Genomic DNA, 54,148 nt, shown 5'->3' on the forward strand with positions numbered 1-54,148 from the left:
TGGAAGTGATCGACCAATCTGTTCTGCCTGATGGCGATGATGGCGTGGCCGCTGCCGATGACTTTATTCCAGAAGCGCTTGCCAATGAATGTGGCGTGGGCAACATTGTCTGGTCTGTCGTCTTTGCGACCAACACCGAAAATGGCCCCGGCCCGCAGACCATCGCAGAGTTTTTCGATGTCGAGGCGTTTCCCGGTAACCGTGGTTTGCGCAAGCGTCCACAGGTGAACATGGAATGGGCGCTGATCGCCGATGGTGTGGCCCCAGAGGATGTTTACGAAACACTGTCCACAGAAGAAGGGCAGGCGCGTGCCTTTGCCAAGCTGGATACCATTAAAGAAAACATCGTCTGGTACGATAGCTGGTCACAAGCCCCCGTTCTGCTGAATGATGGTGGTGCCACAATGGTACAATCCGCAAACGGCCGTATCTTTGCTGCGATCCAAGATGATGGTGCCCCGTTTGAAATTGTTTGGGACAGCCATGTCTATGATCTTGATGTCTGGGCGATCATGAAGGGCACAGAAAACATGGATCTGGCGATGGATTTCATCAAATCCGCAACCCGTACCGTGCCTTTGTCCGGTATGCAGGATGTGGCTTATGGCCCGACCCGCGCCTCTGCGCAGGCCCTTTTACCTGAAAGTGTGAAGGAAAATCTGCCAACAGCGCACCTTGATGAAGGTCTAAAAGCGGACGGTATCTTCTGGGCTGACTTCGGCGAAAGCCTTGGTGAAAAGTTCAACGAATGGCTGTTGCAGTAAACAGCTTTCCCCTGCGCCAGTTTCTGGCGCAGGGGGCACCCTAGGATAAAACCCAATATGTCCGGCATCACCCAAACCCTTGATCCAGAAGACGCCCGTAACGCCGCCCGCGAAGTGCGCAAGCGTCGTCTGCAAGCGTTCTTTTTCGTGGTGCCATTATTGGTATTTCTGATTTTTGCTTTTGTCGCGCCAATCACAACGATGCTGTATCGCAGCGTCCACAACCCAACGGTTGCAAATCTGATACCGGACACCCTGACCGCACTAGAGGATTGGTCCGGTGAAGGTGTGCCAGATGACGCGGTCCTGACCCAATTTGCAACCGATATGAAACGCATGGCAAATGATCGCACCTCTGGTCAGCTTGCCGATGAAATCAATCGCGCGCTACCCGGCATGTCCAGTGTGACCAAATCAACCGCCCGTGCCCTGCGCCGTGTCGAAGATGCTGATATTGCGGCAAATGGGGCGGCACTGCTGTTAGAAGCCAACGATCGTTGGGGTGATGCCGCAACATGGCGCGCATTACGCAACGCAGGGCCGGTCTATTCTTCCAGTTATTACCTGACATCTGTTGATCTAGAGCGGGATATTGATGGCAGTATCGTGCAGCGTGACACACAGATATACGTGCAGTTATACACCAAGACGTTAAAAATGGCGCTGATCATCACCGGCCTGACCATTGCTTTGGGATATCCGCTGGCATTTTTTATGGCGCATGCGTCCAGCGGTTTGGCCAATTTCCTGATGGTGTTCGTACTGCTGCCTTTCTGGACATCGCTGTTGGTACGCACGACCGCTTGGATTGCCTTGCTGCAAACGAATGGCGTGGTGAACTCTACCTTGGATTGGCTTGGCCTGATCGATGAACCACTTGAGCTTTTGTATAATGAGTTTTCGACGATCCTTGCGATGACGCACATCCTGCTGCCGTTCATGGTCTTGCCGCTGTATGCGGTCATGCGCGGGATCGACAGCAGCTATATGCGCGCTGCGATTTCGATGGGAAGCACACCGCTTGGGGCATGGTCAAAAATTTATTTACCGATGAGCTTGCCGGGTCTGTCCGCCGGCGCGCTTTTGGTTTTCATCATCTCAATCGGTTACTACATCACGCCTGCCTTGGTTGGTGGTACAGATGGACAAATGATTTCGAACATCATCGCGTTCCATATGCAGGTGTCCAATAACTGGGAACTTGCAGCGGCATTGGGATCGCTTTTGTTAGTGCTGATCTTGGTCCTTTACTGGTTGTTTGACCGTTTCGTCGGCACCGACAACCTGAAGCTGGGATAGATCATGAAACGCTTTCCCGAATACTATTCCTTTTGGCATATCGCAGGGCATTACGGTCTGCGTGTAACCGCATTTGCCGTGTTGTTGTTCCTGATGATGCCGATCCTTGTGATCATGCCGCTGTCATTCAATGCAGAACCGTTTTTTACCTTCACGGAAGGAATGCTTTCACTTGATCCCGAAGCGTATTCAATGCGCTGGTATCAAGAAATCGTCGATGACCAAAAATGGCGTATCGCGATCCGTAACAGCTTTGTCGTTGGTATTGCGGCGGCATTGATTGCGACAACGCTGGGTACATTGGCCGCTGTTGGTCTGGCGTCCCCTTGGATGCCTTATAAGCGCTTGATCACGGCGCTGCTGCTGTCGCCGATGATCGTGCCGCTGATCATTATCGCGGCGGGGATGTTCTTTTTCTACACGCAGTTCAATCTGGTTGGCACCTTTGCGGGGCTGATCATCGCCCACGCGGCGCTTGGCGTGCCATTTGTGATCATTACGGTCACTGCAACACTCAGCGGTTTTGACCGCTCGCTTTTTGTGGCGGGTCTTAGCCTTGGGGCGTCACCGGTGAAAGTGTTTTGGGATGTCGTTATCCCCTTAATTCGCCCCGGCGTGATATCCGGCGGGCTGTTCGCCTTTGTGACATCGTTTGATGAGGTCGTTTTGGTGCTGTTCCTTGCGGGTCCGGAACAGCGCACGATCCCGCGCCAGATGTTTTCAGGATTACGCGAACAGATTAACCCGACAATTTTGGCGGTTGCGACCTTGTTGGTCGTGCTGTCTGCCGCGATGCTGTTCACCCTAGAGATATTGCGCCGCAGGTCCGCGCGCCTGAGCGGCACAGACTAACGCCCCATACAGTCAGCGCAGAAAAGTTGGCGTATTCTTGTCACATCCGCGTGGTTCTGTTGCGGCGATAAAGACAACCTGTTTGCAGCGCGATTTTCAACGTGCGTATCAATGGCGCATGCGTCTGTTTTCTTTGCTTGCCGTTCTTGCTTTATCGCTGCTGACTGCACCCTTCGCCTTTGCGCAGGATGGTGCATTGACCACGCCTGAGCTGACGACATCGGGTGAGGCGTATCTTGATGCAATACGTCGCCAGCGTATTGACAGTGACGTCGCCTATTTTGATCCAACGGCTGCTGCCCCGGCGCTGACAACGCAGGAACGCCTGGCCGCTGTCGAAGAACCCGGGCGCAATTCGCGCAGTTGGGACGGACCAGGAGAGGCGTGGCCTTTCGGCCTTGTTGCGGCGATAATTTTAGTTGCTGTTATCCTCATTTTTGTACGGTTTGGTGGCAACATTGGCATTATGCTGCAACCGTCGGCAGATAACCCGCATGCGGCGCGCAGAGGCCCGCGACATGCGCGTTCAAGCGCAGCAGATGTGCAACCCCGCAACCTGTCCGAGATCACGGGTATGGCGGATCGGCGTGCGGCCCTTGTCGCGCTGGCGCAGAACGCGCTGCGCAAGGCAGTTACAGCCAACGGTGTCTTGCTGCGCCAAAGCTGGACTGACCGCGAGGCGCTGCGCCGTCTGCCAGCCGATCAACGCCATCTCAGCGCCCTGCGCGATTTGATCCGCGCCAGTGAGCGTGTCCAATTTGGTGGTCGTGACGTGACCGAACCAGAGTTTGCGCATCACGTGACCCAGATCACCCCGCTGTTTCGCGAGTTGGCGACATGAGCGACACAACAACTCAACCCGTCAAACAACGCCCTGAACTGATCCTGATCGGTGTTTTCGTCGCAATCGGCATTGCTGTGCTGCTTTATTTCTCAAGCCAGCAACAACAGCAGTTGCGCAGTTCAGCGACAGGTATGGATGGGCTGGACATTTGGCTGTCATCCGAGGGGCACGATGCCCAAAGTTTTGCAGGCGGCTGGACGATCAGCGCTGAAACGCTGGGTCTGGTGATCACCCCGCTTTACGATAGTGATTTATCAGAGGAACGTGCCAGCCCGCAAACCAAAGAAGAACTGCTATTCCAGCAGGACGAATACGACATGTGGCTTTGGCAGGTCGAAGAACGCGCCTATCTTGCGCAAACAATGGTGGTTCTGCCGAAGTGGCGCAGCGGCGTGCGACTAACGGGCCTTAGCCACCCCGCGCTGTTGGTTGATCCCGAAAGGACCCAAGACGCGCTACACCTTATCGCCGGCGAAGGTATCGGTGCTGTGGGTCACATTCGCAGACCTTTTAGTGATTTCAGCTATCAGACTTCGGATGGTGACCGCCTGACTGCCCGACTTTATGTCGCGCAAGTGTTCGAAGGGCAGGGCTGTGACCCCATTATCGGCGATGTGGGCGAGATGATTTTGGGGTTCTGCACTGTGGAAAATACCGGGGATGACATCCTGGTATTGTCTGATCCCGACTTGCTGAACAATCATGGCCTGCGTTTGGGCGACAATGCCCTGATCGCCCAAAGCCTATTGCCGCAATTGGCGGATGGTGGGCGCATTCTGATCGACTATAGCCAAGACGTTTGGATCACCGAACAGCAAGAGGCCGTGCAGCACGAACGCAGTTGGTCCGATTTTCTGCGCTATCTCGAATATCCATTTTCTGTACTTTGGATCGGTGGTGCGATCCTAATGTTGATCACGTTTTGGCGCGCAGGTCTGCGCTATGGCCCGATTGTTGATGCGGTATCGAAACTGAGCGCGCGTAAGGGCCAGGCGATCAGTGCGCGGGCCAAGTTGATGCGCATGACCGGACAGGACGGCGCGTTGCTGGATGACTATGTCACCGCCCGGATGAGTGCGGTCAGCAGTGCGCTGTTTGGCCCTGTGATTTCCGGCACGGCCACGAAAGAACAGGCCTATCTGAAGCATATGAAGCGCCTTAATCCTGCGCTGACCGAAAAACTGACCACCCTTTTGAACGAAATGCGCAACCTGCCAGCACATCTGCCGGCGACCGCCGCCATTTCCTATGTCGAAGCCTTTGAACTTACTTTGGAGCAACTTGCCCATGACACTTGAAACACTCAGCGCCCGCGCAGACGCCCTGCGCGCAGAGATCGGCAAAACCGTAAAGGGGCAGGATGAGGTCATTGACCTGCTGCTGGTCGCCCTGTTTGCGCGCGGACATGTCCTGCTGGAAGGGCCGCCGGGAACGGCCAAGACGCTGATGGCCCGCAGTTTCGCCGCCGCCTTTGATCTGGATTTCGGGCGTATTCAGTTCACGCCTGATCTGATGCCGGGCGATGTGTTGGGGACGTCGATCTTTAACTTCCAGACCAATGATTTCACCCTGACCAAAGGACCGGTGTTCAGTCAGGTTTTACTGGCAGATGAGATCAACCGCGCCCCACCCAAATCGCAGGCTGCTTTGTTGCAGGCGATGAACGAACGCATGGTCAGCATTGATGGCACCGACCATTTGCTGGGGGATGAGTTTCTAGTTGTTGCAACCCAAAACCCGATTGAACAGCAAGGGACCTATCCTTTGCCAGAGGCGCAGTTGGACCGTTTCCTGTTCAAACTGGTCGTCGATTTTCCGCCGCAAGACATCGAAATGGAAATCCTAAAGGCACATGCAGCAGAACCGATCGAGACGCGCGCCACGATGGATGCCCAAGACAAGGTCATGGATGCAGCGATCCTTGCGGAATGCCGCACGATTATCGACGGGATTATCCTGCAAGATGATATTTTAGCCTACATCCTGCGGCTGGTGCGCGCGACGCGCGAGAACAATGAAATCTCTTACGGTGCATCCACCCGTGCCGCTGATGCGATTGCCAGTGCAGCACGCGCAGCTGCTGCCTTGGCAGGCCGTGACTTTGCGATCCCTGATGACGTGAAACGCCTCTTTGTCCCGGCCTTGCGTCATCGCATTGTACTGGGTCCAACGGCTGAAATTGAAGGACGCGGACCGGTTCAGGTTCTTGAAAACATCCTTGATCAGGTAGAGGCACCCCACTGATACGGCCATCGCGCAGATTGCTGACAGTTGGCGGGGCCGCCCTGCTGATTTCGATGCTGATCGCCTTTGTGGGCGATGCCCCCTTTGCTGCGGCAGCGGGGCTGTGGCTGGTGTTGGGAATTGCTGTGCTGGCAGATGTGGTCATGTCCCGGACAGGGCGCAAAGAGATTACCGTCGATTTCCCATCAGAGGTGTTTGTTGGCGAAACGGTTGATTTGAAACTGACCGTCGGCAACGCGCCAGCGGCGCTATCGGGCCAAATTGATTGGCCAGATGGTATCAGCGGGCAAACCGACATTACGTTTACAGCAGACAATCAAAACATCGCCCGCGCGGTGATTCCATGCCGCGCTGTGCGCCGTGGGACATGGGCCTGCGACCATCTTTGGCTGATCTGGACCTCGCGCTGGGGGTTCTTTGAATATGTCCCAAAGCTGACATTGGGGGCAGAGCTGCGCGTGGTACCCAACATTCGGTTGATTGAATCCGGGCAGATCACAAGTTCGGTCAATTCCGCATTGTTTGGCGTCAAAGAAAATCGTGCCATCGGCGAAGGATCTGAATTTCACCAGTTGCAGGATTTTGTCCAAGGTATGGATGTCAAAACAATCGACTGGAAAAGATCAGCCCGTAAACGGTCTTTGGTCGCCAAAGAACTGCGTGCCGAACGCAACCACCACGTCATTATCGCCCTCGATAACGGGTATCTGATGCGCGAAGAAATCGGGGGCATGCCCCGGATTGACCATGCGATTACCGCAGCATTGGCCACCGCATGGGCCGCTGCCATTGGCGGTGATCTGGTCGGGTTTTATTCCTACGACGTGCGCCCCCGCATCTTTTCTGCGCCCACCGCGGGGCGCAAAGCCTTTGCCCGCATGCGCAGCCGCACTGCGGACCTGGATTATGTGAGCCGCGAAACAAACCACACGCTTGCGATGACAGAATTGAACGCGCGCACGCCCAAGCGCAGCCTGATCATCATTTTCACTGATTTTGTTGATACGACCTCGGCCGAGCTACTGATCGAAAACATCGGCATCCTTGCCCGACGTCATCTGGTGATCTTTGTCACTCTGCGCGATCCTGAACTGGAACAGATGGTCGCCAAAGCGCCTGAAAGTATGGACGGCGTTGCCGAACTGGTCGCCGCCAACCAATCCATTGATGAACGCCGCATCGTGATGGAGCGTTTGACGCGGATGGGTGTAACGGTAATTGATACAGAGCCCGGCAAAGTCACCGCGCAGCTCATCTCGCATTACCTAGAAATCAAAGCGAAAGAGCTGATCTGATGGAAGAACCAACCGATCTGATCCGCTCTGCCCGGTTTCGCAAGGAACGCGAGGACGACTGGTTGCGGCTGGAATCGTTGGCGACCAAGGCAGAAACCCAAGGTCTGCGCCGGATGAGCTTTGGTGAGGCGCGCGATCTGGCTGCACTTTACCGCGAGGCGACAACGTCACTGGCGATTGCGCGTGAAATCTCGCTTGATAAGGGGCTACTGCTGTATCTTGAGGCACTGACCGCACGCGCCTATCTGTCGGTCTATGCCCCGCAGGAAAGCGCACGGGGCGTGATTGCCCGGTTCTTACGCAAAAGCGGCCCTGTGGCGATGCGCAAATCGTGGTTCTTTGTACTGCTTGGGTTCCTGAGCATGGGGTTGGGCGGCCTGGCGGGGTATCTGCTCTATTTCGATGATCCAGCTTGGTTCTATGTATTGATGCCGGGCGATTTGGCAGGCGGGCGCAACCCGGATGCAACAACAGGTTATCTGCGATCGGTGATCTATGATGATGACCCCAGCGCGTCAGGTTTAGGTGCCTTTGCCACGTATCTTTTTTCGCATAACACAAGGATTGCGATTTTTGTATTTGGGCTTGGCGTGTTCCTATGCGCCCCTGCTATTTTGCTGACCTTCTATAACGGACTGATCATTGGTGTTTTTGTGGCGCTGCATGTGGACAGGGGTCTTGGATGGGACCTGTTTGGCTGGCTGTCCATCCACGGCGTGACAGAGCTTTCGGCGATCTGCATTGCCTGTGGCGGTGGCATCCAATTGGGGGCTGCGGTGCTGTTCCCGGGACAAAATACACGGGCCGAGGCGTTGCGGATTGCGGGGCGCGATGCGGCCAAACTGGCAATTGTTGCGGCCCTTATGCTTGTCGCGGCTGCCTTGATCGAAGGGTTCGGGCGGCAGTTGATCCAAGATCGCAACGCACGGCTGATCATCGGCTGGACCATCGGCGGCTTGTGGTTGATGTGGTTTGTTCGGACCGGGAGGGCGCAATCATGAAATTGCGCCGAAAGCCCAAAACGCCAGCACCCGATCCCAATGTGTTATTGCCCCCAGAAGGCGTGCCATTGCATCTGGCGGTGGCTGGCATGGGCGCGCGGTTTGGTGCGCAAATCACCGATATTCTGATTACGGTGATTGGGGCTGCGGCGCTTGTTATCCTGCTTGCCGTACTGGATCTGACGTCGCCACAAACGCTTTGGGCGATTTCGGCACTGCTCTTTTTTATCCTCCGCATTCCCTATTACGTGCTGACAGAACTGGCCTGGAATGGGCAGACCATTGGCAAGCGAATTATGAAGATCAAAGTTGTCTCGCGCGATGGATTGTCACTTAGTGCGCATGCGCTTGTGGTGCGCAACCTGATGAAAGAGGCCGAGATTTTTCTGCCCGGCACACTTTTGCTGACGTTGGATGCGGCGTCGCCCATCGGCTCATTGATTGCGCTGGGCTGGATTATCGGAACGCTGGCAGTACCGCTGACCAATAAACGGCGGCAGCGTTTGGGCGATATGATTGCGGGGACCTATGTGATCGACCTGCCAACGCCGATTCTGTTAAAAGATTTGGCGCAGTCTGTACCCAAACCAGTGAAGGACAAGTTCGTGTTCCTGTCACACCAGCTTGATCATTATGGTGCCTTGGAGTTGCAAACGCTTGAGGATTTGTTGCGCGCACAAGAGAACCGACCCAGCATGCAAACAGATACGCGCAACAAGGCAACATTGGATTCCGTGATTGAAAAGATCCGCAACAAGATCGGATATGCCGACAAAGTTGATCCAATGGACAGGGTCGCCTTCTTGCGGGCGTTCTATAATGCGCAGCGGGCGCATCTTGAGAAAAAACAGCTTTTTGGTGAACGGCGGCAGGATAAATTCCATGCAAATCAGGACGAAAAGAACTGATGCATATTTGCTGCAATTGCGATGGGCACCTTGGCCAGTGCCACAATCCTGTCTAGAAACCGCGTTATTAATTCGGCACATCCGATCACATCAGGCAGCGCGTTCTGCCTTTTGCCCCTTCTATAATTGTCATTAGGAATTTTTCATGACGAGCACACCTATCACTGGCCAAAAAACGTCCCTCGGCGTTGGCGCCATCGTTTCCAACAGCTTTTCGATCCTGTTTCGCAATCTGATTGCGGTCATGATCGTGGCGTTCATCCCTTCATTGATCGGCTTGCTTGTGTCTGTCGCCATGAACGGGGTTGGCCTGACACTTGGTGTTGATACCGGAGAAGCATTGGCCATTGGATCACCCACCATGATCTTTGTTGGCGTTATCGTTCAATTTGCTATTCAGGGTCTGACAATCGCGCTTTTGGTGCAGTTGGCCTATGACGCAAAGCTGGGCAATGCAATTACACCAATCGCCTATATTTCTCCCGCGATCAAAGCGATCGTGCCAATCATGGTGCTGTCACTCGTTATCGGTATTCTGGCGGGTATCGGTTTCGTCCTGCTGATTATTCCGGGCCTCTACATCTATGCGGTTTTCTGCGTGACGACGCCCGCAATCATGATCGAGCGTGCAGGCTTTGGCGGTATGGGTCGTTCTGCGGCGCTGACAAAAGACTATCGCTGGCCTGTTGTTGGTGCCTTGATCCTGCTGGGGATCTGTACCGCTGGTTTGGGAATTGTCACCACCTTCCTTGTGTCGGCGATCGTGCCAATCATCGGTTTGAACGCGGCTGGCTTTGGCATTGGTATTTTGCTGTTCGCACTGGTGAACGGGCTGACCTACGGCTTGTCCGGTATCGGCGCCGCCCTGATCTATGCCCGCCTGCGTGATATCAAAGAAGGTGTCAGCGTTGATAAACTGGCGGCTGTCTTCGACTAGAAGACGTATTGCCGAAATACAAAAAGCCCCATCGCCCAGTGTTGGCGGTGGGGCTTTTTAAATGAAACGCAGCCTATGTTTTTCCAAGACACCCACAATGATTTCTTTTGCATGGCAGCGGTGGGCGCGGTGGGTGTCGCGGGCCATGTTGGCCTGACCATCCTTGATTGCCTGAAACACCTTGCGATGATCGTCGTTTGATTTTGTCGGTAAGGGCCGCAGCGCCAAAGTAATGGCGCGCGCGCGGCGCACCTGATCGCTCATCATATCGACGATGGCTTTGACCCTGCCGTTGCCCCCCAGCTGCACCAATTCCTTATGGAAACGATCATCGGCCTCGGACCATGCATCAAGGTCACCAGCGGCAATGGCTTTGTCCATATCGTCAATTGCAGCCTCAAGCAGTGCAAGCGCGCTGTCAGAGTGGCCCGCCTTGGCGGCCTGTTCGGCCGAGAGGCTTTCAAGCTCGGTCAGCACGTCATAAATATCGGCCATGTCACGTGGTGAAATCGGCAGGATACGGACACCTTTGCGCGGTTGCAGTTCCAGCAGGCCCTGACCTTCCAGCATCAACAACGCTTCGCGCACCGGCGTGCGCGACATATTCAATTGTGCGGCAAGTTCGGTTTCAAGATGGTTTGATCCCGCTGGCAGATCACCGGCAAAAATCATTTCGCGCAGTTTAGCAAGGGCGCGTAGGGCGTTTGAAATCGGCTTTTCTGTCACTGCATCAGCCCTTTATCCTTTGCTTTTGTCCTGTCCGTGCAGCTTCATAAATCTGTTCTTCGATCTTCATCACGGTCAGATAGTTATCAGCCGTGTTTTCCAGCGGCGCACCATCCAGCACGCCCCGCATAATATGGCTTTGCAAAGCATGCACGCAATCACCGCCAAAGCCGTCCCATGTATCGGGGCCCAAAAGCGTTGTTTCGGTGGCATCGGCAAAGTCGCGATGCGTCACGGACCCATCGCCATACAGCCGGATCGTGCCCAGCGTGCCTTCGATCAGGGCCTCGCCCATGGTCCGGCGCAGATTGTCGGCCTTGTGATCAAGGTGGCGGTTGCCGTCGAACAAGGCGCGGACCCCGTTGGGGTGATCGAACAGAATATATCCTGCATCTTCGCCTACAATTGCCGGGTTTATCTGACGTAGGTCGGCATAAACAGCCGTCGGATTGCCTAGAAGGTAACGAAACGTATCCACCCAATGCACCCCGGTTTCGTGCACCAGAAAACGGGGCATTTTCTGGAAATAGGGTTGTCGATCAAGGTACGCATCAGGGCCTTGACCGTCGCCGGGACGAAGCCTGAATGTCACCTGATGCGCTTGGCCAATTGTACCGGTATCAAGGGCTGTCTTGATCGTGCGGTACCAGGGTTGAAAGCGAAAGTTTTCATGCACCACAATCGTGGCATTCGCGGTCTTCGCTTCGGCAACGACAGTCTGTGCTTCAGTCAGGTTCAGGCAAAAAGGCTTTTGGCAGATGATCCATTTCACACCTGCGGCCAGCGCAATGCGGATCGTATCGGCATGTGCCTGAGGTGGCACAATCACATCCAGCAGATCGGGTGCTTGTTCATCCAACATTTGCGCCAGATCGGTGTAGGCGGCCAACCCGGTTGCCTTTGCCCTTTCAAAATCGCGATCACACGCACCAACAAGGATAGCCCGCGCCATACGTGCCCAGCTGTCGTAATGAAACTGGGCGAAATAACCCGCACCAACGCAGGCAATGCGCAGGTTTTGATTATCCGTCATACGGCAAACAACGCGTCCAGAACCGCGCCCGCCGCATCGTTCGTGTCATGTCCCCCACCCAGATCACGCGTCAGCACATCGCCGCGTGCAACAACGGCCTCGACGGCTTTACGCAAGCGTGTGCCATCGGCGCGTATCGCATCGTTATCATGTTTGACCCCTAGCCAATCCAGCATCATGGCCGCAGACAGGATCATCGCAAACGGGTTTGCCACGCCCTGCCCGGCAATATCGGGGGCCGATCCGTGGCATGGTTGAAACACAGCATGATCCAATCCGATATCGGCGGATGGTGCCAATCCAAGCCCGCCCATCAGGCCCGCCCCAAGGTCGGACAGGATGTCGCCGAACATATTCTCGGTGACCAGCACATCGAAATCCCACGGTTTTTGCACCATCCAAAGGGCGGTTGCATCCACATAGGCATGATCGGCAACGATATCAGGATGATTGGCGGCTTCGGCATCAAACATCTCGCGAAAGAAAGCAAAGGCGCGAAAGACGTTGGCTTTGTCCACGCAGGTCACTTTGCCAATGCCGCGGCCAGCGTTTTTGCGGGTCTGCGCCAGATCAAAAGCAAACCGGAACAGTTTTTCCGAGATATCACGCGTGATCAAAAGCGTCTCGCGCGCTTCATCCTTACTTACCTCGCCGCAGCCTTGCGTGTGAAACAGCCCTTCGGTGCTTTCACGGATCAGCACAAAATCAATTTCGCGTCCCGGCGGCAGACGCAGCGGTGTGCCTTGCCCCTCACGCACCGTAACAGGGCGCACCCCGGCAAAAAGCGTTAGCGCCTTGCGCAGATCGATCTGTGGTGAAATTTCTGTGCCATCGTCATAGCGCACATCAGGCAGGCCCATGGCCGACAGCAGGATCGCATCGGATGACCGTGCGATTTGCATTGAGGTATCGGGTAGCGAAACTCCGGTTTGGGCATAATGCGCGGCCCCGGCCGGGGCATCTGTAAATGACAGCGCATAAGCGTCAGAGGCGGCGGCCATACGTTTGAGTATCTGCACTGTCGGCGCCATGATTTCCGGCCCAATCCCGTCACCGTGGAAAACTGCGATATCAAAGTTTTGGGTCATTCAGGGCCTTTCCTGCGCGGTAATTCTTTCGGTTCGAACAATCGAGTCACTGACAATTCACACATTAATGCATGCATTACTAAATGCAATAAAGAGAGATGCCATTTGAGCTACCGTAATTTTTATTTGCAATACGACCACTTGCTGGCATCTTTGTGGTGCTGAAACTGGCAATACAGCCAAGAAGGAAACCTGCATGTACGCTGTTATTGTCACCTTTCAGGTCGTAGCTGATGAAATGCCTGCATTCATGCCGTTGATGCGAAAAAATGCAGCCATGTCGCTTGCGCAAGAGGCAGGTTGCCATCAGTTTGATATCTGTACGGACCCAATGCACCCGGACGATGTTTTTCTATATGAACTCTATACGGACCGGCCTGCCTTTGACCTTCACCTTGCCAGCGATCATTTCAAAGTCTTTGATGCGAAGACCAAACCAATGATCACAGCGAAAGTTGTGCGCACATACCAGGATGTCATCACATGAGCGATTGGGAAATCTATTGCATCAAATACGCTGACCGGAACACACGCACCCGGGCGGACAGTTTTATCTTCGACGACAACCATGATGCACCGCATCCTATGGATTATTTCATGTGGGTCCTGCGACGCGGCGCTGAGGTGATACTGGTAGACACCGGATATGATACAGAAGAAGGGCAAGCGCGTGGTCGCCCTATTCGGCTGGACCCCGCCGCCGCATTGCAACCGCTTGGCTTGCAGCCAGAGGATATTACCCAAGTCATCGTAACCCATCTTCATTACGATCATGCGGGTGGCTTGCACCTGTTTCCCAACGCAACACTGCACTTGCAAAGCGCTGAGATGGCCTTCGCCACAGGCCCTTGCATGTGCCATGAGACATTGAAGATGCCTTATACCGCGGGGCATGTCTGCGAAGCGATCAAGCGCCTTTATGCCGGAAAGGTCGTATTTTACGATGGTGATGCGCAGGTCGCGGATGGTGTGACGGTGCATTGCATTGGTGGGCACAGCCGTGGGCTTCAATGCGTGCGCGTGCGCACTAAGGCTGGTTGGATGGTGCTGGCATCTGACGCCAGCCACTTTTACGAAAACATCTTTGCGCGCAAACCGTTTCCCATTGTGGTTGATTTGCAGAACATGCTGGATGGTTTTGATACCCTGCATCGCCTTGCCTCTGATCCTGGCCTGATCATTCCGGGCCATGATCCATTGGTGCGCATCTATTTCCCGCAGGCTATGGCGCCGCATATCTTTCGCCTTGACGCTGGGCCGATCAAAGAGATTCCCCGATGAAACTGGGGATTATTGCGGACGATTTTACCGGTGCATCAGATATCGGGCTGACATTGGCCGAGGCGGGCATGTCTGTGGCGCAATTCATCGGTGTTCCCGCCGGGCCTGCGGACCCGACGCTTGATGCTGGTGTGGTGGCGTTAAAGTCACGTACCGCCCCTGTTCAAGATGCCGTGTCTGCGTCGCTCGCGGCATGCGATTGGCTTATGGCGCAAGGGGCAAAGCAGGTCGTTTTGAAAGTCTGTTCTACCTTCGACAGCACCGCAAAAGGTAACATTGGTCCCGTTCTTGATGCCCTAGCCAAACGGCTGAACGCGGGGCCGGTCATCGTTTGCCCGGCTTTTCCCGAAAACGGTCGTAGTGTCTATCAAGGCCACCTTTTTGTCGCTGACAGGCCGCTGCACGAAAGCGGGATGCAGGATCATCCGCTGACCCCGATGAAGGACGCTGATCTGCGGCGCGTTCTGGCAGCGCAGTCTGTGCGTCAGATCGGCCATGTCCCGGCCTTGACAGTGTTGCAGGGTGGCGATGCGATCAAAGCAGCACTGACCACTGATGCGCATATGATCACTGACGCCATCACAGATGCCGACCTGCTTGCGATCGGCCAAGCTGCCAAAGGTCTGCCTTTGCTATGCGGTGGATCAGGTATTGCGCTTGGATTGCCCGCCAATTTCGGTGTGCAGACAGCAGCACCGGAATGGCACGCGATCACCGGACCGGGCGCTGTGTTTTCAGGGTCGTGTAGCATTGCCACGCGCGATCAGGTCGAAGCGTATGCCGCCACCGCGCCGTCCTTTCAGATTGACCCGGCCAAAGCAGTTGAGGGGCAGTATAACATCGGCCAGATCGCTGATTGGGTCGTGGCGCAAGACGTGCCTCCGCTGGTTTATTCATCTGCTGACCCCAAAGTGGTCAAAGCGGCACAAGACGCGCATGGGCCGGGTGTCGCGGCGGCAGCCATCGAAAATCTTTTTGCGCAACTGGCCCCCGCGGTCATTGCAGGTGGGGTCCGTCGGTTGGCTGTGGCAGGCGGTGAAACCTCTGGCGCTGTGGTGACCGGCCTTGGGGCCGATGCGCTGACCATTGGCCCGCGTGCGGCGGCGGGTGTGCCTTTGGTCCGTTTTGGCGATGTCGCGCTGGCGCTGAAGTCAGGTAACTTTGGCGGATCGGATTTCTTTGGCAAAGCCTTGACATTGATGAAGGCCCCGCATGACTGAGATCAGCAAACTGCGCGAAGACATCTGTGTTTTGGCCAAGTCAATGCTCGACCGCGGGCTGACCTGTGAGTCCTCTGGCAACATATCTGCCCGGCTGTCGGACGGAACGGTTTTGGTCACGCCAACCGGGCGGGCGATGGGGTTTCTGGACCCTGCACAAATCAGTCACCTCGACCAGAACTTCAAATTGCTGTCTGGCGACCCACCAACAAAAGAAACGCCGTTGCATGCGGCATTTTACGAAACACGCAGTGGCACGGGCGCTGTTGTTCACCTGCATTCAACCTATTCAGTAACCCTTTCGATGTTGCCTGAAACGGACCCCGACAATGTACTGCCGCCCTTGACGCCCTACACGATCATGCGGGTCGGTAAGGTCAAGCTGCTACCGTTCTTTTTGCCCGGTGATCCGGGGATGGGCGATGCAGTGCGGGGTCTGGCGGGCAAACGGTCTGCCGTCCTTTTAGCGAACCACGGTCCTGTGGTCGCGGGCAAAGATGTTTGGGCCGCCGCATTTGCGATGGAAGAGCTTGAAGAAACAGCCAAACTAGCCATGCTGACGCGCGGAATGAACCCGACACCGCTGACAGAAGCGCATGTTCAGGCCGTGGTCAAAAAATTCGATGTCGACTGGTAAAACGATTGCCCGGTCGGTTCAGTAAACAGCGATCCTCACGGATCTTGCTTGTGCTCGGATTGATCACTTTGTGGCGCCACAGGCAACGGCTCTTTGAAGGTCAAAGTCCGATATGGGAATGGGATTTCAAGACCGGCATCATCCAACGCGCGTTTGACGCCCGCCACAACCTGATCCTTTGAGGTACGCACCTCGACCGGGGTCGATCCTGTCCACCACGTCACTTCGAAATTGATCGAAGAAGACGCAAATTCCTGCGCGAAAATTTGGATGGGCTTGTTGTCTTGTTCGACAGTGTCGCAAGCCACAACCGCCTGTCTGATCACGTCGCGCGCTTCATCAACATCAACGTCGTAGGCCACGCCACAAATGATGGTCACCCTGCGGTGCGGTTTGTCCGTGCGGATGACAACAGGGTTTTTGAACAACATGGAGTTGGGCACGATAACAAGCTGCCCATCGGTGCGTTCGATATGGCTTTCACGGATGGCGATGTGGGCCACCTTACCTTCGATATCTTCACACTCGATATGATCGCCGATGCGCATTTCGCGCCGAAACAGAATGATGATCCCTGCCAGAAAGTTCTCGAACACATCCTTGAATGCGAAACCTATCGCCACCGATCCGATGCCAAGACCGGCCAGAATGCTGGCGGGCGTCAAACCCGGAAAAACGATGACCGCAGCAATCATCAAACCCATGATCCAAATGAAGATAGACACCAAAAGTTGCGCAAGCTCTTTCAGGCTTTGCCGTATTTTGGTGTGTTTCAGAACGCGCCCTGCCATTGCCTTGGCCAATCGGCTAAGCAAGGCCGTAGACACAATGACAACAATCGCAACAACGATTTGCGGCAGCAGTTCGACCGCGCCGCGCGCGATTTCTTGCAGTTGTTCAGTCAGGATTTGGACAGGTTCCATAGGTATTGGGCCTTTCGTCAGTCAGATCAGGCAATCGCGTTATGGTGTATCGGATCTACGTGCATTGTAGTGGTGATTGGAAAGAAACGAACGACCGATATGATACTGCACATACGAAAACCTTTTAGAACCACTTAGCGTTTTAACACGGCAGGGGTGGCTTTCGTTCCATACCAGACATGCGGTTTAACCACGCGCCATGGGAACCAATCCGACACGCAAACGTTTGTACGCTATTGGAGCGTCAGAATTGGCAGCACCACAGAGTAAAATGAACAAAGGAGGTTCCTATGAACCGTGTCATCTATATCGTCGGCCTTATCGTCGTTGTTATTGCCGTTCTGTCGTTCGTTGGATTGGCGTAAATCTCCCAGCCCGAAAACGATCAACCTCACCTCAAAGCAAAGGATTTTCCCATGCGTATTCCATTTATCATCGCAATGATCGTATCATCATTCGCACTTGCAGCGTGTGAAACGGTACAAGGCGCAGGCCAGGATATTTCGAACGCAGGCGATGCACTGTCTGCTGAAAGCCAGGATGTGCAATCTGATCTTTGATCACGTGCAAGCCCTACAAAAAAAGCAGGTCCCGCGGGGCCTGCTTTTTTGTGTCTACTGATTATTCGTCAGCGAAACCAAGACCCCCTCAGAGCATTCTGAAGGGGTCTTAGTAATCAATCAGGCCGCTGGGCGTTCATGTTCACCCTCTTCGACCTCTTCCACGATCTTGGCGATAAACGCATCAAGGTCTTCTGGGCTGCGTGACGTAATAATGCCGTTGGAAATGGCGACATCCTGATCGACCACTTTGGCGCCTGCATTTTTCAGGTCAGTGCGGATAGAACCATAAGAGGTCATCTCGCGTCCTTCGGCAACGCCTGCTTCAATCAGCAACCAAGGTGCGTGGCAAATTGCTGCGACGATTTTATTGCCTGTGACAAACTTGCGTACTGTTTCAACTGCCGTTTCGTCAGCGCGCAGAATATCAGGGTTAATCTGACCACCCGGCAGCACAAGTGCGATATAATCATCGACGTTAACGTCCGCGATCTTCAGATCAGCGTCAACGCTGTCACCCCAATTATTTTGGTCCCAACCGGTGATCTTTTCACCATCAGGTGTCGCCACATGGACAGTGGCCCCTTTGGATTTCAGCTGCTGAAGCGGCTCCATCAGTTCAGATTGTTCGAACCCGTTCGTCGACATGATCAGGATCTTGGCATTCGTAATGTTAGGCATTTTGATCTCCCGTTCTGGAATTGAATGTTGATATGGAAACAACGTATGCGGGGCGAATGCGTTCCTGATATAGGATCCGAAGCGCCAACATGCGGCGTGTTGCTAAGGCTTTACGCCGTGCCAAACCAAGGGATGTACCATCGCCGTTTCGCGTTACAACTGGCGGCCAGCCCGCCCCAACACACGCGCCAGAACGATGACCAGCGCAAAACTGATCAGGCCTAGATAGCGTTCAAAGATGCCGTCTACGTCTGTTGGTAGGTAAAAGAAAACAGGTGCTGAGATTGTCCAGACAATAGATATGCCGATCAACGCATTGCCAGCCGCCGGGTCCACTTTGCTGGCCCCGCCTGACATCAACCAAGGGACCAAAGCCATCAATACGCCCAACCCATAGACAAGATAGATGTGGATCACGACGCCTTCATTATCATTGTCCCCATATTCGTTACGTGCGCCGATCAAGAACACCAACAACGCCAGCATGCTTAGCCCGACAACGCCAATGCTCCAACGTGGGCCGCCAAGGTGAAGATGGGCGGCAGCAAGCGCTATTGCGACCAAAGCGGCAGAATAAGCATAGATGCCGATATCAACGATAAATTCGTACCGCCCGGCGCCAAGGTCACTGATGGTATCGGCAATCCAATCGTGATCAGGCACGACGAAGTCGGCGATAAGGATCGAGATAGTAAAAATCACACATCCGGCGATCGCAAACCAACCTGTCCAGATCAGTAGATTTGGCTGAATATTATGCTCGATCCGGCGCTTTATCTCGTTCATCTTCAATGTCCTTTTTATAAAATTAGCTGGCCTTGCAACAGCCCTTACAATTGCAACGCGGATGTGTGCCCGACCGTTCCAGAAGTCTGCAAAGCGCACGGATAGTCGGGAACGATATCGGACAGGGCTGCGTTGTGACCCCATCAAGCTGGAAAACAGCGCAACTAAAAATGGAGGAAAATATGAAACAGTTTCTCACAACAACCGCAGCCGCAATCGTACTTGGCACAACAGCAATGGCAGACGGTCATTCAAGCGTCTTTTCGGACATGCAGTTCGATCCCAAGATGAACATTAACGCCTCTGAAATGATCGGTATGCGTGTTTATGCATCTGAAGCCAGCATCGAGAACGAGATGGTGATCCCTGCGGGCGGCGAAACAGAGTGGGACGACATTGGCGAGATCAATGAGATTGTCCTTACACGCGCCGGGGATATTCAGTCTGTTATCGTTGGTGTTGGTGGTTTTCTGGGCATTGGCGAAAAAGACGTGGCCGTAAATATGTCTGAAATCCGCTTTGTGGGTGAAGAGGGCGAAGACGACGATTTCTTCCTTGTTGTCGAAGCCACCGAAGTTGGTATTCAGGATGCGCCAACTTACGAATACGATCAGCTGACAAACACCATGGATCAAGACAGCTAAACCAACTGTGAACCAATGATAAGGGCGGGATTTTTCCCGCCCTTTATTACATTCCGACAGGAGAAAACGATGCCCCTATTTTCAAAAGGCGTGATCACGCAGATCGCAACCGACAATCCCGACGTCTACGCATTCAAGGTATCCGGTCACATTGATGATGACGCATCAGAGGCGTTGGCCGAGTTTATGAACGCCGTCTTTGACGCGCGGGGAACTGTCAGCATGCTACTGGATCTTAGCGATTTCACGGGCAGCGATTGGGACAGCATGTTGGACACCGATGTGATCAAGTCGCGATTTCGTGCCCTGACCCATGTGAAACGCTATGGTGTCGTCGGTGCACCGGATGGTGCCGCAAAGATGATTACCCTGATGAACAAAATCATTCCGGTTGAGGCTGGCGCGTTTGAGGCAAAAGACATTGAAATGGCGTGGGAATTCGTCGGGGCGCACCCTCTGGACGAAAACCAGCCAAAGCTGGGTTAATCATATGAGCTATGTAAAATCTTTGGCGTTTTGTACGGTGGCGGCCTTTTCCTTGGGCAGCGCTGCATCGGCCGAAACCGTCGGCAATGTCGATGTTGATTGGCTTGGCAATGACATCATCATCGAGGCATTTGGTGATCCCGATGTGGATGGCGTGACTTGCCACGTTTCCTATTTCGAACGTGGGCTGATTGACCGGCTGCAAAATGGCAATTGGTTCGAAGACCCGTCGAATTCTGCCATTTCATGCCGTCAGACCGGACCGATAAAAATCGGCGATATTGACAGATCTGACGAAGGCGAAAGCATCTTCTCGGAACGGCGCTCAATCATCTGGAAATCACTTTCAGTGAAGCGTATTTTTGACGAAGGCAACCAAACTCTGATTTACATCGCCCACGCCCGCGAGGTGCAGGATGGATCAGCCAAAATGTCAATCGCGACGATCCCACTGTTTGACGCCACGCAATAGGCGTCACGTCATTTCATGTGGGCCATGTGCCTAAATTCAAACCGCAGGACATCCGACATCCTTGTCTGCCAGAACGGCAGATGAGGATTTTCTGTTGTTTCATACGTAGATAAGGTATGTCAGAAAACATAGACACGCTTATGTGTCATATGAGCGAGACCACAAAATGGATTTAACTTATGTTATAAGTCAATGTTTCAGCGACTGGGTTTCCTGCTGGCGACCCGATGCCGAGTGAAGCGCTTGATATTCCGCTGCCGGATAACGCGTCTTCGGCGTTAGTGCGTAAACTGGGTGCCCTTTGTCTGATGTCAGACGAAGAAATCACCTTCATGGAAGGTCTGCAAAATCATATTGTCGATATCGAAAAGGGTCGCGATTTTGTCGAAGAAGGTAGCGACCTGCGCACCACTTGCGTCATTTCTGAGGGATGGGCCGTCCGTTATATCATGCTTGAAGACGGTCGCCGTCAGATTCTAAGCTATGCGCTGCCCGGTGATATTATCGGACTGCATATCAATTTTCGCGCTCAGGCGACATATAGTGCTGCGGCTTTAACGCCCTTGAAGGTTGCGACGATTGATCCCCGGCGCATGACTGAAATTTCGCAAAAATTCCCGGTGCTGGCCGCCGGCCTTAGCTGGTGCACTGCACGCGAATTTGCGATCTTGGGTGATCAGACCGTCAGGTTGGGTCGTTTGGCTGCACCAGAGCGTCTGGCGCATTTTCTGCTTGAACTGTGGCATCGTCTAGATCTGATTAATGAGGTAGACGGCACGTGGATTGACATGCCAATGACGCAAAGTGATCTGGCCGACACACTGGGGCTTAGCCTGGTGCATACCAATAGATCGCTAAAGACATTACGTGATGCAAATCTGGTGACAGTTACCCGTGACGCCGTGCGCCTGGATGACGTCAACGCGCTCATGAATATGTCACATTTCAACCCCGATCATCTGACTGAGTTCAGTATTTAAGCCATCCACACAAAAACGCCGCTCGCATCCTTTGGATGAAAGCGGCGTTTTGTACCAATCCGTGGTCTTAATTATCAGAACCTGACGTGAACTTGGATTTGATTTTATCCACTGTCTTGCTGACGATCCCTTCGTCATTGTCAGCATTCAGGTCATCATCCGAAGCATGGTCCGGATCGCCCTTTTTGCCAGGATCGTTTTTCAGATCAAAGTGCTGCTCTGATCCCTTCAGTTCCGGGTATTGGACTTTTGGCGTATGCTCTGCCATTTGAATTCTCCTTTTACGGTTGAACCACGCTGTCGCGCGTGTCTCTTCTTAGCGCTTTGAAAACAACGTTGGTTTGCTGTCGGACATACGCAACGCTTGGGTTTGCATGCGCTGCCGTACCTCGGTAGGGCACATGTCCATTGGGCCTTCAACAGCACAGGGGTAGCGGAACGATTTCCCGCCACGGTGGATGTCAATACGCCCCTCAAAGGCGCTTGCCGCAGGGTTATACCAAATACCTTTGACGTCGTATGTCATTGCTTCATCCCTTCATCTTATTCGATAATGTAACGAACAAAATCCGGTTTGGTTCCCTGCATTATGCAGGCGCAGGCTCTGGCGCTTTGTGGTTTGACAGCCAATGCAACGCAAATGCACCCACTGCGATACCAGCCAGCGCGTTGGCCACGGCAATGGCATAAAACACGGCCTCAGACCCTGCCAACAGCGATGCAACGAAAGATAGCGGCACATAAAGAACGGCTGTGCGGATCAGATAAAGGCCCAAGCCATAATGGGAACGGCCCAATGCATTAAACGCACCCGCGGTGATGATCACGACGCCATAGCCCCAAATGCTGATCGGTACGATAGTAAGATAAGTCGTGGCAGCGCTGATCACTTCGGCTTCTTGAGAGAACACGCCGACAATAGGCTCTGCCGCAATCCAGAAAAACAGGGCCAATACACCCGCCCATACCGCGCAAACGATGTAACTGACCTTTAGCGCCTCAGCGACCCTGCCACACTTGCCCGCACCCCAGTTTTGACCCGCGAAAGGGCCAATAGCAGAAGATAGTGCAAGCATCGGGATGACAGAAAGGGATTCAATACGCGTCGCCACGCCAAATCCCGCGACGATCACTTCGTTGAAGCTTGCCAAAATCGCGGTGGCAACGGCGATACCTATAGGGTTCACAGCATTGCCGACCGATGCAGGCACACCAACGGCAAGCACGCGTTTCCATGACTTGTACAAGGCGCTTGCTGGGGGCAGTTTAAAAACAATCATTTTCTCACGCACAGCAACAAGGGCGAAGGCGCCAAAGACGGTCACAAGCCACGCAACCAATGTACCAATGGCTGCACCTTCAATGCCGAATGCCGGGACCGGACCCCACCCAAAGATAAATATCGGCGTGATCGCGATATTTGTGACAGCTGAGCTGACCATCACAACGCTTGGCCAAAATGTGTCACCAACGGCCCGCACAATGGAATTGGCCACAATCGGGACCACAAGTAGCGGAATGGCCATGAACCAGATGCGCATATACTGCCCGATCATATCCAACACTTCGCCGCTGGCGCCCAGCATCGCGAACAATGGATCAACTGTGAAATAACCAATTGTCGCCACGCAGATGACCAGGATCAGGGCAAGTGCCAAACTATCGGTTGCCAATCGCTTGGCATCGTCATCCTCACCCCCGCCAACGGCCCGGGACACAACTGATGATGCACCAGCGCCAAGGCCGATGGCCAAGCTGGATACAGTTAGAGTGACCGGAAATGTAAATGAAAGCGCTGTCAGCTGCTGTGTGCCCAGCTGGCCCACATAATATGTATCAATCAAAGAGACAGAGATGACTGCAATAATCCCGAACACCATCGGTCCGGCCAGTTGCAATAGTTTCTTCCACGTCGCACCGGACGTCAGATCACGAGAATTAGACAAGGAGTTTCCTTTGGTTTTGCACGCCCCAACGCGTCATCGTTCAAAAAGTTCACAAAAGGTCGTGGTTCATTGCGTGTCCAGAAACCCCAGCAAGCGTTGTTCGCTAACACGCAAGCCCGTCAAAGTAGCAGGTTGAACATCAATCATGTCTTTGCCCGCCAGGTCAATAATGGCGGGGTGTATGTAACTATTACGCGCGATCGTGGGGGTATTGTGCAAAACCGTGGACGCAGCCGTCGCGATATCTTTGATCGTGGCACCCCCTTGCGACGCGACCTCATATGCTGCGCAACTGCCTGCCCATGTGCGAAAGGTTTTGGCGGTCACGTCTTCGGTGCCAGCAGCATCGGCGATATAGGCATTCAGCGCCTCTGAATTGAGCATCTGTGCTGTGCCGTCATCATCAATCCACGACAGCAAGGTAGCACCGGGCAGATCGTTGATCTTACCCAGAACACGCGCAAGTTTGGCGTCAGACAGCCGCCGCCGCACGCGCTGCCCGCCTTTGGCACGATATTGTAAGTTGATCCTGTTGCCCGTCATCTGGATATGGCGGTTGCGCAGGGTTAACGCCCCATAGCTGCCATTCTCATCGGTGTATTGCGGATTGCCGACGCGCAGTGCTGTGCGGTCAATCAACGTAACGGCAGCAGCCAAGGCAAATTCGCGCTCGCCTGCTTCTTCGTTCAAATCGTCCTGCACATGTCGCCGCAAGCGTGGCAATGCGCGCCCGAAATCCGGTAAGGCATCATACTTTGCCTGTGCTTGCTGTGCGGTCCAGTCGGGATGGTAAAGGTATTGCTTGCGGCCTTTGACGTCGCGGCCCGTCGCCTGAAGGTGGCCCAAAGGTGTGGGGCACATCCAGACGGCTTCATAGGCTGGTGGTACAGCCAATGACGCAAGGCGCTGGCGTTCAGCCTTATCAGTGATTATCGCACCTTGGGGGTCGACGTAAGAAAACCCCTTGCCGCGCCGCCTGCGGCCAATCCCCGGTTCGGTGTCCGGAAAGTAGACCAGTTGGCCCTTTGTCACGCTTTGCGCACCTCTGACGCCAGTTTTAGCACTTTGGTGCCGTCGTCTTGACTGATTTCAAGGGCGGGATCATCGCTTGACCCGTTACGGGTGACTTCGGATCCTTTGATGGTCCGTGTGATCGAACTTTCATGTGTCTTTTCGACCTCGCCGTTTGCGGTGCCGTTGCCCCAATCCCATTCAACTTTATCGCCAGATTGATAGCTCATTTTTTGCTCCTTCATCTTGATGAAAAACAAACCGCGCAGTGCCACCTTTGGTTCCCTAGTGGGTGGTCGACAGCATTTCAATTTCGGTCTGGATGATGGCTCGGTCTTCACTGCGGGCAACCTCATGCAGATTGTCCAATAGCACGCGGGCATGTTGCAGGGTCAGCGCATCAGGTTTGATATATTGGCGGCATAAGGGAAAACTGGCAGCGAAAAGCCTGTCAAAACTCAGGTGATCAAATGAAACGCGCGGATGGGCAGGGTCTTGCAAGCCACCTTCATAGCAGGCCGCAACCGTCAAAGCGGCGGCAAGCCGGTTAAGGCAATCCATCGCTGTGTAAGGATCGTTAACGCCCGGGGACAAGGCGCGTGCCACCATTTCCACCAGTTGTTCAGCCAAAAACGTGGGGTTCTGGTTCTCGGTCCGGCTGGCACCAACAGCGAAGCATCCTTGTATCGCCGCATGGTCACTGTCGCTGATGGGATCATTGGACCAAATATCAAAAACATGGGTTTCACAGGTCACAAAAGCTCCGATCGCCGAGGCCATTCTGATTTGCCAATCGTTATCTTCGGCAAGATCATTCAACTGATCAAAGTTCACCGTTTGGATGTAGCCAGAGGTGTCAGACGTAATCACATCATCAGGTGCACGGTGCGGGATATCTGGCGGCGTTCCGGCATCTTCGTGAGCATCAATCAAATGTTTAATCTGATGTTCCAACCGGGCGCCAATGCTGGCCGAAATACGAGAGACATTGATCGTTTCAGGCACATGGTGCACGAAATAAATCAGCGTAAAGATACATAGCAACGCCAGCGCCAGCGCCATTAAAATGGAATACTGCGGCACATATTGCAGCACGTCACCTTCGTTGCCGTCTTGCACCGTGCGTAACACCGTCAGCGCATAGACAAAGGTCGCAATCAAAATACCAAGGCTGATCTGGTTGCCCCGGTCGCGCATAAAGTTGCCAATCAAACGTGGCCCAAAGTTACCCGATGCGAATGACACGGCGACAAGGGTCATTGAAAACATAACGCCGGTCACACCTATGATCGATTGGGCAATCACCGCGAGAGTTGATCGCGCGCCATCAGCCTGCGTATCCAAAAGGCTGTCTGGCAATGTAAAGGGGACCATGTCAGGGTTTTGATCAATCCAGCCCATTACACTGGCAAGGATCAATCCGACAAACACCAGTATAGACGGCAAAAACCAGTAGCTGGCGCGCAGATCCTGCAACAGCTTATACAGATATGCGCGTTTTCCCATCGTTAGTCCCGGCCCTTGGTTACGCTTTACCTTATTCAAACCTGAACCATGTTGCGATGTATCTTTCATAAAGACTTAAACGCCGCCGGAACCAAAAGCGTTCCCATCGCGTTGGGGATAAATTGACATTTGAGGACGCTTTTGTATGACGCACCCGAACCAGACATCCAATGAAGACGAAGATTTGATCAAAAAAACCGAAGGGCTAGCCTCAAAACATATCTTCGAAATCATCCGGCGCGATGGTGAGGAAGAACTTGAACGTCCCAATGGATCGCTGTTCTGGTCAGGTATTGCAGCTGGTTTAATGATCTCACTTTCGGTTTTGGGCGAGGCTATTTTCCGCACGTACCTACCTGATGCTCAGTGGTCGTATCTGGTGGAAAACCTTGGTTACAGCCTTGGATTTCTGGTGGTGATTTTGGGGCGCATGCAACTTTTTACCGAAAATACCATTACCACCGTTTTGCCTGTTATGCACAACCCGGTTTGGTCCATGTTCAAACGGCTTGTCATCTTATGGTGCATTGTGTTGCTGGCAAACGTGATTGGGGCGTTTGGTGTGGCGACAGCCTTTGCTTACGGCAGTTTTATCCCGGTTGAGCTTATTCCGGCAATAACCGAACTGTCCGAACACGCCACTGGCTTTGGTGCCAGTGAAGGTTTTCAGCGGGCGATACCTGCGGGCATTCTGGTGGCCGCAATTGTTTGGATGCTACCGGAAAGCGACGGCTTTGGCTTTTTTGTGATCCTTGTCTTCACATGGCTGATCGCGGCGGGCGACTTTACCCATATCGTCGCTGGCAGCGTTGAGATGGCATTTTTGATGGTGCAGGGCATGTTACCCTTCAGTGACGCGCTCTTTGGGTTTTTCCTGCCTGTGCTGGCTGGCAATATCTTGGGTGGTACTGTGATCTTTGCTTTGCTGGCCTTTGGTCAGGTCCGTCGCGAACTTCCTGAAGGGGCCCGAAAGAAATAACGGAACTATTCGCGGCGTATTGTGTTGTGTTGGTGAAGAAACCGTAGAACGGAGGATTTTTAAAATGGAATATGCTGGACTTGGTGGACTGATCGTACTGGCCCTGAACATCTGGGCGATCATCTCAATCTTTAGCTCAGGCGCATCAACCGGAAGCAAGGTTCTTTGGACGTTGCTGGTGCTGGTACTGCCAATCATCGGCTTCATCATCTGGCTGATCGCAGGACCACGTGGTTCCGCTGTAGCGGCCTAAGATAACAGAATTTATAGAAAGAGGGCGCGTGGAAACACGCGCCCTCTTTTTTGTGTGCCATCCCGCGGTGCCAATAAAAAAGGCGCCAACCGGCACCTTTTCTACACTCATTTAATTTTATCTACTCTGAAACGATAGCCGCTGGGCTTTCCGCTGTTGGGTTATCACCCTGATATGCGGTCCAGATCATAAAACCGGCGAAAAGTACGCCTGCCCACAGAAGCGCAAATGCGATCCCTGCAAGCGGCCCGCGGTGCCGTTTCGCCTGTTTTTCGATGTTGGTTTCTGACGCTGACATCATGAACTCCTTTATCTACTGTTGGTGGATTAACGCGAGAACCGACTATTCGTTCCCTGACAGGGAACTTTTGTCGGTTTGGCGTGTTTGATGCTGAAGGAGCGATAGCAATGCAGTCAAAGATCAATACGGTCTGCCTTGTGGCGCTAACCTTTGTTGTGGCGCTTGCTGCACTTCATATTACCAGAAATCTGATGGCGCCAATCCTTGCAGCGATCCTATTGGGCATCGTCATGACGCCACTGTCGGATTTATGGGACAGATTGCGCGTTCCTGCTGCGGTCGCTGCGGCTTTATCGGTTTTGTTAGCGCTAAGCGCGATTTTGATACTGCTTTTGCTGATTGAACCCTACATTACCCAAGCGATCAGCCAAGGTCCTGTGATCCGCGAAGAATTGCGGGCAACCGTTGACGAAATGCGCCGTATTCTGCGTGGGCTTGAACAAATTTCTGAGGATATGGCCGCAGCGATTGAACCAAACGATGCTGTAGTTGAAAATGCCACAGACGAAGCTGTCGCGCTGCCATCGCTGACAGACGCTTTATTCTACGCCCCACAGTTCCTTGCACAGTTTCTGATTTTCACGGGTACACTGTATTTCTTCTTGCTGGCCCGCGATGCGGTTTATGATTGGCTAAGCAGCAATATCAGCTACCTGACTGACATGCACCTCAAGCGCGCTGCAAAACAGGTGTCACGCTATGTACTTACGATTTCGACAATAAACCTTGCGCTTGGCGCGCTGGTTGCTGTGGTCATGCAGATTATCGGTGTACCTTCCCCGATGATATGGGGGCTACTGGCCTTTCTTCTGAATTTTATCATGTATCTGGGACCAGCCCTGTTGATTGCGATGCTGACGGTGATGGGTATTGTCGTTTTCGATGGCGCTGCTAGCTTTCTGCCAGCGGCCGTCTATATCGCGATGAACGCAATCGAGGCGCAGTTTGTGACCCCGACACTTGTCGGCAAAAGCCTGTCAGTGAATCCGCTTTTGGTATTTCTGTCCTTGGTTTTCTGGCTTTGGCTTTGGGGCCCGATTGGCGGCATCATCGCGATCCCGCTATTAATCTGGATATTAACGGTGGCCAAAGGTTTTGACGATCAGGCCATTTCCACAGGTACACCCGGCAGGAACTGAGCATCTTCTTTGCCAGGCCCTACGCGGTAGGGAACAACAAATCCTTGCCGATCTTCAGGCGCCTTTTGCGCGTTACGCGCCGCCAGCACTGCCCAAGCCTCATAAGCCTGTTTTAGGTCATAAAACTCTGGCGCGGCGGCATCACCCAGCCAATGATCAAAGCATCGCTGCCGCAATTGGGCAACTTCTGTTGCTGTTTCCGTCTGAACGCCGGCTTCTGTATCCCAGTTCAGGCTGCGACCGTTCAAGTTGGCTGACGACAAGATGCCTGTGTGATCGTCAAAGATCGACACTTTGGCATGAAGATAAATGATTGGCGCGTTGAAATGGGTATCGCGGCCATCGGTAACATGGGTGCGGGGTTGCACTGGTGATCCGATAAAGACGCGTTCGGCAAAGGCATCATGAATAATGTCGATGCATTTGGCCTGCAAATGTTCCCCAAAAGCAGCATCAGGGCCCCAGGTATCTGTAAAGGCTATATCTTCTGGCGCTGCGGGCAGCATGATGATCATGGTCAGTGCCTGCTGTTCAGTCGCACGCGCGGCAAGTGCACGGGCCAAGTCCTCATCACGCAAAAACTGGGTTTCGAAGTAAATAAGGTCTTCTGACTGCGCGATGGCTGTACGATGGGCATCCGCAATTTCGCTGATAATAGGGCGGGGCGACATATAGGGCAGTGCAAAGCGGCGCTTGGCTGACATAGTGCGCAGCAGCTTTTTCGGGCGATAAGGGGTGCGCCCGTTAAAGCCATCATCCATCTGCAAAAGATGGGTGCGCGCCTCTACAGCGACATCGCCCGTGACCAGCACCTGTACATCATGCCATGTCTCTTCGCTGTCACGCTGATGTTTTGGCGTGTCATAGCGACGGTCATTCAGGTCAAGCCCCCCGATATAAAGCCGCGCGCTGTCGAACACCGCCAGTTTCTGGTGGTGGGTGACGGGCACCAAGGCAGGCGGCGGAAAAATACGCGCCTTTAGCGTATCACCTTCTTTTTTGGTTAGTTTGCGGATGTCCGGGGCCGTTTCCAGCAAACTTTGAACCGTGACGTCGTCTTGACCCGTAATGCGATCTATCTGTGCCTTGATTTCTTTTACAGATCGCCACCAAAGTGCGGTGCGCGGTAGCATCCCTAGTCGTGCAGGGTGCATCGCAACCCGAACGTTCAGATTTTGGGGATGAGTGGAAGCTTCACCTGCCGCAATCAGGCCACGCAGACATCGCCACGCATAATAGTGCATATCCATCCGCACCACCGGATCAAAATCGGTGATCACAAGCTGAATTTTGACACCGCGATTCAGGGTGTGCACGATCAGGTCAAACCAATCTGTACCCTGCGCTTGGGCCTCTTTTGATCGTAACGTTGTCCACGGGTCGAACAACCGAAAGCCAGCCACAATTTCAGAACGTGCAGACAGGAATTCCTGCTCCAGACGCGGATAAGCCTCCGCGGCTGTGATCAGAACTTCAAAGTCACGTTGTTCTTCTGTCGTGGTCAATAATCCCGAGCCTCTGGTTCGAATTCAAGCGCATTGAACGTCAACGTCATCGTATAAAGATCATCGGTCTGGTCGATATCTATTTGGCCGCCAAGCTGAAGCGCAAACGCGTTCATCAACTTGGCACCAAGACCTGTGCTTTCCTGCTGCGTAGCCTTCCCGATCGTGTTTGAGAAAACGAAGATGCAGGACGAACCATTCTGTTTCAATTGCACATCAATCTTTGCCGCGTCTTGTCGTGCGTCACCGATATATTTCATAGCATTGGTCGCGGCTTCGGCCGCCAAAAGGGACAGCGGCACAGCCTGATCAGGGTATAATGACAACGGGTCAATGTCGCTTTGAACGTTGATCTTACTGCCATCTGCAATCGCGAGCTCAACCGATTTTTCGACGATTTCTGCGATCAATGTACCCACATTCACGCGGCCCGCATCTTGGGACTGGTATAAATCGCGATGGATCGTGGCCAGGCTAAGTACACGGTCTTGAATACGGCGCAGAATATCGCGGGTTTCATCGTGTTTCGCGGATCTGATCTGCATGTTCATGATCGATGAAATCAGCTGTAGGTTATTCTTTACGCGGTGGTGGATTTCCTTCACCAGAACACCTTTTTCGCGCAACGCACCTTCCAGCGTGGCTTCGTCGCGCATGATTTCCTGGCCCATACGTTCGAAATTTCGTTCAAGATCTTCAATCTCAAGCGGTGTAAATACGGTGTCGCCGTCGACTTCTACAACCCGCCGCGTGTCTGCAAAATGATCCATCTTGGTCCTGATACGGCTAAGGTGTCGCAGGACAAGCGTGTGCATAGCAAGCATTGCAACGCCCATACTGGCAAACCACATCAGGATCGGAAAAAGCGCAGGTGCTATATCTGACGATAGGCTACTAAGCGGGCCTTCTTCGATATTCCAAATTGCCATGACAGCAGCGGGGCTGCCTTCGATGGCGACAATGCTATAACGCCTTTCCACACCGCGACGATTTTGGGTTCGAAAGGTCTGTGCCTCATCAAGCGAAAGATTTTCCAACTGTAGGCCGCTGGGTAGCTCCGGCTCTGCTTCGCCGAATCCTGACCGGGTCGTCAAGATCGCACCATCATTGTTGAACGTAATCAGTTCGACCAGCCCCTGCGCTTCAAGCGCTTGTGTCGTTTCAGGTAGCCGCGTGTGCGGAATTGAGACGGAAACGAAGCCCCCAAATTCACCGTCCACATTAAATGGTTCAGAAATCACAAAGACAGAATCACCACTTACGCTGGCGCTGCGATTAACCACGATTGTAGGTTCCTGCTGCGCCATCCTAGTTTCGAAGTTTGGGTAAGCTGAAAAATCTATGATCTCTTCGACGGACGAACATGCGACAATCCCTGAAGGCGGCAATATACCGACAAAACTATAATCTGGACTGCCCTTAACAAACCGCGACAGTACCGGCACACAGCTGTCGGGCGCATCCAAAAGATCTGGTGCAATCGATCCAAGCAGGCGTGCCGCACCGACGGCGCGTTCGATCAACACCTGTTCTGCGCGCGCCGCGCGGTCAGTTAGCCCTAAAAATGCTAGTCCAGCGGTGCGGTCAGCTTCTGCAGCGACACGATTGGTTTGAAAAATAGCGACAGAACCCAATGGCAGAAGGGCAAGTGTCAAAAGGACAACCAACTGCACGTTGAGACGCTTGTACCATTGGGTTGGGATCATGATGGAAGGTTAGGGCTGCCTACGACCGCCATGGTGGCTGTGTCGGTCAATTCCATCGCTTCATCATCCTCTAGCTGTAATATTTCTGTCAGTTTTGCGCGGGCACGGTTCACACGGCTTTTCATCGTGCCGGTAGCAACACCACACATTTCAGCCGCATCCTCGTAAGAAAATCCAGATGCCCCAACCAAAATCAATGCTTCGCGATGTTCGTCTGCCAGCTGTGCAAACGCATTCTTGAAATCCATCATTTGCAAGCGACCATCATGATCCGGTTTCACCGCCAGCGTGTCTGAAAATGCGTTATCAACATCGGCAACTTCACGGTTCAACTTGCGGCGAGATGAGTAATAATTGTTACGCAAAATAGTGAACAACCAAGCACGCATATTTGTACCGGGCTGGAATTTGTCCATGTTTGACCAAGCTTTCAACACCGCGTCTTGCATCATATCGTCAGCTGTCGCGCGGTTGCGCGTCAAACTCAACGCGAACGCGCGGAGCGCTGGTAAATGTGTTACCAGCTCATCCTTGGGATCAACTTCGCTCATTTGTCGGCCTGCATCTCTTTATCTTGCGCGCGAAGCACCGATAGCAGATCAACGATTTCATCGGGCATCTGATCTTTCTCAAGATCAGAAAAAACCTTCTTCAGGTTTTGGTCGATGTAGCGATCGATCCTTTCCTGCTTTGGATCGTTTTCTGTTGTCATTTACTCGCCGAGCCTCATCTTAAAAATAGTTTTGTACGCACGGAACTAACTTACTATGTATGCGTTTGGTTCCAACAAAATACTAAAAAGGTAAAAAAATGCACGATATCGCACCGGAGACAACGTTTTCCGATCTTCTCGCGGCAGAATTGCCATACTTGCGTCGCTACACGCGTGCGTTGACGGGGTCGCAGGCACGGGGCGACAAATATACAGTTGCCACGCTTGAGGTAATCCTGAAGGACCGAAGCGATTTTGACAACGACAACCCGATGAAAGTGAACCTTTTCAAGTGTTTTCACGCCATTTGGGCATCATCCGGCCAATTGTTTACCGACCCGGACGATGATTTGCGTGGGCGTGCCCATGGCCTTTTGTCCAAGCTGACTGCGAACTCACGCGAAGCGCTTTTGCTGCGCACGATTGAGGAATTCAGCATCGCAAACATCGCAAAAATTATGGATGTGGACGATGACGAGGTGCGCCGCCTGATCACGACAGCCAATAACGAACTGTCCCAAAGTGTGCAGGGCCGGGTGATGATTATTGAGGATGAACCAATTATCGCCGCAGACCTGACCGATATTGTTACCACACTTGGCCATGACGTAACCGGCGTGGCACGGACCCACACCGAAGCGCTGGCGCTGGGCGACGAACAAGAACCGGATTTGATTTTGGCTGATATTCAGCTTGCAGATAATTCGTCTGGCATTGATGCTGTGAATGATCTGCTTAAGAAAATGGATGTGCCGGTGATCTTTATCACGGCATTCCCGGAACGGTTGTTGACCGGTGATCGTCCGGAACCGGCATTTCTCATCTCAAAGCCATTTCAGGAAGCGCAGGTTCAGTCTGCGGTCAGCCAGGCCATGTTCTTTGCGTCAACTGCGACGCTCAAAGGCTGAGGCACAGGAATGTCGACTGATCCCGGGCAGGGGGCGGTTGTGACGCCTTCTGCGCGACAAAACCCACCTGTTTTGCCAAGCCTGACCGAAATAGTTGAAAAGGTCATCAAAACCGGCGAAGCGGAAGTGGTTACTGTCCGCGATGTCATAGACGCGGTTGGTGACGCAAGCTTTGCGCCGGTCCTATTGTTGCCAGCGTTGGCGGTGGCCACCCCATTAAGCGGGATACCCCTTTTTTCATCCTTGATGGGATTAATGATCGTACTCATCTCGCTACAAATGCTGTTGCGACGTGATAGGTTATGGCTCCCCAAATGGATTTTGCGACGCAATGTCAAAGGCGATGTGGTCAGCAAGGCATTTGCATATTTAAGACCGGCAGCCGCTTGGTTGGATGATCGTACTGACAAACGGTTGCGGTTGTTTGTAAGGCGTCCAATGATTTTCGTCCCACAAATGGTCTGCGCAATCTCTGGCGCCTGCATGCCATTGTTGGAATTCATTCCATTCACATCCTCGATCATGGGTATTGGTGTCGCCTTGTTGGCGCTTGGGATGTTGGCACGCGATGGGCTTGCCTTGCTGCTTGGCATGGTGCCTTACAGCATTATTTTCTATCTCATTTTTACAGGAATTACCTGAAATAAGGTCCCCCGTAGCGTAATCGCTACAGGACCTAAGCTTTTTCAGTTAGCGGTTAGCGGATTGAGTATTACATCGCTTTTTTGCTGCTCTCGACCACAGATCAGATGTGATGTCTTGTGGCTCACTGATGACATCAGCTTTGTATGTCATTTGATACTCTTCTGTAATCTTATTGACATTGATGAATGTCAGCCGCGCAATGCTCGCACGACAATTGTCACCAAGAAAAGCACCAGGAAAACGAAGAACAGAATCTGTGCGATGCCAGCCGAAGCTGAAGCGATACCGCCAAAGCCGAATATGGCTGCAATGATCGCAACTAACAGAAATGCGAGTGCATAATATAACATGGTTTACTCCTTATTCCAGCTTGGGCACCGTGGATCAGCCACAGCACACTTCGCGAAATTAACGGGCAAAACTGTAAAGAGTTCCATAAACGTCTGATGCAACCAAATTGCATTACCCGCGTTGGACCATCAGCCAACGTCAGACCAAGGGAAATCAAATGTCACATGATACAAAGCACACGAAAGCCCCGCCATCGATGAACAACTTAACTTTGAAGGGGTGCTGAGGTTACGTGGTCGACTGCCGCGATCACCATGTCAGTTGTGAAAGGCATTTCTACGAAAGTCGAGGGGACATCTAAATCTTCTACAGCGCCAATCGTCACAATATGACTGCCACGGGTCGCAGCAGTCTGTACGACACGTTTGAAATCATCGTCTCCGATAAAGAGCGTATTTTTTACAAACATTGTCGTATCGGGCCCACACTGGTGGATCGCCGCGCCAATCTCTTGCAGCGACGCACCGGCGGTCACATGGCAGCTTGGAAAACGCTGGATCAGCGCCCCTTCCAAATCCATGGCAACAACCGGGTCAGGTTCCAAAATGATAAAGGTCTTAGACATATAGCTCCCTCAGACCGACAAGAATTAACATGCCGTAAATGACGCCGCATTAATCTATGACATAAGGAGACGAAAAAGTTGGCGACAAAATGTGAACATTGCCCCTTGCGTAAACGTGATCTTTTTACCGATATGTCTCGTGATGAGGTGGCCGCGATGCAGCGTTTCAAAGTCGGCGAACTTGTCGTGGATCAAGGCGCGCCAATCCTGATGGAAGGTTCCAACAGCCCACAGCTGTTTACGGCGCTTCATGGCATGGGGCTGCGTTACAAATACCTTGAAAATGGTAAGCGACAGGTCGTGAACCTGATCTTGCCCGGTGACTTCATCGGACTGCAAGCAGGCGTGATGGGCGAAATGGGGCATTCGGTCGAGGCCACAACCAAGATGACGTTGTGCGTTTTCAACAGATCTGCAATCTGGAATTTCTTTAAAGACAATCCCAAACGTGCATTTTCGATCACATGGTTGGCCGCTGTCGAAGAACACTTTTTGGGTGACGCGCTGGCGGCGGTCGGACAGCGTGATGCACTACAAGCAGTTGCTTGGGCGCTGACCAAGGTGTTCTTGCGCGGTCAAGCACTCAATCTCGTCAACAACGGCCAGATGCCGTTCCCTTACCGCCAACAAGATCTGGCTGATGCATTGGGATTGTCGCTTGTTCATACAAACAAGACCCTCGCGACCCTAAAGGGCCGCCAGCTTGCGCATTGGTCAGACGGCGCATTAAGCATCACTGACATTGATGCGCTGGCAGACATCGGGTTGTTGGATGATTGTAGCGTTGAAAAACGCCCGATCCTTTAATTTTCGCATTTACTGCTGAATTGTGGGAACTTTTGTCGAAGGCGTTTGTTGTCTTTCCGTAACCTAATTGAAGGGAATGATAAAATGAAAATGATGTCAGTAATCGCAGTCGTCGTCGCAGCCGTTGCCATCGGTTTTGGTGTATATATGATCGATATCGACCAGACCGAAGAAGGCAGTCTGCCTGACGTTGATGTATCCGTCGAGGGTGGCAATATGCCAGAATTCGATGCCGATGTTGGTGATATCGAAGTGGGCACAGAAGAGGTCACTGTTGAAGTACCAACGGTGGATATCGAAAGCCCAGAAGAAGACGAAAGCTAAGAATAGCTAGAATACATGCCGCGATCAGCATTGGTTGCGGCATGTATCATTGAAAGGAGACACGATGACACAGAATGCAGCAATCGAAAAAGGCCTTGCTGACAACAAGGGCACATCCGCGAAGGCGATGAAAGACCAAGCCGTGGAGAGCATTGAGCAGAGCGTTGAAGTTGCGCAGGAAAAGATCGCCGAAGTGACAGAGCAAGCAACTGATGAGATCCAAAAGCTGACTGAATCCGGCACAAAATTTGTCCGTGAAAACCCCGGTGCCGCTGTAGCCGGCGCTTTGGGCGTAGGTATCTTACTTGGGTTGGCATTGCGCGGTCGCGACTAACATCGACGCGCTTGAAAAAAAAGCCGCTGCAAATTTTGCAGCGGCTTTTTTTTGGTGGTTTAGACGATGCTTAGGTTCGTTCACCATCCTGCCTAACTGACAACAACAACCCACCGTCTGCACTCTGCCCACTTTGAATATTTGCAGGTGGTAACGTCATATGATCGCCATCAAACGCCGCTACTTCGATCACGTCACAAGTTGTAAGGTCAGGGCGCAAAGCAACATCGCTGACATGGCCGATATCAGCTACATGCGCCCGAACGGCGTGGCCTTTCAGATCTGTGAACCAAACGCCGCCACCTTCAATCGGTGCCTTTACCTTTTCCGGACCAGTACGTGCATTAAAAAGCGCAGCAATCAAACTTGGTGACATTGTATTCCCGAAAGGGCCGATCAATGTGCTGGGCAGCGCTGTCGGGTCGACATCAACCGATGTGCGCCGGATCGAAGCATCAATCCGTTCCGCAATATCCTCTGCCGATGCGCTGATTTCGATCTTGTCGTCCACCAGGTTCAGAACCGTGGGACTTAGCAAAATGGTGGCTGTTGCTGCGGGTGCGGTAATTTCTGCTAGGAAATACGCAGCTTCCTTAAGCGACTGATCAAACACGATATCCGTGATTTTTCCGGCAATATCAGGATCTGTCGTGTGGTGCAGGTCATGCCCGATAAGATGGGTGGCTTTCATAATTCAGTATTCCTATTATTGCAGAACGACAAAGGGCTGGCCCGAGTTTGGCCAGCCCCTTTGTATGATCGCATAGTTTGATCATTGATCAGTTCTTGTTGAACAATTGATCAAGCTCTTTTTCGACCTCGAATTTGGCCTTGCCGTATTTTTCGCTGATCAGACCGACCAACTGTTCACGTTCGCCCTTGGCCTGTTCCATCTCGTCATCGGTCAATTCGCCGTATTCTTCACGCAGCTGACCTTTGGCTTGTGTCCAGTTTCCTTTGATTTGTTCCCAGTTCATCTGAAATCTCCTTTGTTCATCGGTGCCTTTCGGGATGGTCTTTGCCAGGCTAGCGAGGGGACGACACCGTGCAATCCCGTCGTGATATATGGCAAAGTGTTAGTCTGATAGTTGTGTCGCTACCATCTGATCGGTCCGCTCCATCTCAGCACGCAGAACCGCCACGTTTTTCTTGTGGCTTTTGAATGCGAAATCAAAAATGTCGCCCACCAATGGCACTGACCCAAGGGTCAGGTCCAAACCGGTGTTCCACGCCATCCGCCCCAGCGCGCGTTTGCGCATGCCAGCGCGATATCCGTCTTTCATCATCAAAGCGGCCGGGATGACCGTAATAGCATCACCAACCCCCGGTATCAGGCCAAGGATCGAATCCCAGCCAACGGGAAGACCGAAGATACTGAATTTAGTGTCTAACGCATCGGCCCAGCGTTCATATTTCTCAAGATCAGGGCGCACTTTAACGACGCGCAATAATGTAGACGGCATGCACGATGCCCGGGATATAGCCTAGCAGCGTCAGCAGAATATTAAGCCAGAATTGACGTGAAAGGCCGACCTCAAGAAAAACGCCCAAGGGCGGCAGAATGACGGCAACGATGATACGTAGCAGATCCATAACGTGTTCTCTTTTTATTTGCTGTTACTTGTTAACGCCGCGAATGCCCTTTCGTTCCCTTGCCATTCTATGGGAACCAACAGCGCTACGCGGCGTTATCTCTTTGAAACAAGGAATGAAGAGGAGACAACAAATGTCAGACACTTCCGATCTCAGCCGTTATGCAACAGAACACGTCAAAGAATTGGGTACGCAGGCAAAGGCCGCGGCCAAGCAAGAGGCGGTCGCACAGGCCGACCAGATCAAGGATACAGCCACAAGCAAGATGCAGGCAGCCGCTGATTCAGCCGATGCCGCCGCGCGCGAACTTGATCCCGCATCACCGCAGGCGCAAGCCGTGCAACAAGTGGCAGATCGCATCGAAGATGCTGCCGTGAAATTGCGCGATGCCGATATCGGTGAACTTGCCGGTCAAGTGACTGATATGGCGCGCCGTAATCCATTATTGTTTATTGGCGGAGCAGCTGTTGCAGGTTTTGCCGCCGCACGTTTTTTGAAAGCACGTGAGCCTCGTACGATGACTTATGCGCACAGCACCGACCCTTGGTCATCGCGTCTGGAGCGTATGAACCAACCAGACGCCGACGGTCGCGTGAATGGAGAGCGGAACTATGGCTAAGCACCCATTACAAGACGCGCCGTCGCTTCTGGTGGATTCTTTGCGCCAGTTTACGTCACTTATTCAAGGCGAATTGCAGCTGGCACGTGCCGAGATGTCACGCATTGTAACACGGGCTGGCATTGGCATCATGTTCATTGCAATCGCAATGTTGATGGCGCTGGTGTCGCTTAATGTGTTGGCAAGCGCGGCAGTGGCTTACATCGCTGCAAATGGCGTGTCTGTCGGGCTGGCTGCATTGATTGTGGGTGGCATTTTGCTGATCACAGCAATCGGTTTTGCAATGGCTGGCAAATCCCGCCTAAGTGCTGATGCCCTGACACCAGAGCGTACAGCAGACAGTTTGCGCAGCGACATTACAGCGATCAAGGAGGCATCAAATGTCTAACATCGACGAAATTTCAAAACAGGTTGAAGCTGACCGCGCCCGCCTAGCAGGTACACTGGACGCATTGACCGATACGGTAAAACCACAAGCTATCGCACAAGAAGCAACGACCGCCGCAACCGACATAGGCGGTGATCTGGCGCTGAAAGCGTGGAATGCATTGCGCGACCAGCCTGCCGGTGGCCTTTTAGTTACAATCGGTATGGGTTTGCTGGCCGCAGGGTCACAGCGCCGACCGCTGCCTGTATCCAGACCGCAAACTACGGCAAATCATCCTCATGAAGCGATGGATGGTTTTGATGACCGTGTTGCCGCAGCTGACGTGGCGATGCGTGAAAACATGACCGGCGAGATAGAGCCGCAACCACAGGCATCCAAGCTGAAGTCAGCGTTGAATACTGGCTTGGATCAACTGCCGCCAAACGCCCGCAGACGCGTTGTAAAAGCACGCGAAGCTGCAATCGCCGCCCAAGAAAGCATTGAGCGTCAGACACGTGTGGCTGCACGCAAAACCAAAGGTTTCGTTTACGAACAGCCGCTGACCGTAGGCGCGCTTGCGCTGGGCTTTGGTATACTTGCCGGGTCGTTGCTGCCTGGAACGCGACGTGAGGATGCTTTGCTGGGTGCGCGTCGTGATGCACTGATGGCTGATGCGCGCAACGCGTTGGAAGAAGAAATGTTGAAAGCCAAGGCACAGGCTGAAACCGCATTGGCAGATAAAGTCGGTACAACGCCTGCAAAACTTCGCGCTTAGTCAATAAGTAGAATGAATTGAAAGGGGTGGCGTATAACGCCACCCCTTTTTGCTGTCTTATTCGACCGCGACATCGTCAAGCAGTTTTCGATAGTCAAAATCCAAATGCACGGGTGTGCCTGCATCACGTATGCGGGCGATGTCTTTGGTCACTTCATCAGGCAGGTCGGCATCACTGGGGCGGCGCAATATCACCTGATTGATCCGCCCGGCATGCCGCACGACAATATCTGCATAGATATGCGGATCATGCTGGCCAGTATCGCCCACCAACGTGAAGGCCAGATACGGATTTGCCAGCAGCACCTTTTCGATAGCATCGGTTTTGTGATCTCCATGGGTGCCGGTGATGAACTGCGTGTCCGAGATCCCCAAATCGCGCAGGAAAAACGGGCCGCGCGGTACGCCCGTTCGCAGAAAAATCGCCTGCAAATAGTCGTACAAATTCCATGGCGACGAACTGACGTAGAAAAAACACGCGTCATGTTCTGCGAACTGCTGCAATAACTTGATTGCATCGGGAAAGATTTCTCGGGTGTGAACGTTGCCTGTGGATGATGTCCACAAATTGCGTAGCAATGAAAATGCGCCAGTGCGCAGCAAAGTGTCGTCAATATCGGAAATCACGCCGAAACTGGCGTCATGGCTGGAAAGAATGGGAACATGATGCGTTTCTGCGGCACCTTCTGCCTGAATCTCAACGATCTGAGGTATGTTTGGCGCTGTGGCATCAAGCGTGAGGAAGAAAAAGCCTTCTTCGTCAGTTACAGTGCGTGCCTGGCCATCCGTCGTTGTGATGACAACATCGCGTAATTCGTCAGTATAAAATAGATTAAGAAAATCAGTAAAGTTTCGCCAGATTGATTGGGGCCCTTCTGCGCTGATGGCGCGGGCCTTGGCCAAGACGCGACCCCTTATGATGATCTGTGTTGCGGTGGTATATCCACCATAACAATCGATAATCGGATCATCGCGGGCGGGGCCGCGTCTGACTTTGTCGAAAGTACGCTCAACCGTGTGGGTCATGCGCGCAAGGGCAAGTTTAGCAGCCATGCGTCTGTCTTATACGTCTGCTGGTTTGCCGTCGGATGGTTTATCAGCGGCGAGTGTTGATTTCTCGGCGTTGTCATTTTCCATCCGTGCTTCGGTCTTCCGTTTACTGACAATCGCTATCACAACGAAGGCCAATAAAGTGAAGAGCGCCAGCAGGATGACGATAAATCCGGTATCCATTGGGGTCTCCTTTTCTCATTAGTCTGATGAACCAACGCGAAAGACCCTGTGCAGTTCCCTCAAGGTGGCTAGGGGAACCAACCACCCCGCTTTGCGTTATCATTTCAAGTCGAACGCAAAGAACAGGAGGCATATCATGCCAATGGAAAATCTCGAAGATGTCTATCATGATCAACTGCAAGATCTATGGAGTGCAAACACACAAGCTGTCGATGTCGTCACCCAACTGGGCCGCGCCGCGAAAGACAAGGACCTGTCCGAGGCGTTGATCGCCGGGGTGAACGGCATGAACGATGGCCTGCAAAAACTGGCCGAGATTTGTAATACGCACGATATCAAACCCAATGGCGAACACTGCAAAGGCATGGAAGGCCTTGTGGCTGAAGCAAAAGCCCACGTGCTTGACGCCGATTTTGGTGATGACGCCGTGCGCGACGCAATGATCATCACGCAATACCAGCGCATGGTACATTATGCGCTTGCTGGTTATGGCTGCTTGGTCGCCTTTGCCAACCGCCTGGGTCACGATGACGATGGCGCGGTGCTGCAAGAATGCCTTGATAATACCTACGACGGCGACCGCACTATGACGGACATCGCCAAAGGTGGCATCAATAAAGCCGCAGCCTGAACCCCAAACATCTAGGAGACCCGCCATGTCCCGCGGCCGGAACGCATCATCCCCATCCGATATTCCTGGCAAGGGCTGGAAAGATATTGCCCTGCGTTTGAAAGACGAAGTCAGCGAAGATCGGGTTGGTCTGATCGCCGCGGGAGTGGCTTTTTATGGATTGCTGGCGCTATTTCCTGCGATCACAGCAATTCTTGCCATTGGCGGGCTTCTGGTTGAACCGAACCAGATCATTGAACAACTCTCAGCATTGGCCGGTATCGTCCCAGAGGCCGCCATGACCATTATCACAGAGCAAGCAACAGCAGTTGCGGGATCGCGCGAAGGTGGTTTGGGTCTTGCTGCACTCTTGGGCATCGGATTGGCGATTTATTCTGCGTCCAAAGGCATGGGAAGTCTGATGGACGGTATGAATGTCGCTTATGACGAGATCGAAGAACGCGGATTCATCCGACTGAAACTGGAAACTCTGGGCCTCACCCTGCTTCTTATTATTGGTTTACTGATTGGCCTTTCTGCAATGATCGCAGTCCCGGTTGCGATCAACGCGCTTAGTCTTGGTGTGGTAACAGAAACACTTGGCACAGTTGTTGTTATTGCCGTACTTTTGGGTCTGACGCTTGTCGGCCTTGCTGTGCTTTACAGGTACGGGCCGTCACGCGATGCGGCAGAAATGCAATGGGCAACACCCGGTGCAATTGCAGCCTGCTTTCTTTGGCTGCTAGGGTCTGCTGGCTTTGCCTTTTATGTTGCAAACTTTGGATCCTACAATGAAAGTTTCGGCGCTTTGGGGGGCGTTGTTATCCTGCTGATGTGGCTATGGATTTCTGCATATGTCATCATCCTTGGTGCTGAACTAAACGCAGAGATGGAAGCGCAGACCCGCCACGACACAACCGTTGGCCAAGACAGACCAATGGGGTCACGCGACGCGGAAAAGGCTGATAACTTGGGCGATCGACAGCATAGCTAGCGTTTGTGATCATAGCTTAAGTTGGCCTGAACTTGGTGTAAGTGACGAAAGCCAATTCTAATATTCTACCCACGTTACAACACGCGATATCTGACGATAAAAAAGAGTAATAACGATGACTTATTCAAAACTTATTCCGCTACTTACCCTAGCTACCGTTGCTGGCTGCGCCAGCCCAGAGCCGCAGGAACCAAACGGAGTGCCTGACGCGGTGATTGCGATCGCAGACCCCAGACAAAACCTCGCGACAGCAAGGCTGCGCGAGGCTGATAATTGTTATTGGTACGAATACGCGGGCCCGGTCGAAACAACGTTATTACCACTCAAATCAATCGAGGGCCGCCCTATCTGCGCGGGCTAGCTTGTCGCTGTAACCAATCGTTCCGTACTGTAAAGATGGGCACGCCCACCTGTGCTGACGTTGGTATATAGATCGTTGATATGGGCCATGATCATGCGCACACAGCCAGAACTGGCGCGGCCGCCGATTGTCCAAGGTTCATTCGTGCCGTGAATGCGTAGATATGTGTCACGGTTCCCTTCAAACAGGTAAAATGCACGCGACCCTAGCGGGTTTTGCGGGCCACCGGGCATGCCGTCCGCAAAGCGTTCATAAACCTCTGGCTCGCGCGCGATCATATCTGCTGTGGGCGTCCAACCCGGCCAACGTGCCTTGCGGCGAATGGTATAAACACCGGGTTCATAAAGGTTGCCTTTGGCAATCGCTACGCCATAGCGCATCGCTGTGCCGCCTGGTTCAATATGATAAAGATAGCGCGCAATAGGATCGACGTGGATGTCACCGGGGACTAGGCCAGCGTTGGCTTCAACGCGGGCCGGCAAAAAGCGCGGGTGAATGTCCCATGGGTTTGTCGTTTCCGGGATATAACCATCCGGTGTCACCTGCGCATCCCAGCGCGCCCAATTGCTGCGATCCGCCATAGCGGGTTGAGCTGCAAATGCGGGCAAAGCAGCCGCGCCAAACAGCGCAGATGTGCGTTTCAGAAAATGGCGTCGGTTCAACATTGGTGTCTCCTCGCAAAATATTGCAAGAGGTCAACGCCTAGGCCGCGCCTAACGTTCCGCGTCTGATGTCAAAACCGGCAGTAGATGCGGATCCAACTGATCCACGATCCGGTAAGCATCCTCGAAATTATTGGCGCCAGCGTAAGCACCGGGAAATGCCACACATGCAATGCCGGCGGCAGTTGCGGCTTGCATTGACACAGCAGTATCTTCGATTGCAAGGCACTGATCGGCGTTGACAGTCAGTGCTGTCATGGCACGATAATAGATCTCGGGATCTGGCTTTGACTTGGCGACCTCATCAGCATCACCAACAAAATCGAACGTACTGCGATGCAACGCGCCTTCCAAGGCATCAAATATCGCGCATATGTTGTTATTCGACGTTGTTGTTGCGAAGCCCAGCTTCATATCCTGTTCTTTGGCAAACCGGATCAGCGGCAGCACACCGGGGCGCGGTTTAAGACCTTCTTTCACCATCATTTCGTTAAAAATCTCGGTCTTGCGATTGTGTAGCGCGCTGGCAGATACATCTGCATCCTTGGCATTTGCATAGTCAGCAATGCGCTGCCGCCCTCCGGATTTTTTCAAAAGTGAAATATATTCTTCCTCTGACCAGTGCCAATCAAGGTCTGCCTCTGCGAAAGACTGATTAAAGGCCTCGCGCTGCATGGCAGAGGTTTCAACAATCGTTCCGATTGAGCCGAAAATAATGGCACGTTTGTCCATGTCAGAAATTCCTTGTCAGAAAAGGCCATCGCGGGCCACGGTTGTTTGCGCTGATCTCTTGCGGCGCACCAAGAATGAACGACTGGTGTTAGCGTAAGTTCCGTTTGATGCGAAAGAAACTTCTTTTGGATGTGCGGGAACGAATTTGGATCGGCTGGGTTCAGTTCACATAACAGGCCATGTCCCGGTCTATTTGCTGGCTTATCCAGCCTGCTGAAATCTGCTGCATCTCCCCGTTGAAGCAGATTTCAGCAGCTCAAGCCCCCGGCCACTAACTTTGGCACACATGAGGATATCGCAACCCACGCATTCCGTATGAAAGAATTGCCAATGCTAACGCGATCTTTCTGCCGTAATGCACCTATAGTTTCAAATATGATGGGTGACGTGTGATACTGCGACATCCGTTTCGCAATTTGTGAAAGAGCAGCGATGGCAGAGTGGCATAGTTTTCTGGATTTTGGCATGTCGCAAACCGACTGGTTTGTCAGACTGATCTTTGCACTGCTGGCCGGTGCGATCCTCGGACTTGACCGCGAAGTGCGGCACCGCCGGATCGGGATCAGAACTTACATGATGGTGTCGCTGGGTTCCGCAGCATTCACGATCGTATCGTTTGAAATGTCAACGAACATGGTCGCACAGGGGCTTGCAGCTGATCCAACGCGGGTGATCCAAGGGTTGGTTGGCGGCCTGGGGTTCCTTGGAGCAGGGGCCATTATCCAAGGCGACCAAAAAGTCGGGGGTATGACGACAGCAGCCAGCCTTTGGGTGGCAGGCGCGCTTGGCTTGGCAGCTGGCGCAGGGTTTGGAATGTTTGCCGTGGCCTGCGCCATTCTTGCTGCATCGCTGCTTGCAGCCAGCCGGTTTATGGAAAAACGCGGTGCAGACGACCGACCTGACGCCAGCTGAAAGTCTGGCTTTTTTAAACCTTATCACGAAAATAAGACGGTATCAGGGTGCGATCAGAACTGCCTGATACCTTTGGAAGTAGCATATATAGAAAAGAAATAGTGTCCAAGAGAGGCACGAATACATGTTTCTTCCAGTTCCACTTTGTTTCGTTAGCGCACATAGCTGCCATAACAACATAGTATTTGATCTTGCCGTCTGTTTCACTAAGCATCACGATATGCGGGGTTATTCCCCAGAAATTAGGGATATTCGGGGAATGAATTGACTAGCAAAGCTGGCACCAAATGTTCTAAAGACCACGACGGTCGGGAAGCATGCCGACGCTGGAGGTCCTTACCTTTTCATCACAAGACGCGATGCAAAAGGACACGCTAAGGGCAGTTGGATGTTCCGTTACACTTTTTTGAAGAAACGGTGCGAACTGGGACTTGAATCAGTTCGGTCCTATACACTTGCACAGGCAGAAATAAAGCGAGATCGATGGCGTGATTTGATGACCGACAAGCGTACCCAAAGATAATACGTAGGCATCGGCGAGATGACCCCGATACAGAAATTGAAAGCAACTTGGATTCTAATGACGGCCTCATCAAAAATGGGGTGGGTTACAGCACCATCGGCATCAGGACTTAAATAACAGCGAAAGGCGCAGCACCCACCCTTTCAGGCGCCGCTTAGTAATCCGGCATTTCATCTGACGCTTTGCGCACGATCGCTCCGATTTCCATCAACTCTTCGCTTAACGGGTTGGTTTTGCGCCAGACCATTCCGATGGTGCGGCGCGGCGGTTGATTGGGAAACTGCTGCACAGAAACATCCGCCGAGCGGGTTTCAAAGGGTCGTGCCATTTCAGGGATCAAGGTCACCCCGATCCCCGCACTGACCATACGCACCAAGGTCGAAAGCGAGCTGCCTTCCATGATGTTGCGTGCACGCGTCCCGGTGGAATTGCAAAACGACAGGGCCTGATCGCGAAAGCAGTGTCCTTCCTCCAGCAACAACAGCTGCATCGCTGGCAGCGCTGATGCATCAGGAACAGGCAGGGCGGCATCACCTGCCGGGCGGACCAAGAGAAATTCTTCATCAAACAAAGTGAATTCCTGCAAATCAGGTTCCGAGACAGGCAAAGCGACGATGGCAACGTCCAGCCGCGACGCAAGGATTTCGTGTACCAGCGATTGCGTGATGGTTTCCTTGGGTTCCAGCGAAAGGTCAGGATAGCGCACCGAAAGCGCGCCGATAATCTTGGGCAAAAGATAAGGTGCCACCGTCGGAATGACCCCAATGCGCAGACGTCCCGAAAAAGGGCTGTCGCGCTTGCGCACCAAAGCATCGAGGTCTTCGATCCGGTGCAGAATATCGCGGGCGCGCAGTAAAAAATCTTCGCCCAATGCGGTCAGGCGGATTTGCCGTGCGGCGCGTTCGACCAAGGGACCGCCCATGACCCCTTCCAACTCCTTGATCTGCAAAGACAAGGCTGGTTGCGAAATCATGCAGGCATCTGCGGCACGCCCAAAGTGGCCGTGATTGGCCAGCGCTTCAAAATAACGCAGGTGTTTGAGCGTCAGTGACTTCATTTGCAAAACTTATCATTGGTATTTGTAGAATGTATTGGAGCTTATTCTTGAATCATTCTAAACGGGACGCAAGCACCGAAAATCATCGACAGAGGAGAGATCTCATGGACGGCAATCCGATCAATCACAAAACGGGTGGCGGCTGCCCCGTTATGCACGGCGGCAATACGGCGACCGACAACGCAGTGACCAAATGGTGGCCCGAGGCGTTGAACCTCGACATTCTGCATCAGCATGATCGCCGTACCGATCCGATGGACGAAGGGTACAACCACCGCGAGGCCGTCAAAGCGCTGGATTTCGAAGCGGTGCGCGCTGACGTTGAAACGCTGTTGACTGACAGTCAGGATTGGTGGCCTGCCGATTGGGGGCACTATGGCGGTTTGATGATCCGTCTGGCGTGGCACTCTGCCGGGTCGTACCGTTTGGGTGATGGTCGCGGTGGCGGCGGTGGCGGTAACATCCGCTTTGCGCCGTTGAATTCCTGGCCCGATAACGCCAGCTTGGATAAGGCGCGGCGTCTGCTTTGGCCGGTCAAAAAGAAATACGGCAATGCGCTTTCATGGGCCGATCTGATCCTGCTCAGCGGAACCGTGGCGTATGAAGCGATGGGTCTGAAAACCTTTGGTTTCGGTTTTGGTCGCCAAGATATCTGGGGCCCGGAAAAGGATGTTTACTGGGGTTCTGAAAACGAATGGCTAGCCCCGTCGGAAAGCCGCTATGGCGATCTGGACACGCCCGGCACAATGGAAAACCCGCTCGCGGCTGTGCATATGGGTCTGGTCTACGTGAATCCTGAAGGTGTGAATGGCAACCCCGATCCGGCACGCACAGCCCTGCATATCCGCGAAACCTTTGCGCGCATGGCGATGGATGATGTGGAAACAGCGGCACTGACTTGCGGCGGCCACACAGTGGGCAAGGCGCACGGTGCCATGACTGATGACAATATCGGCGCAGAGCCGGAAGGTTGCCCTGTGCACAGCCAAGGCTTTGGTTGGAGCAATCCCGATCAGGGCGGCAAGGCAAGCATGGCCTTTACATCCGGGATTGAGGGCGCGTGGTCGAAAGAGCCGTTAAAGTTCGACATGGGCTATTTTGATTATCTGTTCGGCTATGAGTGGGAGCTGACCAAATCACCTGCCGGGGCCTATCAATATCAGCCTGTGGATATGCCAGAGGAAGAGAAGCCGGTTGATCCGACAGACGCAGCTGTGCACCGCATGCCGATGATGACAGATGCGGACATGGCGATGAAAGTGGACCCGATCTATAACGAGATCTGCCAAAAGTTCATGGCTGACCCGGCATTCTTCTGCGATGCTTTCGCCCGTGCGTGGTTCAAGCTGACCCACCGCGATATGGGACCGCGCGATAACTACTATGGCCCATTCGTGCCTGACGAAGAACTGATCTGGCAAGATCCGATCCCGGCTGGCAACACCGGCTATGATGTTGATGCGGTGAAGGCCAAGATCGCAGAAAGCGGCTTGAGTGCCGCCGAGATGATCACCACAGCCTGGGACAGTGCACGCACATATCGCGGCTCTGACAAACGGGGCGGCGCCAATGGTGCCCGCATCCGCCTTGCCCCGCAAAAGGACTGGGCCGGCAACGAACCAGAGCGGCTGGCCAAAGTGCTGGGCATTCTAGAGCCTATCGCCGCGAATGCCGGTGCATCCATCGCGGATGTGATCGTTCTTGCGGGCAATGTTGGGCTTGAACAGGCAATCAAGGCTGCTGGCTTTGCCGCGGACGTGCCTTTCACGCCGGGCCGTGGGGATGCGACCGATGCACAGACCGACGCTGACAGCTTTTCCGTGCTTGAACCATTGGCAGATGGATTTCGCAATTGGCAGCTGAAAGAGTATTCAGTTTCACCCGAAGCTATGATGCTGGACCGCGCACAACTGCTGGGACTGACAGCCGCAGAGATGACGGTTCTGGTGGGTGGTATGCGCGTGCTTGGCACCAACCACGGCGGTGGTCGCCACGGCGTGTTCACCGACCGTGCAGGCCAATTGACGACAGATTTCTTCGTCAACCTGACCGATATGGGGATGACATGGCATCCAGTTGACGGTGGCACATATGAATTGCGTGATCGTGCCACAGGTGCTGTCAAGTTCACCGCCACAAGCGCCGATCTGGTGTTCGGATCAAACTCGATCCTGCGCGCCTATGCCGAGGTGTATGCCCAAGATGACAACGCCGAAAAGTTCGTGCGTGACTTCGTTGCGGCATGGACCAAGGTGATGAACAATGATCGTTTCGATCTTGTCGCGTAAATGATCTTTGCACCCGGGCGGTTACAAATCGCCCGGGTGCAATCAATGCGTAGGGCAGTGAGGTCCGCCTAACGCGGGATGCCGCCGCTTTACGCGCACTTACAGCCGTCATCCAAAATGTGTTGAACTGTCTTTGCGATGACATGCACGTTCTGGCCGCGCTGGTCGAACGTTTGACCAGCCGTCGATCCAGACCAAAATCTGGCGACACCATCATGGTAGGGTCGATGACGGGCAAACACATAGATATCTATGCCTTTGTTAAAGGCCGGTTCGGGGTGCACTCGAAAACCTGCTCAGATATTGCCAATCCCATAGCGCCATCGTTGACAGCCAATCCATGATACAGTGATCGCGACTGCAATGCTTGGTTCAAGTAATCACAAAGCACCCCTGATCGCACCGACGGATCAAACACCCAGCGTTTCGAGGTGATGACATGACGCCATATGGCCGGATAATACCGTGGACAATTGTGGCGCGTTTTGTCTGCACAGATCGGTGGCATGCGGGCACCTTGGATGGAAATGACAACCCGTTGGTGGGTCCAGCGGAGATGGGATTTCACCGCGGATCGGTGTAAAGTCTTGTTTGCGTTGATCAAGCCGCGGCACCTGATCAAGAAGTGCGCGCGTATATGGATGGCGCGGAGTGCTAAAAATATCATCTGTTGGCGCAATCTCTACGATGCGTCCCAAATACATGATGGCCACCCGATCCGTGATATGCTGCACCACGCTCAGGTCATGGCTGATAAAAAGATAAGTCAGCCCAAGGTCTTCGCGCAGGTCCGCAAACAGGTTGATGACCTGCGCCTGAATTGACACATCAAGCGCTGCGATGGCTTCGTCACAGACCAGAAAACGCGGTTTGACGGCCAGCGCCCGTGCGATCCCGATCCGCTGACGTTGACCACCCGAGAACTGATGCGGATACCGCCGCTTCATAACCGGATCAAGGCCGACCTTGCGCATCAGGTCATCAACAAAATCCGATGTTTCAGATGCGCCAGACACCATCTTGTGCATGCGGGGCGCTTCGCTGATGATATCTTCGACGCGCATACGCGGATTCAGGCTGGATGATGGATCCTGGAAAATCATCTGGATATCCAGATTGGCGCGCCGTTTGTCCTGCGCGCTTAGGTCGTTTATCGGCGTGCCGTCCAAATGCAGCTGGCCCGCGCTGGGCGGATGAATACCGGCAACCACACGGCCAAGTGTGGATTTGCCACACCCGGATTCGCCCACCAGACCCAGAACCTCGCCCGGCATGATTGACATGCTGACATTATCAACAGCATGCACGGTTTCTTCGCGAATGTTTGCGCCAAGCCGTGCTGCGATCTTGCCGGCCGCATCCAGTTTTTTAGTGAAGCGTTTTGAGACGTTTTCAATTTCCAGGATCGGGGTCATTTGGCTACCTTTACCGCTTCTGGAACCGGATTATGGCACCGGAACTTTTGTGTACATGATTGCGACATGCCCGGTGCCGCAGCGCAGACATCAACCGCGCGGTCACATCTGGGACCGAATGCGCAGCCCCGAGGCAAAGCCAGCATATTGGGTGCCATCCCATCAATCTGAAACAGGCGCGCCCCGCGTTTGTTGGCTGATGGCACAGACCCCAGCAATCCGTAGGTATAGGGATGACGCGGGTTATCGATGACATAATCCGTTGGGCCATGTTCGACAATTCGGCCTGCATACATCACTGAAATCTGATCTGCTATTCCGGCGACCACGGCCAGATCATGACTGATCCAGATCATGGCAGTGCCGGTTTGGCGGGTCAGTTTCTGTGCTTCATGAATGATCTGCGATTGTATCGTGACATCAAGTGCGGTTGTCGGTTCATCGGCGATGATCAAATCTGGCTTGTTCAGAAATGCAATCGCAATGGCGACGCGCTGGCGCATTCCGCCAGACAACTGGTGCGGATAGGCCTTGAGCCGTTCATCAGGTGCAGGGATCCCAACCATGCCAAGTGTATCGCGCGCGCGTTCGCGTGCGGTCGTGCGGCTGACTTTCTCGTGCGCTTGAATGGCTTCGATCATCTGAACGTCGATCCGCAAAACAGGATTAAGCGTCATCATCGGGTCCTGAAAAATCATCGCGATCCGATTGCCACGCAGGTCCTGCCATGCGGTTTCGGAAAGTTGCGACAGATCACGCCCTTTGAAACTGATGCGGCCACCGGTCATGCGTCCAGGTGCATCAATCAGGTTCATGATCGAAAAACCAGTGATTGACTTGCCTGACCCGCTTTCGCCGACCAGCCCCAACACCTCACCACGGTTCAAACTGATATCGACGCCATCAACCGCTTTGACGACCCCTGCCCTTGTGAAAAAATGGGTGCACAGACCTGTGACCTTTAGAATTTCGGTCATTTCTTCATCCTTGGGTTCAGCACATCGCGCAGATGGTCGCCGACCAGGTTGATCGACACAACCGTCAGCAACAGGGCCAGACCGGGAAACACCGAAATCCAGTAGCGGCCCGACAGCATGTATTCGAAACCATTGGCGATCAACACGCCAAGGCTTGGCTGGGTTTGCGGCAGGCCGACACCCAGAAATGACAGCGTTGCCTCAAGCGAAATCGCACTGGCGACCTGAACCGTGCCCACAACAATCAACGGTCCCAGACAGTTCGGCAGGATATGCCGAAACATGATCCGCGCCTTGGATAGCCCCAGACAAATCGCGGCTTCGACGTATTCCTTGTGCCGCTCAACCAGTGCTGTCGCCCGCACGGTGCGCGCGTAATAGGCCCATTGGGACACGACAAGCGCGAGGATGATTTTATCCACCCCCTTGCCCAGCAGCGCCACCAACATCAATGCGACAAGCGAGGCCGGAAACGACAATTGCAGATCGACAAAGCGCATAATCAAAGTTTCGACCCGCCCGCCCACATAGGCCGCAAAAAGCCCCACGAATGTGCCGATAAAAAGGGCAATTACGCCAGAGGCCACACCAACGGCAAGCGAGATACGCAACCCATACAGAATGGCAGAAAACAGATCACGCCCCGACCCGTCAGAGCCTAACCACATGGTATATCCCGAAAACGCCTCTTCCCCCGGCGGCAGTCGCGCATCCATGACGTCAACTTGCGCAAGATCGTAAGGGTTTTGCGGGGTGATCCACGGTGCCAGTAACGCCAACACCACAACGATGCCTAACGTTATCAAGGCGCCAACAGCGATCTTGCTTTCAAAAAACTCAGCCCGGAATTGGGCAAAAGGCGTTTCAGCTTTCGCAGGCACGGGGGCGATGATCTGTGTGTCGGTCATTATGCACCCTGCTCCTGAAGCCGGACGCGGGGGTCAAGAATAGAATAAAGGATATCGACGATCATGTTGATCAAAACAAAGAACAAGACGATGATCATCAGGTAAGCCACGACAATTGGCCGATCAAGCTGCAAGATCGCGTCGATCAACAGCTTACCCATGCCCGGCCAGGCAAAAATTGTTTCCGTCACTACGCTGAACCCGATCAGACTACCCAGCTCAAGCCCCATCACGGTCACGACTGGGATCAGAATGTTTTTCATTACATGCACAAGGATCACGCGGCGCGGCGACAGGCCCTTGGCGCGGGCAAATTTGACATAGTCTTGTCCCATCGCCTCGCGGACACCAGCGCGGGTCAAACGGATCGCGAGCGAAATTTTCAGCAGCGCGAGGTTCAGTGCAGGCAGCATGATATGCGATAGGCCATCACGGGTTACCAAGCTGGTTTCGAACCATAAAAACGTACCTGTATCGCCGCGCCCAGTGGCAGGCAGCCATTGCAGATGGACCGCAAAGAGCATGATCATCATCAAGCCGACCCAAAACGTCGGCAGTGAAAAGCCCAAAATTGACCCCGCCATGATCCCTTTTGAGATCGGACTATCAGGATACAAACCGGCATAAAGACCAAGGGGAATGCCGATCGCCACGGCAAGGAACAGGGCAGTGAAAGCCAGTTCAAGCGTTGCTGGCATATGCGACAGGATCAGCTTGAGAGCAGGTTCACCAAAGATAAACGAGCGCCCGAAATCACCTGTTGCCGCACCCTTGATAAACGCGAAATATTGTTCATGGATCGGGCGGTCCAGCCCAAGCCTGCGAATGGCGGCCTCCATTTCGGCCTGATCGGCGTCGGGGCTGATCAACATTGCCACCGGATCACCGATAACATTGACCCCGAAAAACACGATGATCGACATCAAGAATACGACGACCAGTGCCTGCATCAGGCGGCGGATAATAAAGACAGTCATTTGAAAACCTTATAAATTGACGCGGGCCACCGGGAGAGGGAACGCAGCCCGCGCCAGAGGGATCAGTCCTTCGTCACGCTCATCGCCAGCGTGTACTCATCCGTGCGTGGCACGTAGGAAAGCCCGTCCCGTGCAGCCCAGGTATTGACCTGAAAATGCGTCGGAATAACCGCAACCGTTTCAATCGCCATTTCCATGGCCTGCGCAAGCAGATCCTGACGGGCGGCATCATCAACCGTGGCAAGAGCCTGTTCAATGATCGCGTCAATCTCGGGGTTCGAATGACGGCCACGATTGGACGATCCAAAACCGCGTTCGCTGTCATATGTGTGTACCAAAGACCGCAGTGGCGATGACGCTTCGCCGGAACCCGCGCCCCAGCCTACAAGGATAAAGCTGAATTCAGGTTCGCCTTCCGGTGATCCACTGGACGCACGCGAAAAATAGACGGAACGCGGCATCGTTTCGACTGATGTCTTGATCCCAACGCGC

The 54,148-nt window shown here is 53.3% G+C and carries 68 protein-coding genes (1 of these 68 cut by a window edge); 35 read left to right on the forward strand and 33 right to left on the reverse strand.

Annotated features, from left to right (window positions below):
* The 10 genes from RCCS2_RS14250 to RCCS2_RS14295 all read left to right on the forward strand — a co-directional run.
* The coding region (locus RCCS2_RS14250; protein WP_008235413.1) for an extracellular solute-binding protein at positions 1-764 on the forward strand (764 nt) is incomplete at its 5' end.
* Positions 765-821: 57 nt separating this feature from the next.
* Positions 822-2,063 carry an ABC transporter permease gene (locus RCCS2_RS14255; protein ID WP_008235414.1) on the forward strand — a complete coding sequence of 414 codons (1,242 nt, stop codon included), beginning with the start codon at positions 822-824 and terminating at the stop codon, positions 2,061-2,063.
* Positions 2,064-2,066: 3 nt separating this feature from the next.
* A complete protein-coding gene (locus RCCS2_RS14260) occupies positions 2,067-2,915 on the forward strand; it encodes an ABC transporter permease (protein ID WP_008235415.1) in 849 nt (282 codons plus the stop codon).
* Between the two features lie 118 nt (positions 2,916-3,033).
* Positions 3,034-3,756: a DUF4129 domain-containing protein gene (locus RCCS2_RS14265; RefSeq protein ID WP_008235416.1), complete on the forward strand. Its 723-nt coding sequence runs from the start codon at positions 3,034-3,036 to the stop codon at positions 3,754-3,756.
* A complete protein-coding gene (locus RCCS2_RS14270; RefSeq protein WP_008235417.1) occupies positions 3,753-5,057 on the forward strand; it encodes a hypothetical protein in 1,305 nt (434 codons plus the stop codon). The genes RCCS2_RS14265 and RCCS2_RS14270 overlap by 4 nt, the downstream gene beginning before the upstream one ends.
* Positions 5,047-6,003 (forward strand): AAA family ATPase, encoded by a 957-nt coding sequence (locus RCCS2_RS14275; RefSeq protein ID WP_008235418.1) that lies wholly within the window; start codon positions 5,047-5,049, stop codon positions 6,001-6,003. Before RCCS2_RS14270 ends, RCCS2_RS14275 begins: the two co-directional genes overlap by 11 nt.
* 17 nt (positions 6,004-6,020) lie before the next feature.
* Positions 6,021-7,298: a DUF58 domain-containing protein gene (locus tag RCCS2_RS14280; RefSeq protein WP_008235419.1), complete on the forward strand. Its 1,278-nt coding sequence runs from the start codon at positions 6,021-6,023 to the stop codon at positions 7,296-7,298.
* Positions 7,298-8,299, forward strand: coding sequence for a stage II sporulation protein M (locus RCCS2_RS14285; RefSeq protein WP_008235420.1), 1,002 nt, complete (start codon positions 7,298-7,300; stop codon positions 8,297-8,299). The genes RCCS2_RS14280 and RCCS2_RS14285 overlap by 1 nt, the downstream gene beginning before the upstream one ends.
* Entirely contained in the window at positions 8,296-9,207 is a 912-nt protein-coding gene (locus RCCS2_RS14290) for an RDD family protein (protein WP_008235422.1), read from the forward strand. The genes RCCS2_RS14285 and RCCS2_RS14290 overlap by 4 nt, the downstream gene beginning before the upstream one ends.
* Before the next feature lie 145 nt (positions 9,208-9,352).
* Positions 9,353-10,144, forward strand: coding sequence for a hypothetical protein (locus tag RCCS2_RS14295; protein ID WP_008235423.1), 792 nt, complete (start codon positions 9,353-9,355; stop codon positions 10,142-10,144).
* Positions 10,145-10,201: 57 nt separating this feature from the next.
* Here RCCS2_RS14295 and RCCS2_RS14300 read toward each other — a convergent pair whose 3' ends face one another.
* The 3 genes from RCCS2_RS14300 to RCCS2_RS14310 are packed head-to-tail and all read right to left on the reverse strand — an operon-like array spanning position 10,202 to position 12,991.
* Positions 10,202-10,870, reverse strand: a complete 669-nt coding sequence (locus RCCS2_RS14300; protein WP_008235431.1) for a GntR family transcriptional regulator — start codon at positions 10,868-10,870, stop codon at positions 10,202-10,204.
* A 4-nt stretch (positions 10,871-10,874) separates the two neighbouring features.
* A complete protein-coding gene (locus tag RCCS2_RS14305; protein WP_008235432.1) occupies positions 10,875-11,903 on the reverse strand; it encodes a Gfo/Idh/MocA family protein in 1,029 nt (342 codons plus the stop codon).
* The gene (locus tag RCCS2_RS14310; protein ID WP_008235433.1) at positions 11,900-12,991 is read right to left on the reverse strand and encodes an isocitrate/isopropylmalate dehydrogenase family protein; all 1,092 of its coding nucleotides are present in this window, start codon (positions 12,989-12,991) and stop codon (positions 11,900-11,902) included. Before RCCS2_RS14310 ends, RCCS2_RS14305 begins: the two co-directional genes overlap by 4 nt.
* Positions 12,992-13,187: 196 nt before the next feature.
* On the opposite strand from RCCS2_RS14310, the gene RCCS2_RS14315 reads away from it, so the two are divergent.
* From RCCS2_RS14315 to otnC, 4 genes are read left to right on the forward strand one after another with little or no spacing between them, the layout of a single operon-like run.
* Positions 13,188-13,478, forward strand: coding sequence for a putative quinol monooxygenase (locus RCCS2_RS14315; protein WP_008235434.1), 291 nt, complete (start codon positions 13,188-13,190; stop codon positions 13,476-13,478).
* Positions 13,475-14,272: an N-acyl homoserine lactonase family protein gene (locus RCCS2_RS14320; protein WP_008235436.1), complete on the forward strand. Its 798-nt coding sequence runs from the start codon at positions 13,475-13,477 to the stop codon at positions 14,270-14,272. Before RCCS2_RS14315 ends, RCCS2_RS14320 begins: the two co-directional genes overlap by 4 nt.
* Complete coding sequence (gene otnK / locus RCCS2_RS14325; protein ID WP_008235437.1) at positions 14,269-15,492, forward strand: 3-oxo-tetronate kinase; 1,224 nt, start codon at positions 14,269-14,271, stop codon at positions 15,490-15,492. The genes RCCS2_RS14320 and otnK overlap by 4 nt, the downstream gene beginning before the upstream one ends.
* On the forward strand, positions 15,485-16,129 hold the full coding sequence (otnC, locus tag RCCS2_RS14330) for a 3-oxo-tetronate 4-phosphate decarboxylase (RefSeq protein ID WP_008235438.1): 645 nt from the start codon (positions 15,485-15,487) through the stop codon (positions 16,127-16,129). Before otnK ends, otnC begins: the two co-directional genes overlap by 8 nt.
* A 35-nt stretch (positions 16,130-16,164) precedes the next feature.
* Here otnC and RCCS2_RS14335 read toward each other — a convergent pair whose 3' ends face one another.
* The gene (locus RCCS2_RS14335; RefSeq protein ID WP_008235439.1) at positions 16,165-17,052 is read right to left on the reverse strand and encodes a mechanosensitive ion channel family protein; all 888 of its coding nucleotides are present in this window, start codon (positions 17,050-17,052) and stop codon (positions 16,165-16,167) included.
* 416 nt (positions 17,053-17,468) lie between these two features.
* On the opposite strand from RCCS2_RS14335, the gene RCCS2_RS14340 reads away from it, so the two are divergent.
* Positions 17,469-17,612, forward strand: a complete 144-nt coding sequence (locus RCCS2_RS14340; protein WP_008235441.1) for an entericidin A/B family lipoprotein — start codon at positions 17,469-17,471, stop codon at positions 17,610-17,612.
* Positions 17,613-17,732: 120 nt separating this feature from the next.
* Here RCCS2_RS14340 and RCCS2_RS14345 read toward each other — a convergent pair whose 3' ends face one another.
* Together RCCS2_RS14345 and RCCS2_RS14350 are read right to left on the reverse strand one after the other, a co-directional pair.
* A complete protein-coding gene (locus RCCS2_RS14345) occupies positions 17,733-18,293 on the reverse strand; it encodes a type 1 glutamine amidotransferase domain-containing protein (RefSeq protein WP_008235442.1) in 561 nt (186 codons plus the stop codon).
* A gap of 153 nt (positions 18,294-18,446) precedes the next feature.
* Positions 18,447-19,079 carry a DUF998 domain-containing protein gene (locus RCCS2_RS14350; protein ID WP_008235449.1) on the reverse strand — a complete coding sequence of 211 codons (633 nt, stop codon included), beginning with the start codon at positions 19,077-19,079 and terminating at the stop codon, positions 18,447-18,449.
* A gap of 182 nt (positions 19,080-19,261) precedes the next feature.
* Here RCCS2_RS14350 and RCCS2_RS14355 point away from each other — a divergent pair, with 182 nt between their 5' ends.
* From RCCS2_RS14355 to RCCS2_RS14370, 4 genes are all read left to right on the forward strand, one after another.
* Complete coding sequence (locus RCCS2_RS14355; protein WP_037294290.1) at positions 19,262-19,723, forward strand: PRC-barrel domain-containing protein; 462 nt, start codon at positions 19,262-19,264, stop codon at positions 19,721-19,723.
* 69 nt (positions 19,724-19,792) lie between these two features.
* Positions 19,793-20,209: an STAS/SEC14 domain-containing protein gene (locus tag RCCS2_RS14360; protein WP_008235451.1), complete on the forward strand. Its 417-nt coding sequence runs from the start codon at positions 19,793-19,795 to the stop codon at positions 20,207-20,209.
* A gap of 4 nt (positions 20,210-20,213) precedes the next feature.
* A complete protein-coding gene (locus RCCS2_RS14365; RefSeq protein ID WP_008235452.1) occupies positions 20,214-20,681 on the forward strand; it encodes a CreA family protein in 468 nt (155 codons plus the stop codon).
* A gap of 227 nt (positions 20,682-20,908) precedes the next feature.
* On the forward strand, positions 20,909-21,661 hold the full coding sequence (locus RCCS2_RS14370) for a Crp/Fnr family transcriptional regulator (RefSeq protein WP_008235453.1): 753 nt from the start codon (positions 20,909-20,911) through the stop codon (positions 21,659-21,661).
* 67 nt (positions 21,662-21,728) lie between these two features.
* Here the strand turns inward: RCCS2_RS14370 and RCCS2_RS14375 are convergent, their stop codons facing one another.
* The 6 genes from RCCS2_RS14375 to RCCS2_RS14400 form a co-directional block, all read right to left on the reverse strand.
* Positions 21,729-21,929 carry a hypothetical protein gene (locus RCCS2_RS14375; RefSeq protein ID WP_008235454.1) on the reverse strand — a complete coding sequence of 67 codons (201 nt, stop codon included), beginning with the start codon at positions 21,927-21,929 and terminating at the stop codon, positions 21,729-21,731.
* 48 nt (positions 21,930-21,977) lie between these two features.
* Positions 21,978-22,187 carry a hypothetical protein gene (locus tag RCCS2_RS14380; RefSeq protein WP_008235456.1) on the reverse strand — a complete coding sequence of 70 codons (210 nt, stop codon included), beginning with the start codon at positions 22,185-22,187 and terminating at the stop codon, positions 21,978-21,980.
* Positions 22,188-22,248: 61 nt separating this feature from the next.
* Positions 22,249-23,607, reverse strand: coding sequence for an MATE family efflux transporter (locus RCCS2_RS14385; protein ID WP_037294263.1), 1,359 nt, complete (start codon positions 23,605-23,607; stop codon positions 22,249-22,251).
* Between the two features lie 66 nt (positions 23,608-23,673).
* Positions 23,674-24,639 carry a DNA topoisomerase IB gene (locus RCCS2_RS14390; protein WP_008235458.1) on the reverse strand — a complete coding sequence of 322 codons (966 nt, stop codon included), beginning with the start codon at positions 24,637-24,639 and terminating at the stop codon, positions 23,674-23,676.
* On the reverse strand, positions 24,636-24,848 hold the full coding sequence (locus RCCS2_RS14395) for a DUF2945 domain-containing protein (RefSeq protein WP_037294291.1): 213 nt from the start codon (positions 24,846-24,848) through the stop codon (positions 24,636-24,638). The genes RCCS2_RS14390 and RCCS2_RS14395 overlap by 4 nt, the downstream gene beginning before the upstream one ends.
* A gap of 55 nt (positions 24,849-24,903) precedes the next feature.
* The gene (locus tag RCCS2_RS14400) at positions 24,904-26,124 is read right to left on the reverse strand and encodes a DUF2254 domain-containing protein (protein WP_050770833.1); all 1,221 of its coding nucleotides are present in this window, start codon (positions 26,122-26,124) and stop codon (positions 24,904-24,906) included.
* A gap of 145 nt (positions 26,125-26,269) precedes the next feature.
* Here RCCS2_RS14400 and RCCS2_RS14405 point away from each other — a divergent pair, with 145 nt between their 5' ends.
* Positions 26,270-27,103, forward strand: a complete 834-nt coding sequence (locus tag RCCS2_RS14405; protein WP_008235464.1) for a formate/nitrite transporter family protein — start codon at positions 26,270-26,272, stop codon at positions 27,101-27,103.
* Positions 27,104-27,167: 64 nt separating this feature from the next.
* Positions 27,168-27,356, forward strand: coding sequence for a PLDc N-terminal domain-containing protein (locus RCCS2_RS14410; RefSeq protein WP_008235471.1), 189 nt, complete (start codon positions 27,168-27,170; stop codon positions 27,354-27,356).
* Between the two features lie 121 nt (positions 27,357-27,477).
* On the opposite strand, the gene RCCS2_RS18445 is transcribed toward RCCS2_RS14410, so the two are convergent.
* Entirely contained in the window at positions 27,478-27,657 is a 180-nt protein-coding gene (locus RCCS2_RS18445) for a hypothetical protein (RefSeq protein WP_008235473.1), read from the reverse strand.
* A 107-nt stretch (positions 27,658-27,764) separates the two neighbouring features.
* Between RCCS2_RS18445 and RCCS2_RS14415 the strand changes: the two genes are divergently transcribed.
* Positions 27,765-28,796, forward strand: coding sequence for an AI-2E family transporter (locus RCCS2_RS14415; RefSeq protein WP_008235475.1), 1,032 nt, complete (start codon positions 27,765-27,767; stop codon positions 28,794-28,796).
* On the opposite strand, the gene RCCS2_RS14420 is transcribed toward RCCS2_RS14415, so the two are convergent.
* Genes RCCS2_RS14420 through RCCS2_RS18450 form a run of 4 tightly spaced genes read right to left on the reverse strand, consistent with a single transcriptional unit; the run spans position 28,760 to position 32,719 of the window.
* Positions 28,760-30,301 (reverse strand): phospholipase D-like domain-containing protein, encoded by a 1,542-nt coding sequence (locus RCCS2_RS14420; RefSeq protein WP_008235478.1) that lies wholly within the window; start codon positions 30,299-30,301, stop codon positions 28,760-28,762. The two genes, RCCS2_RS14415 and RCCS2_RS14420, sit on opposite strands and share 37 nt — an antisense overlap.
* Positions 30,298-32,007: a histidine kinase dimerization/phosphoacceptor domain -containing protein gene (locus RCCS2_RS14425; protein ID WP_008235479.1), complete on the reverse strand. Its 1,710-nt coding sequence runs from the start codon at positions 32,005-32,007 to the stop codon at positions 30,298-30,300. The genes RCCS2_RS14420 and RCCS2_RS14425 overlap by 4 nt, the downstream gene beginning before the upstream one ends.
* Complete coding sequence (locus RCCS2_RS14430; RefSeq protein ID WP_008235480.1) at positions 32,004-32,558, reverse strand: RNA polymerase sigma factor; 555 nt, start codon at positions 32,556-32,558, stop codon at positions 32,004-32,006. Before RCCS2_RS14430 ends, RCCS2_RS14425 begins: the two co-directional genes overlap by 4 nt.
* Positions 32,555-32,719: a NepR family anti-sigma factor gene (locus RCCS2_RS18450; RefSeq protein ID WP_008235482.1), complete on the reverse strand. Its 165-nt coding sequence runs from the start codon at positions 32,717-32,719 to the stop codon at positions 32,555-32,557. The genes RCCS2_RS14430 and RCCS2_RS18450 overlap by 4 nt, the downstream gene beginning before the upstream one ends.
* Before the next feature lie 98 nt (positions 32,720-32,817).
* On the opposite strand from RCCS2_RS18450, the gene RCCS2_RS14435 reads away from it, so the two are divergent.
* Entirely contained in the window at positions 32,818-33,627 is an 810-nt protein-coding gene (locus tag RCCS2_RS14435; protein WP_008235485.1) for a response regulator, read from the forward strand.
* A 9-nt stretch (positions 33,628-33,636) separates the two neighbouring features.
* Positions 33,637-34,269: an exopolysaccharide biosynthesis protein gene (locus RCCS2_RS14440; RefSeq protein WP_008235486.1), complete on the forward strand. Its 633-nt coding sequence runs from the start codon at positions 33,637-33,639 to the stop codon at positions 34,267-34,269.
* 191 nt (positions 34,270-34,460) lie between these two features.
* Here RCCS2_RS14440 and RCCS2_RS18205 read toward each other — a convergent pair whose 3' ends face one another.
* Both RCCS2_RS18205 and RCCS2_RS14450 read right to left on the reverse strand, forming a co-directional pair.
* Positions 34,461-34,622: a DUF1328 domain-containing protein gene (locus RCCS2_RS18205; RefSeq protein ID WP_008235487.1), complete on the reverse strand. Its 162-nt coding sequence runs from the start codon at positions 34,620-34,622 to the stop codon at positions 34,461-34,463.
* Between the two features lie 206 nt (positions 34,623-34,828).
* Positions 34,829-35,188 (reverse strand): hypothetical protein, encoded by a 360-nt coding sequence (locus tag RCCS2_RS14450; protein WP_008235489.1) that lies wholly within the window; start codon positions 35,186-35,188, stop codon positions 34,829-34,831.
* A gap of 78 nt (positions 35,189-35,266) precedes the next feature.
* Between RCCS2_RS14450 and RCCS2_RS14455 the strand changes: the two genes are divergently transcribed.
* The 3 genes from RCCS2_RS14455 (at position 35,267) to RCCS2_RS14465 (ending at position 36,653) form a co-directional block, all read left to right on the forward strand.
* Positions 35,267-35,995 carry a Crp/Fnr family transcriptional regulator gene (locus tag RCCS2_RS14455; protein ID WP_037294265.1) on the forward strand — a complete coding sequence of 243 codons (729 nt, stop codon included), beginning with the start codon at positions 35,267-35,269 and terminating at the stop codon, positions 35,993-35,995.
* Positions 35,996-36,079: 84 nt separating this feature from the next.
* Positions 36,080-36,319, forward strand: a complete 240-nt coding sequence (locus RCCS2_RS14460; RefSeq protein ID WP_008235493.1) for a hypothetical protein — start codon at positions 36,080-36,082, stop codon at positions 36,317-36,319.
* Between the two features lie 64 nt (positions 36,320-36,383).
* The gene (locus RCCS2_RS14465; RefSeq protein WP_008235495.1) at positions 36,384-36,653 is read left to right on the forward strand and encodes a DUF883 family protein; all 270 of its coding nucleotides are present in this window, start codon (positions 36,384-36,386) and stop codon (positions 36,651-36,653) included.
* 70 nt (positions 36,654-36,723) lie between these two features.
* Here RCCS2_RS14465 and RCCS2_RS14470 read toward each other — a convergent pair whose 3' ends face one another.
* The 4 genes from RCCS2_RS14470 to RCCS2_RS18210 all read right to left on the reverse strand — a co-directional run bounded on the left by RCCS2_RS14470 (position 36,724) and on the right by RCCS2_RS18210 (position 38,246).
* Complete coding sequence (locus RCCS2_RS14470) at positions 36,724-37,344, reverse strand: hypothetical protein (protein ID WP_008235498.1); 621 nt, start codon at positions 37,342-37,344, stop codon at positions 36,724-36,726.
* 88 nt (positions 37,345-37,432) lie between these two features.
* Positions 37,433-37,630, reverse strand: coding sequence for a CsbD family protein (locus RCCS2_RS14475; protein ID WP_008235500.1), 198 nt, complete (start codon positions 37,628-37,630; stop codon positions 37,433-37,435).
* Between the two features lie 99 nt (positions 37,631-37,729).
* A complete protein-coding gene (locus RCCS2_RS14480; protein WP_156788568.1) occupies positions 37,730-38,116 on the reverse strand; it encodes a DUF4112 domain-containing protein in 387 nt (128 codons plus the stop codon).
* Positions 38,088-38,246 carry a YqaE/Pmp3 family membrane protein gene (locus tag RCCS2_RS18210; RefSeq protein WP_008235503.1) on the reverse strand — a complete coding sequence of 53 codons (159 nt, stop codon included), beginning with the start codon at positions 38,244-38,246 and terminating at the stop codon, positions 38,088-38,090. The genes RCCS2_RS14480 and RCCS2_RS18210 overlap by 29 nt, the downstream gene beginning before the upstream one ends.
* Before the next feature lie 133 nt (positions 38,247-38,379).
* Here RCCS2_RS18210 and RCCS2_RS17990 point away from each other — a divergent pair, with 133 nt between their 5' ends.
* Genes RCCS2_RS17990 through RCCS2_RS14500 form a run of 3 tightly spaced genes read left to right on the forward strand, consistent with a single transcriptional unit; the run spans position 38,380 to position 40,007 of the window.
* Entirely contained in the window at positions 38,380-38,865 is a 486-nt protein-coding gene (locus RCCS2_RS17990; protein WP_008235505.1) for a hypothetical protein, read from the forward strand.
* Positions 38,858-39,253, forward strand: a complete 396-nt coding sequence (locus tag RCCS2_RS14495; RefSeq protein ID WP_008235508.1) for a phage holin family protein — start codon at positions 38,858-38,860, stop codon at positions 39,251-39,253. The genes RCCS2_RS17990 and RCCS2_RS14495 overlap by 8 nt, the downstream gene beginning before the upstream one ends.
* The gene (locus tag RCCS2_RS14500) at positions 39,246-40,007 is read left to right on the forward strand and encodes a DUF3618 domain-containing protein (protein WP_008235509.1); all 762 of its coding nucleotides are present in this window, start codon (positions 39,246-39,248) and stop codon (positions 40,005-40,007) included. The genes RCCS2_RS14495 and RCCS2_RS14500 overlap by 8 nt, the downstream gene beginning before the upstream one ends.
* A gap of 57 nt (positions 40,008-40,064) precedes the next feature.
* Here RCCS2_RS14500 and RCCS2_RS14505 read toward each other — a convergent pair whose 3' ends face one another.
* The gene (locus RCCS2_RS14505) at positions 40,065-41,060 is read right to left on the reverse strand and encodes a phosphatase domain-containing protein (protein WP_008235511.1); all 996 of its coding nucleotides are present in this window, start codon (positions 41,058-41,060) and stop codon (positions 40,065-40,067) included.
* A 9-nt stretch (positions 41,061-41,069) separates the two neighbouring features.
* The gene (locus tag RCCS2_RS18455) at positions 41,070-41,240 is read right to left on the reverse strand and encodes a hypothetical protein (RefSeq protein ID WP_008235513.1); all 171 of its coding nucleotides are present in this window, start codon (positions 41,238-41,240) and stop codon (positions 41,070-41,072) included.
* 136 nt (positions 41,241-41,376) lie between these two features.
* Here RCCS2_RS18455 and RCCS2_RS14510 point away from each other — a divergent pair, with 136 nt between their 5' ends.
* Together RCCS2_RS14510 and RCCS2_RS14515 are read left to right on the forward strand one after the other, a co-directional pair.
* Positions 41,377-41,871, forward strand: coding sequence for a ferritin-like domain-containing protein (locus RCCS2_RS14510; protein ID WP_008235515.1), 495 nt, complete (start codon positions 41,377-41,379; stop codon positions 41,869-41,871).
* 25 nt (positions 41,872-41,896) lie between these two features.
* Positions 41,897-42,844, forward strand: a complete 948-nt coding sequence (locus RCCS2_RS14515; protein WP_008235516.1) for a YihY/virulence factor BrkB family protein — start codon at positions 41,897-41,899, stop codon at positions 42,842-42,844.
* A 357-nt stretch (positions 42,845-43,201) separates the two neighbouring features.
* Here the strand turns inward: RCCS2_RS14515 and RCCS2_RS14525 are convergent, their stop codons facing one another.
* On the reverse strand, positions 43,202-43,870 hold the full coding sequence (locus RCCS2_RS14525; RefSeq protein WP_008235518.1) for a L,D-transpeptidase: 669 nt from the start codon (positions 43,868-43,870) through the stop codon (positions 43,202-43,204).
* A 48-nt stretch (positions 43,871-43,918) separates the two neighbouring features.
* Positions 43,919-44,599 carry an HAD-IA family hydrolase gene (locus RCCS2_RS14530; RefSeq protein WP_008235521.1) on the reverse strand — a complete coding sequence of 227 codons (681 nt, stop codon included), beginning with the start codon at positions 44,597-44,599 and terminating at the stop codon, positions 43,919-43,921.
* A 432-nt stretch (positions 44,600-45,031) separates the two neighbouring features.
* Here RCCS2_RS14530 and RCCS2_RS14535 point away from each other — a divergent pair, with 432 nt between their 5' ends.
* Both RCCS2_RS14535 and RCCS2_RS18855 read left to right on the forward strand, forming a co-directional pair.
* Complete coding sequence (locus RCCS2_RS14535) at positions 45,032-45,511, forward strand: MgtC/SapB family protein (protein WP_008235523.1); 480 nt, start codon at positions 45,032-45,034, stop codon at positions 45,509-45,511.
* 277 nt (positions 45,512-45,788) lie between these two features.
* A complete protein-coding gene (locus RCCS2_RS18855) occupies positions 45,789-46,034 on the forward strand; it encodes an Arm DNA-binding domain-containing protein (protein ID WP_442852265.1) in 246 nt (81 codons plus the stop codon).
* 154 nt (positions 46,035-46,188) lie between these two features.
* Here RCCS2_RS18855 and RCCS2_RS14540 read toward each other — a convergent pair whose 3' ends face one another.
* A complete protein-coding gene (locus tag RCCS2_RS14540; protein ID WP_008235525.1) occupies positions 46,189-47,091 on the reverse strand; it encodes a hydrogen peroxide-inducible genes activator in 903 nt (300 codons plus the stop codon).
* 104 nt (positions 47,092-47,195) lie between these two features.
* On the opposite strand from RCCS2_RS14540, the gene katG reads away from it, so the two are divergent.
* The gene (katG, locus tag RCCS2_RS14545; RefSeq protein WP_008235526.1) at positions 47,196-49,379 is read left to right on the forward strand and encodes a catalase/peroxidase HPI; all 2,184 of its coding nucleotides are present in this window, start codon (positions 47,196-47,198) and stop codon (positions 49,377-49,379) included.
* A gap of 410 nt (positions 49,380-49,789) precedes the next feature.
* On the opposite strand, the gene RCCS2_RS14555 is transcribed toward katG, so the two are convergent.
* The 5 genes from RCCS2_RS14555 to RCCS2_RS14575 all read right to left on the reverse strand — a co-directional run.
* Complete coding sequence (locus RCCS2_RS14555) at positions 49,790-50,794, reverse strand: ABC transporter ATP-binding protein (protein ID WP_008235530.1); 1,005 nt, start codon at positions 50,792-50,794, stop codon at positions 49,790-49,792.
* On the reverse strand, positions 50,791-51,771 hold the full coding sequence (locus RCCS2_RS14560) for an ABC transporter ATP-binding protein (RefSeq protein ID WP_008235532.1): 981 nt from the start codon (positions 51,769-51,771) through the stop codon (positions 50,791-50,793). The genes RCCS2_RS14555 and RCCS2_RS14560 overlap by 4 nt, the downstream gene beginning before the upstream one ends.
* On the reverse strand, positions 51,768-52,679 hold the full coding sequence (locus RCCS2_RS14565) for an ABC transporter permease (protein WP_008235534.1): 912 nt from the start codon (positions 52,677-52,679) through the stop codon (positions 51,768-51,770). Before RCCS2_RS14565 ends, RCCS2_RS14560 begins: the two co-directional genes overlap by 4 nt.
* Complete coding sequence (locus tag RCCS2_RS14570) at positions 52,679-53,656, reverse strand: ABC transporter permease (protein ID WP_008235536.1); 978 nt, start codon at positions 53,654-53,656, stop codon at positions 52,679-52,681. The genes RCCS2_RS14565 and RCCS2_RS14570 overlap by 1 nt, the downstream gene beginning before the upstream one ends.
* Before the next feature lie 62 nt (positions 53,657-53,718).
* On the reverse strand, positions 53,719-54,148 hold the 3' portion of the coding sequence (locus tag RCCS2_RS14575; protein WP_008235538.1) for an ABC transporter substrate-binding protein. The gene runs 1,154 nt beyond the window's last position; 430 of the gene's 1,584 nt are visible here — the last part of the coding sequence; its start codon lies off the right edge, out of view — the gene reads right to left on this strand; the stop codon is at positions 53,719-53,721.

The sequence above is a fragment of the Roseobacter sp. CCS2 genome, assembly GCF_000169435.1.
Classification (GTDB): domain Bacteria; phylum Pseudomonadota; class Alphaproteobacteria; order Rhodobacterales; family Rhodobacteraceae; genus Yoonia.

Coding starts and splice junctions, on each gene's coding strand:
- RCCS2_RS14435 (WP_008235485.1), top strand. CDS start 32,818: ATGCACGATATCGCACCGGAGACAACGTTTTCCGATCTTCTCGCGGCA.
- RCCS2_RS14335 (WP_008235439.1), bottom strand. CDS start 17,052: ATGGAACCTGTCCAAATCCTGACTGAACAACTGCAAGAAATCGCGCGC.
- RCCS2_RS14500 (WP_008235509.1), top strand. CDS start 39,246: ATGTCTAACATCGACGAAATTTCAAAACAGGTTGAAGCTGACCGCGCC.
- RCCS2_RS14475 (WP_008235500.1), bottom strand. CDS start 37,630: ATGAACTGGGAACAAATCAAAGGAAACTGGACACAAGCCAAAGGTCAG.
- RCCS2_RS14440 (WP_008235486.1), top strand. CDS start 33,637: ATGTCGACTGATCCCGGGCAGGGGGCGGTTGTGACGCCTTCTGCGCGA.
- RCCS2_RS14530 (WP_008235521.1), bottom strand. CDS start 44,599: ATGGACAAACGTGCCATTATTTTCGGCTCAATCGGAACGATTGTTGAA.
- RCCS2_RS14350 (WP_008235449.1), bottom strand. CDS start 19,079: ATGAACGAGATAAAGCGCCGGATCGAGCATAATATTCAGCCAAATCTA.
- RCCS2_RS14260 (WP_008235415.1), top strand. CDS start 2,067: ATGAAACGCTTTCCCGAATACTATTCCTTTTGGCATATCGCAGGGCAT.
- RCCS2_RS14430 (WP_008235480.1), bottom strand. CDS start 32,558: ATGAGCGAAGTTGATCCCAAGGATGAGCTGGTAACACATTTACCAGCG.
- RCCS2_RS18455 (WP_008235513.1), bottom strand. CDS start 41,240: ATGGATACCGGATTTATCGTCATCCTGCTGGCGCTCTTCACTTTATTG.
- RCCS2_RS14355 (WP_037294290.1), top strand. CDS start 19,262: ATGAAACAGTTTCTCACAACAACCGCAGCCGCAATCGTACTTGGCACA.
- RCCS2_RS14305 (WP_008235432.1), bottom strand. CDS start 11,903: ATGACGGATAATCAAAACCTGCGCATTGCCTGCGTTGGTGCGGGTTAT.
- RCCS2_RS14470 (WP_008235498.1), bottom strand. CDS start 37,344: ATGAAAGCCACCCATCTTATCGGGCATGACCTGCACCACACGACAGAT.
- RCCS2_RS14505 (WP_008235511.1), bottom strand. CDS start 41,060: ATGGCTGCTAAACTTGCCCTTGCGCGCATGACCCACACGGTTGAGCGT.
- RCCS2_RS14540 (WP_008235525.1), bottom strand. CDS start 47,091: ATGAAGTCACTGACGCTCAAACACCTGCGTTATTTTGAAGCGCTGGCC.
- RCCS2_RS14265 (WP_008235416.1), top strand. CDS start 3,034: ATGCGTCTGTTTTCTTTGCTTGCCGTTCTTGCTTTATCGCTGCTGACT.
- RCCS2_RS14415 (WP_008235475.1), top strand. CDS start 27,765: ATGCAGTCAAAGATCAATACGGTCTGCCTTGTGGCGCTAACCTTTGTT.
- RCCS2_RS14365 (WP_008235452.1), top strand. CDS start 20,214: ATGAGCTATGTAAAATCTTTGGCGTTTTGTACGGTGGCGGCCTTTTCC.
- RCCS2_RS14450 (WP_008235489.1), bottom strand. CDS start 35,188: ATGTCTAAGACCTTTATCATTTTGGAACCTGACCCGGTTGTTGCCATG.
- RCCS2_RS14460 (WP_008235493.1), top strand. CDS start 36,080: ATGAAAATGATGTCAGTAATCGCAGTCGTCGTCGCAGCCGTTGCCATC.
- RCCS2_RS14565 (WP_008235534.1), bottom strand. CDS start 52,679: ATGACCGACACACAGATCATCGCCCCCGTGCCTGCGAAAGCTGAAACG.
- RCCS2_RS14285 (WP_008235420.1), top strand. CDS start 7,298: ATGGAAGAACCAACCGATCTGATCCGCTCTGCCCGGTTTCGCAAGGAA.
- RCCS2_RS14410 (WP_008235471.1), top strand. CDS start 27,168: ATGGAATATGCTGGACTTGGTGGACTGATCGTACTGGCCCTGAACATC.
- RCCS2_RS18210 (WP_008235503.1), bottom strand. CDS start 38,246: ATGGATCTGCTACGTATCATCGTTGCCGTCATTCTGCCGCCCTTGGGC.
- RCCS2_RS14255 (WP_008235414.1), top strand. CDS start 822: ATGTCCGGCATCACCCAAACCCTTGATCCAGAAGACGCCCGTAACGCC.
- RCCS2_RS14510 (WP_008235515.1), top strand. CDS start 41,377: ATGCCAATGGAAAATCTCGAAGATGTCTATCATGATCAACTGCAAGAT.
- RCCS2_RS14290 (WP_008235422.1), top strand. CDS start 8,296: ATGAAATTGCGCCGAAAGCCCAAAACGCCAGCACCCGATCCCAATGTG.
- RCCS2_RS14340 (WP_008235441.1), top strand. CDS start 17,469: ATGCGTATTCCATTTATCATCGCAATGATCGTATCATCATTCGCACTT.
- RCCS2_RS14295 (WP_008235423.1), top strand. CDS start 9,353: ATGACGAGCACACCTATCACTGGCCAAAAAACGTCCCTCGGCGTTGGC.
- RCCS2_RS14315 (WP_008235434.1), top strand. CDS start 13,188: ATGTACGCTGTTATTGTCACCTTTCAGGTCGTAGCTGATGAAATGCCT.
- RCCS2_RS14525 (WP_008235518.1), bottom strand. CDS start 43,870: ATGTTGAACCGACGCCATTTTCTGAAACGCACATCTGCGCTGTTTGGC.
- RCCS2_RS14395 (WP_037294291.1), bottom strand. CDS start 24,848: ATGAGCTATCAATCTGGCGATAAAGTTGAATGGGATTGGGGCAACGGC.
- otnC (WP_008235438.1), top strand. CDS start 15,485: ATGACTGAGATCAGCAAACTGCGCGAAGACATCTGTGTTTTGGCCAAG.
- RCCS2_RS17990 (WP_008235505.1), top strand. CDS start 38,380: ATGTCAGACACTTCCGATCTCAGCCGTTATGCAACAGAACACGTCAAA.
- RCCS2_RS14515 (WP_008235516.1), top strand. CDS start 41,897: ATGTCCCGCGGCCGGAACGCATCATCCCCATCCGATATTCCTGGCAAG.
- RCCS2_RS14555 (WP_008235530.1), bottom strand. CDS start 50,794: ATGACCCCGATCCTGGAAATTGAAAACGTCTCAAAACGCTTCACTAAA.
- RCCS2_RS14275 (WP_008235418.1), top strand. CDS start 5,047: ATGACACTTGAAACACTCAGCGCCCGCGCAGACGCCCTGCGCGCAGAG.
- RCCS2_RS14360 (WP_008235451.1), top strand. CDS start 19,793: ATGCCCCTATTTTCAAAAGGCGTGATCACGCAGATCGCAACCGACAAT.
- RCCS2_RS14370 (WP_008235453.1), top strand. CDS start 20,909: ATGCCGAGTGAAGCGCTTGATATTCCGCTGCCGGATAACGCGTCTTCG.
- RCCS2_RS14270 (WP_008235417.1), top strand. CDS start 3,753: ATGAGCGACACAACAACTCAACCCGTCAAACAACGCCCTGAACTGATC.
- RCCS2_RS14310 (WP_008235433.1), bottom strand. CDS start 12,991: ATGACCCAAAACTTTGATATCGCAGTTTTCCACGGTGACGGGATTGGG.
- RCCS2_RS14380 (WP_008235456.1), bottom strand. CDS start 22,187: ATGACATACGACGTCAAAGGTATTTGGTATAACCCTGCGGCAAGCGCC.
- RCCS2_RS18445 (WP_008235473.1), bottom strand. CDS start 27,657: ATGATGTCAGCGTCAGAAACCAACATCGAAAAACAGGCGAAACGGCAC.
- RCCS2_RS18205 (WP_008235487.1), bottom strand. CDS start 34,622: ATGTTATATTATGCACTCGCATTTCTGTTAGTTGCGATCATTGCAGCC.
- RCCS2_RS14345 (WP_008235442.1), bottom strand. CDS start 18,293: ATGCCTAACATTACGAATGCCAAGATCCTGATCATGTCGACGAACGGG.
- otnK (WP_008235437.1), top strand. CDS start 14,269: ATGAAACTGGGGATTATTGCGGACGATTTTACCGGTGCATCAGATATC.
- RCCS2_RS14480 (WP_156788568.1), bottom strand. CDS start 38,116: ATGCCGTCTACATTATTGCGCGTCGTTAAAGTGCGCCCTGATCTTGAG.
- RCCS2_RS14425 (WP_008235479.1), bottom strand. CDS start 32,007: ATGATCCCAACCCAATGGTACAAGCGTCTCAACGTGCAGTTGGTTGTC.
- RCCS2_RS14465 (WP_008235495.1), top strand. CDS start 36,384: ATGACACAGAATGCAGCAATCGAAAAAGGCCTTGCTGACAACAAGGGC.
- katG (WP_008235526.1), top strand. CDS start 47,196: ATGGACGGCAATCCGATCAATCACAAAACGGGTGGCGGCTGCCCCGTT.
- RCCS2_RS14495 (WP_008235508.1), top strand. CDS start 38,858: ATGGCTAAGCACCCATTACAAGACGCGCCGTCGCTTCTGGTGGATTCT.
- RCCS2_RS14405 (WP_008235464.1), top strand. CDS start 26,270: ATGACGCACCCGAACCAGACATCCAATGAAGACGAAGATTTGATCAAA.
- RCCS2_RS14320 (WP_008235436.1), top strand. CDS start 13,475: ATGAGCGATTGGGAAATCTATTGCATCAAATACGCTGACCGGAACACA.
- RCCS2_RS14375 (WP_008235454.1), bottom strand. CDS start 21,929: ATGGCAGAGCATACGCCAAAAGTCCAATACCCGGAACTGAAGGGATCA.
- RCCS2_RS14400 (WP_050770833.1), bottom strand. CDS start 26,124: ATGGGAAAACGCGCATATCTGTATAAGCTGTTGCAGGATCTGCGCGCC.
- RCCS2_RS14570 (WP_008235536.1), bottom strand. CDS start 53,656: ATGACTGTCTTTATTATCCGCCGCCTGATGCAGGCACTGGTCGTCGTA.
- RCCS2_RS14560 (WP_008235532.1), bottom strand. CDS start 51,771: ATGACCGAAATTCTAAAGGTCACAGGTCTGTGCACCCATTTTTTCACA.
- RCCS2_RS18450 (WP_008235482.1), bottom strand. CDS start 32,719: ATGACAACAGAAAACGATCCAAAGCAGGAAAGGATCGATCGCTACATC.
- RCCS2_RS14535 (WP_008235523.1), top strand. CDS start 45,032: ATGGCAGAGTGGCATAGTTTTCTGGATTTTGGCATGTCGCAAACCGAC.